General features: G+C 41.7%; 79 protein-coding genes (2 of these 79 only partly in view). 14 read left to right on the forward strand and 65 right to left on the reverse strand.

The features are described from left to right. Positions 1-152 carry the 3' end of a ZIP family metal transporter gene (locus KO501_RS10810; protein WP_216029682.1) on the forward strand. The gene continues 631 nt to the left of window position 1, outside the view, so the window shows 152 of its 783 coding nt (coding positions 632-783); its start codon lies off the left edge, out of view; its stop codon occupies positions 150-152. Positions 153-160: 8 nt separating this feature from the next. Here the strand turns inward: KO501_RS10810 and KO501_RS10815 are convergent, their stop codons facing one another. The 12 genes from KO501_RS10815 to KO501_RS10870 form a co-directional block, all read right to left on the reverse strand. Then, positions 161-1,324: a DUF819 family protein gene (locus KO501_RS10815; protein WP_216029683.1), complete on the reverse strand. Its 1,164-nt coding sequence runs from the start codon at positions 1,322-1,324 to the stop codon at positions 161-163. A 492-nt stretch (positions 1,325-1,816) separates the two neighbouring features. Then, positions 1,817-2,851 (reverse strand): LacI family DNA-binding transcriptional regulator, encoded by a 1,035-nt coding sequence (locus tag KO501_RS10820; RefSeq protein ID WP_354667825.1) that lies wholly within the window; start codon positions 2,849-2,851, stop codon positions 1,817-1,819. Between the two features lie 101 nt (positions 2,852-2,952). Further along, complete coding sequence (locus tag KO501_RS10825; protein ID WP_216029685.1) at positions 2,953-3,621, reverse strand: YitT family protein; 669 nt, start codon at positions 3,619-3,621, stop codon at positions 2,953-2,955. A 156-nt stretch (positions 3,622-3,777) separates the two neighbouring features. Beyond that, positions 3,778-4,281: an O-acetyl-ADP-ribose deacetylase gene (locus KO501_RS10830; RefSeq protein ID WP_216029686.1), complete on the reverse strand. Its 504-nt coding sequence runs from the start codon at positions 4,279-4,281 to the stop codon at positions 3,778-3,780. Between the two features lie 344 nt (positions 4,282-4,625). After that, entirely contained in the window at positions 4,626-4,799 is a 174-nt protein-coding gene (locus KO501_RS10835) for a DUF3012 domain-containing protein (protein ID WP_216029687.1), read from the reverse strand. Between the two features lie 144 nt (positions 4,800-4,943). Then, the gene (locus KO501_RS10840) at positions 4,944-5,480 is read right to left on the reverse strand and encodes an isochorismatase family protein (RefSeq protein ID WP_252728333.1); all 537 of its coding nucleotides are present in this window, start codon (positions 5,478-5,480) and stop codon (positions 4,944-4,946) included. 81 nt (positions 5,481-5,561) lie between these two features. Next, positions 5,562-6,044 (reverse strand): GNAT family N-acetyltransferase, encoded by a 483-nt coding sequence (locus tag KO501_RS10845; protein ID WP_216029689.1) that lies wholly within the window; start codon positions 6,042-6,044, stop codon positions 5,562-5,564. A 250-nt stretch (positions 6,045-6,294) separates the two neighbouring features. Beyond that, a complete protein-coding gene (locus KO501_RS10850) occupies positions 6,295-6,621 on the reverse strand; it encodes a hypothetical protein (protein ID WP_216029690.1) in 327 nt (108 codons plus the stop codon). 21 nt (positions 6,622-6,642) lie between these two features. After that, positions 6,643-7,734 (reverse strand): YHYH protein, encoded by a 1,092-nt coding sequence (locus KO501_RS10855; RefSeq protein ID WP_354667826.1) that lies wholly within the window; start codon positions 7,732-7,734, stop codon positions 6,643-6,645. Between the two features lie 28 nt (positions 7,735-7,762). Beyond that, complete coding sequence (locus KO501_RS10860; protein WP_216029691.1) at positions 7,763-8,164, reverse strand: ACT domain-containing protein; 402 nt, start codon at positions 8,162-8,164, stop codon at positions 7,763-7,765. 56 nt (positions 8,165-8,220) lie between these two features. Further along, positions 8,221-9,921, reverse strand: a complete 1,701-nt coding sequence (gene dauA, locus KO501_RS10865) for a C4-dicarboxylic acid transporter DauA (RefSeq protein WP_216029692.1) — start codon at positions 9,919-9,921, stop codon at positions 8,221-8,223. Between the two features lie 231 nt (positions 9,922-10,152). Then, positions 10,153-10,464: an EthD family reductase gene (locus KO501_RS10870; protein ID WP_216029693.1), complete on the reverse strand. Its 312-nt coding sequence runs from the start codon at positions 10,462-10,464 to the stop codon at positions 10,153-10,155. Positions 10,465-10,787: 323 nt separating this feature from the next. Between KO501_RS10870 and KO501_RS10875 the strand changes: the two genes are divergently transcribed. Beyond that, positions 10,788-12,302: a serine carboxypeptidase gene (locus KO501_RS10875; RefSeq protein WP_216029694.1), complete on the forward strand. Its 1,515-nt coding sequence runs from the start codon at positions 10,788-10,790 to the stop codon at positions 12,300-12,302. Positions 12,303-12,582: 280 nt separating this feature from the next. Here the strand turns inward: KO501_RS10875 and KO501_RS10880 are convergent, their stop codons facing one another. The 13 genes from KO501_RS10880 to KO501_RS10940 form a co-directional block, all read right to left on the reverse strand. Further along, positions 12,583-13,614, reverse strand: coding sequence for a DUF2157 domain-containing protein (locus KO501_RS10880; RefSeq protein WP_216029695.1), 1,032 nt, complete (start codon positions 13,612-13,614; stop codon positions 12,583-12,585). 158 nt (positions 13,615-13,772) lie between these two features. After that, positions 13,773-14,438, reverse strand: a complete 666-nt coding sequence (locus KO501_RS10885; protein WP_216029696.1) for an HAD-IB family phosphatase — start codon at positions 14,436-14,438, stop codon at positions 13,773-13,775. Between the two features lie 99 nt (positions 14,439-14,537). After that, positions 14,538-14,927, reverse strand: a complete 390-nt coding sequence (locus KO501_RS10890; RefSeq protein WP_216029697.1) for a DUF6678 family protein — start codon at positions 14,925-14,927, stop codon at positions 14,538-14,540. A gap of 80 nt (positions 14,928-15,007) precedes the next feature. Further along, positions 15,008-15,622 (reverse strand): SMI1/KNR4 family protein, encoded by a 615-nt coding sequence (locus KO501_RS10895; RefSeq protein WP_216029698.1) that lies wholly within the window; start codon positions 15,620-15,622, stop codon positions 15,008-15,010. After that, positions 15,619-16,071 carry a DUF302 domain-containing protein gene (locus KO501_RS10900; protein WP_216029699.1) on the reverse strand — a complete coding sequence of 151 codons (453 nt, stop codon included), beginning with the start codon at positions 16,069-16,071 and terminating at the stop codon, positions 15,619-15,621. The genes KO501_RS10895 and KO501_RS10900 overlap by 4 nt, the downstream gene beginning before the upstream one ends. A gap of 53 nt (positions 16,072-16,124) precedes the next feature. Then, entirely contained in the window at positions 16,125-16,598 is a 474-nt protein-coding gene (locus KO501_RS10905; RefSeq protein ID WP_216029700.1) for an RDD family protein, read from the reverse strand. Between the two features lie 31 nt (positions 16,599-16,629). Next, a complete protein-coding gene (locus KO501_RS18555) occupies positions 16,630-16,818 on the reverse strand; it encodes an SEC-C metal-binding domain-containing protein (protein ID WP_216029701.1) in 189 nt (62 codons plus the stop codon). A 124-nt stretch (positions 16,819-16,942) separates the two neighbouring features. Continuing rightward, positions 16,943-17,203: a hypothetical protein gene (locus tag KO501_RS10915; RefSeq protein WP_216029702.1), complete on the reverse strand. Its 261-nt coding sequence runs from the start codon at positions 17,201-17,203 to the stop codon at positions 16,943-16,945. A gap of 46 nt (positions 17,204-17,249) precedes the next feature. Beyond that, on the reverse strand, positions 17,250-17,699 hold the full coding sequence (locus KO501_RS10920) for a hypothetical protein (protein WP_216029703.1): 450 nt from the start codon (positions 17,697-17,699) through the stop codon (positions 17,250-17,252). A gap of 178 nt (positions 17,700-17,877) precedes the next feature. After that, a complete protein-coding gene (locus KO501_RS10925) occupies positions 17,878-18,435 on the reverse strand; it encodes an ankyrin repeat domain-containing protein (RefSeq protein ID WP_216029769.1) in 558 nt (185 codons plus the stop codon). A 91-nt stretch (positions 18,436-18,526) separates the two neighbouring features. Continuing rightward, positions 18,527-20,119: a catalase gene (locus KO501_RS10930; protein WP_216029770.1), complete on the reverse strand. Its 1,593-nt coding sequence runs from the start codon at positions 20,117-20,119 to the stop codon at positions 18,527-18,529. A gap of 8 nt (positions 20,120-20,127) precedes the next feature. Continuing rightward, positions 20,128-20,307, reverse strand: a complete 180-nt coding sequence (locus KO501_RS10935) for a hypothetical protein (RefSeq protein WP_216029704.1) — start codon at positions 20,305-20,307, stop codon at positions 20,128-20,130. 169 nt (positions 20,308-20,476) lie between these two features. Then, positions 20,477-20,977 carry a YgjP-like metallopeptidase domain-containing protein gene (locus KO501_RS10940; RefSeq protein ID WP_216029705.1) on the reverse strand — a complete coding sequence of 167 codons (501 nt, stop codon included), beginning with the start codon at positions 20,975-20,977 and terminating at the stop codon, positions 20,477-20,479. A gap of 210 nt (positions 20,978-21,187) precedes the next feature. Here KO501_RS10940 and zigA point away from each other — a divergent pair, with 210 nt between their 5' ends. The 3 genes from zigA (at position 21,188) to KO501_RS10955 (ending at position 24,229) form a co-directional block, all read left to right on the forward strand. Next, the gene (gene zigA / locus KO501_RS10945) at positions 21,188-22,387 is read left to right on the forward strand and encodes a zinc metallochaperone GTPase ZigA (RefSeq protein ID WP_216029706.1); all 1,200 of its coding nucleotides are present in this window, start codon (positions 21,188-21,190) and stop codon (positions 22,385-22,387) included. Positions 22,388-22,472: 85 nt separating this feature from the next. Beyond that, the gene (gene hisI / locus KO501_RS10950) at positions 22,473-22,895 is read left to right on the forward strand and encodes a phosphoribosyl-AMP cyclohydrolase (RefSeq protein WP_216029707.1); all 423 of its coding nucleotides are present in this window, start codon (positions 22,473-22,475) and stop codon (positions 22,893-22,895) included. Continuing rightward, positions 22,892-24,229 carry a dihydroorotase gene (locus KO501_RS10955; RefSeq protein WP_216029708.1) on the forward strand — a complete coding sequence of 446 codons (1,338 nt, stop codon included), beginning with the start codon at positions 22,892-22,894 and terminating at the stop codon, positions 24,227-24,229. Before hisI ends, KO501_RS10955 begins: the two co-directional genes overlap by 4 nt. 38 nt (positions 24,230-24,267) lie before the next feature. Here KO501_RS10955 and KO501_RS10960 read toward each other — a convergent pair whose 3' ends face one another. The 9 genes from KO501_RS10960 to KO501_RS11000 all read right to left on the reverse strand — a co-directional run bounded on the left by KO501_RS10960 (position 24,268) and on the right by KO501_RS11000 (position 30,974). Further along, the gene (locus KO501_RS10960; RefSeq protein WP_216029709.1) at positions 24,268-24,828 is read right to left on the reverse strand and encodes a WG repeat-containing protein; all 561 of its coding nucleotides are present in this window, start codon (positions 24,826-24,828) and stop codon (positions 24,268-24,270) included. A gap of 164 nt (positions 24,829-24,992) precedes the next feature. After that, positions 24,993-25,541: a phosphoglycerate mutase family protein gene (locus KO501_RS10965; RefSeq protein ID WP_216029710.1), complete on the reverse strand. Its 549-nt coding sequence runs from the start codon at positions 25,539-25,541 to the stop codon at positions 24,993-24,995. A gap of 81 nt (positions 25,542-25,622) precedes the next feature. Next, entirely contained in the window at positions 25,623-26,240 is a 618-nt protein-coding gene (locus KO501_RS10970; protein ID WP_216029711.1) for a LysE family translocator, read from the reverse strand. Between the two features lie 92 nt (positions 26,241-26,332). Continuing rightward, positions 26,333-27,022, reverse strand: coding sequence for an aspartate/glutamate racemase family protein (locus tag KO501_RS10975; RefSeq protein WP_216029712.1), 690 nt, complete (start codon positions 27,020-27,022; stop codon positions 26,333-26,335). Positions 27,023-27,078: 56 nt separating this feature from the next. Then, positions 27,079-27,534: a hypothetical protein gene (locus KO501_RS10980; RefSeq protein ID WP_216029713.1), complete on the reverse strand. Its 456-nt coding sequence runs from the start codon at positions 27,532-27,534 to the stop codon at positions 27,079-27,081. A 114-nt stretch (positions 27,535-27,648) separates the two neighbouring features. After that, complete coding sequence (locus KO501_RS10985; RefSeq protein WP_216029714.1) at positions 27,649-28,503, reverse strand: alpha/beta fold hydrolase; 855 nt, start codon at positions 28,501-28,503, stop codon at positions 27,649-27,651. Between the two features lie 331 nt (positions 28,504-28,834). Next, complete coding sequence (locus KO501_RS10990) at positions 28,835-29,245, reverse strand: hypothetical protein (protein WP_216029715.1); 411 nt, start codon at positions 29,243-29,245, stop codon at positions 28,835-28,837. Positions 29,246-29,400: 155 nt separating this feature from the next. Beyond that, positions 29,401-29,703, reverse strand: a complete 303-nt coding sequence (locus KO501_RS10995; RefSeq protein ID WP_252728334.1) for a hypothetical protein — start codon at positions 29,701-29,703, stop codon at positions 29,401-29,403. Positions 29,704-30,068: 365 nt separating this feature from the next. Beyond that, positions 30,069-30,974 carry an AraC family transcriptional regulator gene (locus KO501_RS11000; RefSeq protein ID WP_216029716.1) on the reverse strand — a complete coding sequence of 302 codons (906 nt, stop codon included), beginning with the start codon at positions 30,972-30,974 and terminating at the stop codon, positions 30,069-30,071. Between the two features lie 175 nt (positions 30,975-31,149). Between KO501_RS11000 and KO501_RS11005 the strand changes: the two genes are divergently transcribed. Then, positions 31,150-31,989, forward strand: coding sequence for an SDR family NAD(P)-dependent oxidoreductase (locus tag KO501_RS11005; RefSeq protein ID WP_216029717.1), 840 nt, complete (start codon positions 31,150-31,152; stop codon positions 31,987-31,989). 104 nt (positions 31,990-32,093) lie between these two features. Here KO501_RS11005 and KO501_RS11010 read toward each other — a convergent pair whose 3' ends face one another. The 3 genes from KO501_RS11010 to KO501_RS11020 all read right to left on the reverse strand — a co-directional run bounded on the left by KO501_RS11010 (position 32,094) and on the right by KO501_RS11020 (position 33,783). Continuing rightward, positions 32,094-32,543: a hypothetical protein gene (locus KO501_RS11010; protein WP_216029718.1), complete on the reverse strand. Its 450-nt coding sequence runs from the start codon at positions 32,541-32,543 to the stop codon at positions 32,094-32,096. Next, the gene (locus tag KO501_RS11015; RefSeq protein WP_216029719.1) at positions 32,540-32,989 is read right to left on the reverse strand and encodes a hypothetical protein; all 450 of its coding nucleotides are present in this window, start codon (positions 32,987-32,989) and stop codon (positions 32,540-32,542) included. Before KO501_RS11015 ends, KO501_RS11010 begins: the two co-directional genes overlap by 4 nt. 137 nt (positions 32,990-33,126) lie before the next feature. After that, a complete protein-coding gene (locus tag KO501_RS11020; protein WP_216029720.1) occupies positions 33,127-33,783 on the reverse strand; it encodes an SMI1/KNR4 family protein in 657 nt (218 codons plus the stop codon). A 1,072-nt stretch (positions 33,784-34,855) separates the two neighbouring features. Here KO501_RS11020 and KO501_RS11025 point away from each other — a divergent pair. Further along, the gene (locus tag KO501_RS11025; RefSeq protein WP_216029721.1) at positions 34,856-35,128 is read left to right on the forward strand and encodes a DUF1778 domain-containing protein; all 273 of its coding nucleotides are present in this window, start codon (positions 34,856-34,858) and stop codon (positions 35,126-35,128) included. Further along, complete coding sequence (locus tag KO501_RS11030) at positions 35,125-35,622, forward strand: GNAT family N-acetyltransferase (protein WP_216029722.1); 498 nt, start codon at positions 35,125-35,127, stop codon at positions 35,620-35,622. Before KO501_RS11025 ends, KO501_RS11030 begins: the two co-directional genes overlap by 4 nt. Positions 35,623-35,725: 103 nt before the next feature. Here the strand turns inward: KO501_RS11030 and KO501_RS11035 are convergent, their stop codons facing one another. Continuing rightward, the gene (locus tag KO501_RS11035; protein WP_216029723.1) at positions 35,726-36,043 is read right to left on the reverse strand and encodes a hypothetical protein; all 318 of its coding nucleotides are present in this window, start codon (positions 36,041-36,043) and stop codon (positions 35,726-35,728) included. A 230-nt stretch (positions 36,044-36,273) separates the two neighbouring features. Between KO501_RS11035 and KO501_RS11040 the strand changes: the two genes are divergently transcribed. Both KO501_RS11040 and KO501_RS11045 read left to right on the forward strand, forming a co-directional pair. After that, positions 36,274-36,696: a putative toxin-antitoxin system toxin component, PIN family gene (locus tag KO501_RS11040; protein ID WP_216029724.1), complete on the forward strand. Its 423-nt coding sequence runs from the start codon at positions 36,274-36,276 to the stop codon at positions 36,694-36,696. A 1-nt stretch (position 36,697) separates the two neighbouring features. After that, entirely contained in the window at positions 36,698-36,919 is a 222-nt protein-coding gene (locus KO501_RS11045; protein WP_216029725.1) for a toxin-antitoxin system HicB family antitoxin, read from the forward strand. 69 nt (positions 36,920-36,988) lie between these two features. On the opposite strand, the gene KO501_RS11050 is transcribed toward KO501_RS11045, so the two are convergent. Further along, positions 36,989-37,366, reverse strand: a complete 378-nt coding sequence (locus KO501_RS11050) for a DUF3224 domain-containing protein (protein WP_216029726.1) — start codon at positions 37,364-37,366, stop codon at positions 36,989-36,991. Between the two features lie 189 nt (positions 37,367-37,555). Here KO501_RS11050 and KO501_RS11055 point away from each other — a divergent pair, with 189 nt between their 5' ends. Beyond that, positions 37,556-37,777 carry a ParD-like family protein gene (locus KO501_RS11055; protein ID WP_216029727.1) on the forward strand — a complete coding sequence of 74 codons (222 nt, stop codon included), beginning with the start codon at positions 37,556-37,558 and terminating at the stop codon, positions 37,775-37,777. Beyond that, a complete protein-coding gene (locus KO501_RS11060; RefSeq protein ID WP_216029728.1) occupies positions 37,770-38,060 on the forward strand; it encodes a type II toxin-antitoxin system RelE/ParE family toxin in 291 nt (96 codons plus the stop codon). The genes KO501_RS11055 and KO501_RS11060 overlap by 8 nt, the downstream gene beginning before the upstream one ends. Before the next feature lie 104 nt (positions 38,061-38,164). Here the strand turns inward: KO501_RS11060 and KO501_RS11065 are convergent, their stop codons facing one another. From KO501_RS11065 to KO501_RS11110, 10 genes are all read right to left on the reverse strand, one after another. Further along, complete coding sequence (locus KO501_RS11065) at positions 38,165-38,629, reverse strand: hypothetical protein (protein ID WP_252728336.1); 465 nt, start codon at positions 38,627-38,629, stop codon at positions 38,165-38,167. Positions 38,630-39,004: 375 nt separating this feature from the next. After that, entirely contained in the window at positions 39,005-39,268 is a 264-nt protein-coding gene (locus tag KO501_RS11070; RefSeq protein ID WP_216029729.1) for a Txe/YoeB family addiction module toxin, read from the reverse strand. After that, entirely contained in the window at positions 39,261-39,515 is a 255-nt protein-coding gene (locus KO501_RS11075) for a type II toxin-antitoxin system prevent-host-death family antitoxin (protein WP_216029730.1), read from the reverse strand. The genes KO501_RS11070 and KO501_RS11075 overlap by 8 nt, the downstream gene beginning before the upstream one ends. 97 nt (positions 39,516-39,612) lie before the next feature. Beyond that, on the reverse strand, positions 39,613-40,083 hold the full coding sequence (locus tag KO501_RS11080; protein WP_216029731.1) for a hypothetical protein: 471 nt from the start codon (positions 40,081-40,083) through the stop codon (positions 39,613-39,615). Between the two features lie 87 nt (positions 40,084-40,170). Then, entirely contained in the window at positions 40,171-40,467 is a 297-nt protein-coding gene (gene imm40 / locus KO501_RS11085) for an Imm40 family immunity protein (RefSeq protein WP_216029732.1), read from the reverse strand. Positions 40,468-40,704: 237 nt separating this feature from the next. After that, a complete protein-coding gene (locus KO501_RS11090) occupies positions 40,705-40,989 on the reverse strand; it encodes an antibiotic biosynthesis monooxygenase family protein (RefSeq protein WP_216029733.1) in 285 nt (94 codons plus the stop codon). Positions 40,990-41,095: 106 nt separating this feature from the next. After that, positions 41,096-41,347, reverse strand: coding sequence for a superinfection immunity protein (locus tag KO501_RS11095; RefSeq protein ID WP_216029734.1), 252 nt, complete (start codon positions 41,345-41,347; stop codon positions 41,096-41,098). A 241-nt stretch (positions 41,348-41,588) separates the two neighbouring features. After that, the gene (locus KO501_RS11100) at positions 41,589-41,897 is read right to left on the reverse strand and encodes a GNAT family N-acetyltransferase (protein WP_216029735.1); all 309 of its coding nucleotides are present in this window, start codon (positions 41,895-41,897) and stop codon (positions 41,589-41,591) included. 58 nt (positions 41,898-41,955) lie between these two features. Next, complete coding sequence (locus tag KO501_RS11105) at positions 41,956-42,612, reverse strand: DUF2306 domain-containing protein (protein ID WP_216029736.1); 657 nt, start codon at positions 42,610-42,612, stop codon at positions 41,956-41,958. 148 nt (positions 42,613-42,760) lie between these two features. Beyond that, complete coding sequence (locus KO501_RS11110; protein WP_216029737.1) at positions 42,761-43,180, reverse strand: DUF6326 family protein; 420 nt, start codon at positions 43,178-43,180, stop codon at positions 42,761-42,763. A 311-nt stretch (positions 43,181-43,491) separates the two neighbouring features. Between KO501_RS11110 and KO501_RS11115 the strand changes: the two genes are divergently transcribed. After that, entirely contained in the window at positions 43,492-43,734 is a 243-nt protein-coding gene (locus KO501_RS11115; protein WP_216029738.1) for a type II toxin-antitoxin system ParD family antitoxin, read from the forward strand. An 88-nt stretch (positions 43,735-43,822) separates the two neighbouring features. Here KO501_RS11115 and KO501_RS11120 read toward each other — a convergent pair whose 3' ends face one another. From KO501_RS11120 to KO501_RS11160, 9 genes are all read right to left on the reverse strand, one after another. Beyond that, entirely contained in the window at positions 43,823-44,119 is a 297-nt protein-coding gene (locus tag KO501_RS11120; protein ID WP_025256677.1) for a HigA family addiction module antitoxin, read from the reverse strand. After that, the gene (locus tag KO501_RS11125; RefSeq protein ID WP_020745301.1) at positions 44,119-44,397 is read right to left on the reverse strand and encodes a type II toxin-antitoxin system RelE/ParE family toxin; all 279 of its coding nucleotides are present in this window, start codon (positions 44,395-44,397) and stop codon (positions 44,119-44,121) included. The genes KO501_RS11120 and KO501_RS11125 overlap by 1 nt, the downstream gene beginning before the upstream one ends. 155 nt (positions 44,398-44,552) lie before the next feature. Continuing rightward, complete coding sequence (locus tag KO501_RS11130; protein WP_216029739.1) at positions 44,553-45,011, reverse strand: GNAT family N-acetyltransferase; 459 nt, start codon at positions 45,009-45,011, stop codon at positions 44,553-44,555. 156 nt (positions 45,012-45,167) lie between these two features. Beyond that, positions 45,168-45,563 carry a DUF4019 domain-containing protein gene (locus tag KO501_RS11135; RefSeq protein WP_216029740.1) on the reverse strand — a complete coding sequence of 132 codons (396 nt, stop codon included), beginning with the start codon at positions 45,561-45,563 and terminating at the stop codon, positions 45,168-45,170. A 151-nt stretch (positions 45,564-45,714) separates the two neighbouring features. Next, complete coding sequence (locus KO501_RS11140; protein WP_216029741.1) at positions 45,715-46,245, reverse strand: hypothetical protein; 531 nt, start codon at positions 46,243-46,245, stop codon at positions 45,715-45,717. Between the two features lie 87 nt (positions 46,246-46,332). Continuing rightward, positions 46,333-46,980, reverse strand: coding sequence for a hypothetical protein (locus KO501_RS11145; RefSeq protein WP_216029742.1), 648 nt, complete (start codon positions 46,978-46,980; stop codon positions 46,333-46,335). A gap of 77 nt (positions 46,981-47,057) precedes the next feature. After that, entirely contained in the window at positions 47,058-47,366 is a 309-nt protein-coding gene (locus KO501_RS11150) for a hypothetical protein (RefSeq protein WP_216029743.1), read from the reverse strand. A gap of 98 nt (positions 47,367-47,464) precedes the next feature. Beyond that, positions 47,465-48,010, reverse strand: a complete 546-nt coding sequence (locus KO501_RS11155; protein ID WP_216029744.1) for a GNAT family protein — start codon at positions 48,008-48,010, stop codon at positions 47,465-47,467. Between the two features lie 95 nt (positions 48,011-48,105). Then, entirely contained in the window at positions 48,106-49,002 is an 897-nt protein-coding gene (locus tag KO501_RS11160; RefSeq protein WP_216029772.1) for a LysR family transcriptional regulator, read from the reverse strand. 120 nt (positions 49,003-49,122) lie between these two features. On the opposite strand from KO501_RS11160, the gene KO501_RS11165 reads away from it, so the two are divergent. Further along, positions 49,123-49,893, forward strand: a complete 771-nt coding sequence (locus tag KO501_RS11165; RefSeq protein ID WP_216029745.1) for an NAD(P)H-dependent oxidoreductase — start codon at positions 49,123-49,125, stop codon at positions 49,891-49,893. 152 nt (positions 49,894-50,045) lie between these two features. Here KO501_RS11165 and KO501_RS11170 read toward each other — a convergent pair whose 3' ends face one another. The 7 genes from KO501_RS11170 to KO501_RS11200 form a co-directional block, all read right to left on the reverse strand. Continuing rightward, entirely contained in the window at positions 50,046-50,426 is a 381-nt protein-coding gene (locus KO501_RS11170; RefSeq protein ID WP_216029746.1) for a hypothetical protein, read from the reverse strand. A 105-nt stretch (positions 50,427-50,531) separates the two neighbouring features. After that, a complete protein-coding gene (locus KO501_RS11175) occupies positions 50,532-50,798 on the reverse strand; it encodes a hypothetical protein (protein ID WP_216029747.1) in 267 nt (88 codons plus the stop codon). 148 nt (positions 50,799-50,946) lie between these two features. After that, positions 50,947-51,480 (reverse strand): hypothetical protein, encoded by a 534-nt coding sequence (locus KO501_RS11180; protein ID WP_216029748.1) that lies wholly within the window; start codon positions 51,478-51,480, stop codon positions 50,947-50,949. Between the two features lie 150 nt (positions 51,481-51,630). Then, complete coding sequence (locus tag KO501_RS11185) at positions 51,631-51,894, reverse strand: hypothetical protein (RefSeq protein WP_216029749.1); 264 nt, start codon at positions 51,892-51,894, stop codon at positions 51,631-51,633. A gap of 118 nt (positions 51,895-52,012) precedes the next feature. Beyond that, the gene (locus KO501_RS11190) at positions 52,013-52,303 is read right to left on the reverse strand and encodes a YciI family protein (RefSeq protein WP_216029750.1); all 291 of its coding nucleotides are present in this window, start codon (positions 52,301-52,303) and stop codon (positions 52,013-52,015) included. 645 nt (positions 52,304-52,948) lie between these two features. Continuing rightward, complete coding sequence (locus KO501_RS11195) at positions 52,949-53,293, reverse strand: hypothetical protein (protein ID WP_216029751.1); 345 nt, start codon at positions 53,291-53,293, stop codon at positions 52,949-52,951. Positions 53,294-53,440: 147 nt separating this feature from the next. Continuing rightward, on the reverse strand, positions 53,441-53,508 hold the 3' end of the coding sequence (locus KO501_RS11200) for a hypothetical protein (protein WP_216029752.1). The gene runs 154 nt beyond the window's last position; only the last 68 of its 222 coding nucleotides appear in the window; the start codon falls outside the window, past its right edge; its stop codon occupies positions 53,441-53,443.

Consider the following 53,508-nt stretch of genomic DNA (forward strand, 5'->3'; position numbering starts at 1 on the left):
GGGCTTTGGCTTTTGCTGCCGGGGCAATGCTGTTTATTATCAGTGATGAAATTATTCCCCAAACCCATCGCCGAGGACATCAAAACTTAGCCACGTTTTCACTGCTTGTTGGCTTTGTCATTATGATGATCCTCGACGTGGCGCTAGCCTAAACCCTTCATCAATGAGTAATAAGGGCGAGCACTCTACCTACGGCCAGTCCACCGGCAGTGCCGACAATGTAGCCGAGCATGGCCATAAGCACGCCCACCGGTATTAAAGCTTTCGAGTAGGATGCCGCCAGAATTGGCGCTGAAGCCACGCCACCAATATTGGCCAACGACGCCAGCCCACAGGTAAAGAGATCTAATTTAAAGAGCTTTGCGCACAGCACCATCACAAGGCCGTGGATCAGCAAAATCATACCTCCGGCCAGGATATATACAGGGGCTTCTAGCATTTCACCAAAACTGGCTCTTGAGGCGATAAGAGCAATGATTAAATTTAGCATTACCATGGCTAGCATCTCTGCGCTGGCAAAGCGTTTTAACGGTGACATGGCACCAATGACGCCCGCAAGGGTGACATAGGCGACTGTCCATGCGGTACCCGTAAAGTAGGCCGAGGAGGGCATAAAGCCAGACAGCCATTGCGCCCAAGCAGAAACGCCACAGGAGAGCGCCAGCATCAACAATAAATTACCGCCACTAACAGGATAAGATTGTTGCTGGGATTGTTCCAACGATGCCCCAACGTCAGCCAACATGCGATCATCGGCCCCCGTCCATCTATTAAATTGCCGTGCGAAAGGGACAAGCGCAAGAAGCAACATCACCCACAGAGCATAGTCAATGGAGTCTATTAGCAAGGTGTAGCCCATTGCTGAATCTGGTACATCTAAGGCTAATTGCACTGCCGCTAAGTTCCCTGTGCCGCCCATCCAACTGCCACAAAGTGCTGCAAATGTTTTCCATGCATTGTCAGCAAGACCATTGTGAAAAAGCGCAAAAGTGAGAATAAAGCCGCAGGCAATACTCATGCTAGCGAGTAAAAACGTTAGTATCATTTTCCAGCCTAGCTTTTTAATTTGCCTTAAATCGGCATTTAAAAGCATGAGAAAAATCATCGCAGGAAGTAAGTTGTTCCGCAGTGCCTTGTAGGTGTTGTCGATAACGGGGCCAGACTCCCACACACCCATGCTGGCGCAAACCATCACCACAAAATAAAGCAGTACAATGGCCGGCAAATAGCGAAACAGGCGTAACTTGACGTAGGTTTCAAGGCAATACAAGCTGCTTGCTATGGCCAATAACACCGTCACATAACCAAATGGGGTATCGATCATCCAACGGTTCTCCTTGTTTTGTGATCGCTAAAAAGCCGAGAGGGAAAAAACGGCCCAAGTATGGTGCGAGAAAAATGAATCAGAAGTGAGCTTGTTACCATTAGACGACAATATTTACAGGTTAAACGGTTTGTCATTGAAATAGTGTCCTACAAGTCACAAAATAAGGGCAATACGAGAAGCCAGTAGTAATCTCTTATTTTCATTTCATGTTTCTACTAGACTGTTTATTCTTACTTTTATTTTTTTTTAGAATAAAGTATTTCAATCAGGTTGCAAGCACTGTCTCGTGTTTATCTTCAACCTGTGAGGTCATCCTCACGCATTTGTCTTAAGGATCATTATGCGAACAAGCTTTGCTCGAACCAGAGTTAACCCTGGTGCTTTTAGCAGACCTGTACGATCAAAACCTAGCAAGCCTGCGAAAAAGAAAAAGTAAACACAATGGCCAAGCCTAGCTGAATGTAGGGCTTGGCTTTTCTTTTTTACTGCCTATTTTCCCGTTGAATCACGGATAATTAATTCTGGACAGAAATATCGAGGTGTTTTGGGTTTTTCTCTGTCTTTATGGGTGCGGCGCTCTTGGATCGTACTAATTAGTAAGTCACCGGCTTGTTTCGCAATATCGCTGGTGGGTTGCGCTGCAGTGGTAATCGGCGGCCAGGTTTGCAATGAAAACGGACTATTCTCAAAACCAGCAATAGCAAGTTGTTGAGGCACATTTAGCCCATGCAAGCGGGCATGAAATAGTGCTCCAGAGGCAATTTCATCATTACAGGCAAAAACGGCAGTGGGCGGTGTTGGTAATGACAGTAGTGTTTTCATGCCTGCCACTCCACTATTAAACGCATATTGGCCATTGAAGCGTAAGGCTTGATCGTTAGCTAGACCGTGCTTTGCCAAAGCATCAAGATATCCTTGCTCCCGTTCAAGGGTAGAGCGGTGAGAATGATCGCCGGATAAAAAGCCAATACGTTTATGCCCTAAGCCAATCAGGTGGTCTACGATACGCTCTGCCGCTAGCCTATCATCAATACATACCCAGCGCCCTTGGGGAATATCCGGAGCGTCGCCAGAAACCACGCCCACAAATGGGACCCCTGATTCCGCAATTTGGGCCAATACCTCGGGCATTTCAGAAAGGGGAGGTGACAACACCAAGCCTGCCAATTTAGAGCGGGAAATCATCCCCAATAGAGTATGGGCAATATTCGACTTTGAAGCATCGCAAGGATAAATAAGTAATTCATAGTTGCGTTCATGACAGGCTTCTAACAACCCTTTTTGCATATCAATAATGTAATACGCATTTGGATTATCGTAGACATACCCGATGGCGTAGGACTGCACTGCGGCTAAGTTCCTAGCTGCTTGATTGGGCTGATAATTTAACGTATTAATGGCGTGCTGAACCTTTTCCAGTGTTTCAGCTTTAACGTTTGATTCGTTATTGATAACCCGGGAAACCGTTTTAAAGGAGACCCCTGCAAGTTTCGCCACATCCTTGATGGTTGCTTTCAATCCCACCACTCCTCTCTTTCGTACCTATCCTTGGTCATATTGTGCCACAAGGTGAGTGAATTTACTTAGCGTATTAGGCAGTCTAACCCAGAGAAAAAGCCCTTGCTTTAGCTTTGCTGCTGAGGCGAAAGTGGGCGGGAAGTATTGGTCTGTTCGGGGTCAGTGTTTTTTTGTCGTCCACGAAGGGTATAGCGCTCTGGACGGTGATTCAGCGACAGTACCATATTTAAGCAAAAAGCAGCCAGAATCGACAGCAAAACGAGGGGAATGCTCAATAATGTAAGGGAGCACATAAGAATGATGCCGTCGAGGGTTAACAGTAAAAAGCCGGCGCGAATACCGTATTTTTGTTGTAAAAAGTACGCCAGAATCCCCATGCCGCCCAAACTGGAGCTGTGCCTAAACATGATCAGCATGCCTACGCCAATAAGAATACCGCCAAACACGGCGGTGAATAGCGGATCGGCCTGATTAATGTTCACCACACTAGGTATGAACTTTGAAAGCACCGAAATTGTAGTCACAGAAATAAAGGTATTAATGGTGAAGCGCTTACCAATTTGTGTCCACGCCAGCACATAAAAGGGCAGGTTGATGAGAAAAAACAAAACACTAAAATCGACGGAAAATGCGTAAGTTGCAAGCAATGCTATGCCGGCGGCACCGCCAATCATGAGATCCTGAGACTGAAACAGGTAAATACCGAATGCAACAAACAATCCGGCACTTATTAAGGCAAAGATGTCTTCAATAATACTGTGATTGGCTTTTTGCACAGGAAATCTCCTCATCGCTAAGGGCGCATTATACGAACAAATTCCTACAATGTACCTGTGGACGAGAAAGGAACCCGCTTAGCTATGGCCAGCGTTGGTAAGTTTGCTTTACAAATTGCAATCTTAAAGTAGTCAGTGTGTGAATGATATGTAAATTTAGCCGATAAGCCCACGATATGCAGATAAAACATCATCGCCAAAGCACACCAAGTAGATTTTTTCCGGCAGGTGTCGACCACTAGCATGGGTTCGAATTGTGCCTAATGCCAATTCGCAGGCAGCCCGCACAGGGTAACCATAAATGCCGCAACTGATAGCAGGAAAAGCAATACTCTTGATATTATTCTGCGCCGCTAAGATTAAGCTGTTTCGGTAGCACTTCGCTAATAATGCACTTTCCTGATTAAATCCGCCTCGCCAAATGGGGCCTACTGTGTGGATGATGTACGGAGCATTGAGTTCAAACCCCGGCGTCAGTACGGCTTGGCCGGTTTCACATCCCCCCAACGTTTTACAGTAGTCGAATAACTGAGGGCCTGCTGCATGATGAATAGCGCCGTCCACACCGCCGCCTCCTAGCAAAGTAGGGTTGGCCGCATTAACAATAGCATCGACTTCAAATTGAGTGATATCGCCTTCAACAACGTTAATTTGCGCCATTGTGCTTCCTGTAATTGACGGGGTTATTATCCCAGTAATTTCCGCTAGCTAGCTCGACGTCATTATTTTCGTGTATCAAAAATGCGACACCAGTATTGAGGAAAAACGAAAGTTAGGCATACCGCACATCGTATCTGAAAGGCGGTGAATACGGGTTGGCAGAGGAAAAAAGATAAGCCGGAGCAAGAGTGTTCCTTAATTAATAGGGAAATAGTAGCGGGTGTATTCATAAACTGTGCCGCTTATATTCAGTGGGGGATAACGTGAGTTAGAGTAACTTAAAGAGAGGATAGAAAGACGCAAAGCGGCTTTTGCTGGCTTTGCGTCTATAACCTTAAGATAGGCTAATCGTTGCTAGGGAAAATACAGTGTTTGGTAAAATCGGTGGCTTCGTTTGCAGTCCAATCACCTTTAGGTTTTTCTTTTAATTGTGCACACCATTCTTTGCTTCCCACTTCTGGCGCACAACCGGCAAGGGCGAAACACACCGCGACTAATCCTAACATTGCTTTTTTCATTATCTATCCTTCGCTTATCATCAATAGAAGATATGTTACGCGAGAATAATTTATCAGATCAATGGCAAACCTTTTAAACTTTCGACTAATGATGTTAGCGCTTAAATTGCCAATTACTCGTTATGATAGACCCGTTTACCGGGTTTATTTTATCAATATGAGTATGGGTTTGAATTCGTCAGCACGGCAGTCTTTTACGAGTTCAAATAGGCACATTTCTAAGCCGGTAATAGAAAGCCCTAATGCTGAACACTTGCTGATGGCTAAGGCATGGTTTTCTGCGCTGCGAGAGGCAATACAGTCGGAAACCATATGGACATCCAGCCCAGCTTTAGCCATTCCTTTTGCCGTTTGATATACGCATACATGGGCCTCGATACCGCAAACTAGCCAGTTTTCTACTTCGGTAAATTGCAACGCTTCCATTAACGAGTCTGACAAACAACCATCAAAGGTGTACTTGGCTAGGCGGGGTTGATCCGGTAAAAGTAACCGGATCTCTTCGATGGTAGAGCCCAGTTTTTCCGGGTTTTGTTCCAGTATAATAATGGGAAGCCCCAGTATTTTCGCCCCTTTAATTAATGTTTCACAACGCGTTATAAACCCATGGCTATCATGTACTTGCCTAGCTAGGTTTCCCTGAATATCGACAATCAGCAAGCCTGTGTTGTTTTTATTCATAACGCACCTTGTCATCAATGATAATTGGGTATTACAACATTAAAGGCGAACGCTCTAAATGAGGTAATTAAAATGGCTACATTACAGGGACTTTTGCCAAAAAACTGCCTCGCCAGCCTCAGGATCTAACTGGTAACTGGAAAAACCAAATTTTTGGTACGCGTTTTTAGCGACCACATTATTACTTAATACCTCTAATGTGATTTTACAGCACCCTTTATGGGTGGCTATCTTCTCTACTTCCTCAAGCAACTTTTGGCTGACACCTAACCCTCTAAAGGGTTTTCTTACACATATGTCGTGGATATTGATAATTGGCTTACAGGCAAAGGTAGAAAAGGCTTCAAAGCAATTGGTTAAACCCGCCGGTTGGCCATCCACATAGGCAATAACGCTAAAGGCGTGAGGAAGCGTAGCAAGCTTTGCTACTAAGTTACTGTATACCTGTTCCGACAAGGGCGCGCCGCCACCCATGGGATCTGCGGCATAATCACTTAATAAAAAAGGAATGTCTTTTTGGTGGGCTTTATCGGCATAGTCAGCCCGTACAATAGTTATTTTCATAGTTTGTGTCTTGTTATTTTATAACGAATAAAAAGGATGCTTGGCTAAAGGGCATACTACCCTGTAGAGGGCTAACTCTCTACCCACTATTGCTTGGCCTTATTTAGGCATCATACTCGCGTCTATCCCCCACGGTTTATCTATGGCCTGTAAAAGCTTGGACGGTAAAGGCTTCCTTGGCTAACTTTGGTTATCACCGGGATGGTAAGGAGCCTCGCTCGTATCTCCTGCAACCGGCAAAAACGGTGCATTAAGGTTGCTGTAGGAGAACAGTAACGGGGGACGTTTTTTCATGGGAAGATGAGGTGTCTTTTTTATCAGGATCGATGGGCTGAATTGGCTTGTTTCTCACGCATATTAAGTCTTCATCGGTAACGTACTGGCAGGTACCAATATATAAGTCGTTGTGATGCCCTTCATACTGACAAGATGCGGAACGCTGTTTTTCTTGGCATACCGCCATGGCTGCCTTGTTAAGTGGACCTGCATGTGCAGCTGCTTTACCGGCTATCAGTAGTAACAGTAAAGCAACGGCACTTGGCCCTAAAATTGTCTGGTGACGACCTTTAAAATTCATTGTTATCTCGATTAGTCATAACTAGTGTGACGGTGCGTTATCAGGGGCGCCGGGGGGAGGACCTGCGCCAAAGGGAGGACGCCCGCCAGGAGGTGGACCGCCCGGTGGCGGACCAGCCATGCCGGCGGGGCGCACTGTCTCACCATGAAGGCATCCTATGATCATGTTTTCACTGGGGCTGGCTGCGCGATAATGATAACCACGAATGGGATCACTGGTTCCTCGGCATTCATCCAACGATTCTGCTTCATTTCCTTGGGCATCACGCATTGCATAAATGGCGTACCCGTCAGGCGCATAACCAATTAAAGGCGCGTAGCCATCATGATTCACGTCGGTGGCGGTACATCCGGTTACCGCATGATAGTGGTAACCTTGGTGGGCGTTAATATGACCACCACAGTCATCAAAGGCGGCAATTGTGTAGCTTCCCAATATATCGTTTACGGGAGCAGGACCTGCCAACTCGGCGCCATCTAAGGCAATGCCCGCGGTACGCACACGCTCGATACGATTTTTATTCGCAGGTATTGGCGTGGTGGGGATCAAGTAGGTTAACGAGAAATCCTCTTCAAGGTAGGCCATTTCACATTCTATACAGTTTTGTTTGTACTGGGCTTCTACATCGGGGCGTGCAGCACCGAAGCAGGCTTCTTTGGTGGCAGTATAGCGAACCTTGCCTGAGTCTGGATCGTACAATTTCCAGTTCGGATCATCATAATAGGTGCTTAAATTGGCAATAAAATTGCCAGTGAGATCCACTAACTCTCCCTCACCATCTTTGCTAAACCAGCCGCCAGCCGTTTCTGCTGAATCGTTAATGGTTCGTGGACAAAATGGGCCCGGTGCTCGGGTGCCTGGAGTACCAGCGGTTACCAGTTTATAACAGGTGGTTTTGGTGCCTGCGGTGGTTTCACAGTCAACTATTTCTGGCGGCTGAATAAAAGCACCGTCTTTAAATAGGGCAATATTGATGCCTGGGGCGTCTGCCATAGCCTTAGCGGGTTCAGGTTGTTGAGGGGACACTGCGGAATCTGAATCGCAACCACCAATCAAAAGGGCGCCAAGAGTGGCGAGGGTTGGCAGTAGCGTAAGCTGTGAACGATGTAGCACAGTGAGTTCCTTTATTACATAAATTCGATTATTGCGAAACGGAGAGTTCTTTTAGCGACATAAGAGCAAGCTGAGCTTTGTCGCTAGGAACAAATATATGATCATGGTAATACGCGGCTATCACATTTGCACTTATTCCCTTGTCCGCTAAGGTGGCAGAAATTGCGGCGGTTAATCCCACCCCATCTAAACTTGAATGTACCGTAAGCGTGATCTGACGATAACTGCCGGAAAAAGCCAGTTTCGCCTTTTGGGCAACGGCTTTTGTTAGCACCAAGGTCAGCCCTTCTTGTTCACAGAAGGTGGCCACGGGGTTGAGTTCGAGATACTGGCTTAAAGGGGCTTCTACCGTACAGAAGACAAATTCATCGTCTAGCAATACGGGACGCATGGCACAAAGTAGTGTGCGTAAATCTGTGATACCTGACATCTTGCTTACCTTTAACGTTGTTTGCCCGAGGTTATATTACCCCTTTTTTAAGGGATCTAATGGCGGGAAACCAGCATCTTATTAGCGGTTTTTACACCATCGACTAGGGTGCGAGAAAAGGCGACCTTGCCCACTTGCTTGCGAATTCCCGCCCGTCGAAGTTTTAGCAACATGCGCGGTTGTAAGCCATTGATAACTAATTTTGTATTGCGTTTTTGTAAGTCTTCGCCAATTGATTCCATGGCTACCATGGCGCTCATATCTAACATGGTAACTTCTGTCATATCCAGTATCACCACTTGCACTTCGGGCCTAACCGAAGAGACGGTTTTCAGGGCTTTTTGTGCAGAACCAAAAAATAATGGCCCATTGATGTCGTAAATGATGATGGCGTCAGGCAATGCATAGGCTTCATGATTTTGCTCACGGGCCGCGACTTCTGTCAGACTAATACTTCTTTGAATAAACAATATGGCGGCGAGTCCCATCCCAAGGGCAACGGCAATGGTCATATCGAATAACACGGTAAGGGTAAAGCATAGCAGCAGTACCGTGACATCCCCTTTAGGAGCTACTTTTATAGAGCGGATAAAGTGTTTTGCTTCACTCATATTCCAGGCCACGACCAGCAGCAAAGCGGCCATGGATGCCATGGGAATATAGGATAAAACCGGGGCTAATACGAGTATGCTGATAAGGATAAACAAGGCATGGATAACTGCCGACAGAGGCATGTTACCGCCAGATTTTACATTGGCTGCTGTTCTGGCAATGGCAGCGGTGGCGGGGATGCCTCCGAATAACGGCGCGACAATGTTACCTAGCCCTTGACCGATAAGTTCATCATTAGGGTTATGTTTTTTCCCAGACATACCATCGGATACCACGGCACACAGTAGCGATTCTAAGGATCCTAAAATAGCAATGGTGATGGCGGCAGGTAATAATTCACGGACTAATTCAAAACTCAAACCAAGGGGTTGACCATCGGCGCCGGGTAAATTCCAAGGCCATTGAAAGGCGGGTAAAATGGGAGGGATCCCTTGCCCTGTGGCACCATCCAGTTCGTAGGAAAACCGCGAACCAATGGTGGCAACAGAAAAATCAGGTAGTAACTGACTAAGTAAGTAGGCCGCTGCACTCCCAATAACTAATGCCACCAGATGGCCGGGGACTTTTGAACGAAACTTAGGCCAAATTAATAAAATGGCCAGTGTTAATGCACCGATTAAGGTTTCTCGCCAGTCTAACGTGGGCAGTGCATAAACAATGGCCAGCAACTTATCAATATAGTGCCCTTCAGAAGGGGCAACCGTAAGCCCAAGAAAATCTGTAATTTGGAAGGTAGCAATGACCACACCAATGCCTGCAGTAAACCCGATAATGACAGGGTAGGGCACAATTTCAATCAACCGCCCCAGCTTGCCAACCCCCATAAAAACCAGAATAAATCCAGCCATACAGCCACTTAGCAAAAGCCCTCCAATACCAAACTGTTGAACAATGGGAAGTAACACAACAACAAAAGCGGCAGTGGGACCGGAAATATTGACTTTTGAACCACCAGTAATAGCAATGATGATCCCGGCAACAATGGCGGTGTAAAGGCCGTGTTGGGGGGGAACGCCGCTAGCAATAGCCAGCGCCATGGAAAGGGGTAAAGCAATAACGCCTACGGTTAAACCGGCAAGAATGTTTGCTTGTATATCATGAATGGAAGGTTTGTTTTGTATAGACTTTCTAAGTGCAGATAACATGAGATGCTCGATGCTTCGTTTTACTTCAACGGCCCGTTAAGAGGTCGGAACTGATTGAATAATGCTATTTAGCGTACCGAACAAATGATTTTCGGACAATGATATAGCGCAAGTTATGGCGTGATTACATAGAAAAGAAATAGGTAAACAGTGGGCTTAAATGTTGTTTACTTACCTATTCAGGTATAAAGATTCTCAGAATGAGGGCTCTTTCAAGCCCAGCAAAATACACTAAACTTTAATTTCACTAATCTGGATCTGAGGTTGTGCGTTGGTGAAATTTGGCAAATCACCCATGATTTTCTCAGCATGGGGGCCGAAGGACTGTTCAAATTCTGCTACTGAGTCAAAAATAAGATGACCAATGGCAATGAAAGGCGCTAATTCGCCGGGTTGTCCACCGCCTATACCGTAATCGACGTTGCCACCTTTTAAGGCGTCACCAAGGCATTCTTCCACGATAGCTAAATGGGTATTGCAGTAATAATCGATGTCAAATTTAACATCGCTAGCATTTGGATACATTACACTGACTTTAATCATTATTTTTACCTTAACATTAACGTTACGAAAATATAACATTATCTGCCACACTATATCAGAACGTTTAAAGTGCCAATTTTTAATTAAAAAACGAGTCGTATTTTGACTATTGGTAGAATAAATAAAGAAATACAAAAATATTTACCGAATTTAGGATAAAGCCGCTTCTTTTTATCTGGGAGATGTTTTGCCTTGCTAAATAGCATGTTGGCAAGTAATGTGATTTTTAATAACAAGATAATTCGTTATAAATAACAGATTGTTAAGGCTTTTAAGCGGTGACATTTTAATAGGCAGGGATAATGAGTAAGTTAAGGTGTTCTATGGCGCGTTGTTTTATGGTTTGTGTTGGGGTGGTGCTGTTATTAAGTCGAGTTCAAGCCGCTGAAACAGAAACCCAAACTGCATCGGAAAAAGGTAAAGCCGTGCCGGCTTTAGTTGAATTTACTAGCAGTCATAAAGGTAAATTTAATGACATCAAAGTCGATTATAACGTTATTGCCGGTGAGACCCCATTAACCAATAAGGATGGAGAGGTAACAGGGCACCTTTTTTCTACCAGTTATATCCGCACGAATGTGAAAAAGGGAACTTCACGACCTGTGGCTTTTGTTTTTAATGGCGGGCCGGGCTCTTCTTCCATGTGGTTGCATATGGGATTACTTGGGCCAAAGGTTGTGAAGGTTGTCAGCGATGCTTCAGAAGATGATGGGGCGGCGCCTTACACCTTAACGGATAATCCTCAAACCCTGTTAGACAAGGTCGACCTGGTATTTATCGATCCCATTGGTACAGGGTATAGCCGTTTAGTGGGGAATGGTAAGCCTGAAGATTACTGGGGGTTAAAGGCCGATACCACCTCTATTGCTGAATTTATTCGTATCTGGATCACCCAGCATCAGCGTTGGAATGATGCCAAATACCTAATTGGTGAAAGTTATGGAAGTCCTCGTGCTGTGGGCGTTGCCAACGCATTGCGCTCGAACGGCATAGACATAGCCCTAAATGGAATTGTGATGATTTCCCAAGCCATGGATTACACCGGCAGCACTCCTATAGATGACAACTTATTAGCCTTTGTTACTTTTTTCCCCACACTGTCAGCCATTGCTCACTACCATGGCAAAGCTGGACAAGGGGAGCCATTGGCAGCCTTTTTAGATAGAAGCCGAGCCTTTGCGGTGGATGAATATTTGCCCGCATTGTTTAAAGGTAACTTGCTCAGTGATGAAGAAAAGCAGCAGATTGCCCAGAAGATGTCTGGCTTTATAGGGCTAGAGTCTGACTATATTTTGCGCTCGGACTTACGCGTGCTTTCCGGACGGTTTGCCAAAGCCCTGTTAAAAGAAGAAGGCAAGACCGTGGGATTTTTAGATGGCCGTTATACGCAACAAGAAATTGATCAGGTTGCCGGTCGACCTAGCACTGATGTAGCCAGTCAAAGTATAAGCAGTGCCTATGCGGTGGCTATCAATGAATACATGCAACAAGATTTAAAGGTTACCTTGCCAAGGCCCTATTACCTAAGCTCCCCTGAAGTAAGTAAACATTGGGATTGGTCGCCTATTGAACCTAACGTTTATGAGGAGCCTGAGTACATTAAGGTGGCCCGTATTCTCAGCAAAGAGATGCGCAAAAATAAAGATCTCAAATTGCTGGTGGCAAGTGGTTACTACGATATGGTTACGCCATTTTTTGACGCAGAATATACCCTTGCCCGTCATGGATTTCAGCGTTCACAAATCACCATGACCTACTATGAAGGCGGACACATGATGTACGTAAATCAAGATGCCTTTAGTCAACTGTTAAAGGATATGCGCGCATTTATCCAATAAGCGCTCAGGGGGAAACCTGGCGTTGTTGCAAGAAAACCGGGGATGGGGGCTATTTGTTTAAAAGGGGGTTTAGGAGGTTTGATGCCGTTTTTTGGGAAACAATTTAAACCAAAATGCGGTTTCCAAAAACAGGCCAAGGACGACAAACAGAAACATCCCCATTTGATTTCCATAACTATAAGATGACATGGCGGCCACAAAAAGGGCAAAAATGACAAGGTACCGAAAAACGGTTTTCATAGGTCACCGTAATTGAATAAAGACGAATTTGAGTCTGTTATTAAACAGATTTAGAGTCAAGGAAATTCTGCAGCGCAGCCGGTAGCCGTTGGCGTACCTTTTTCGTTATCACCGTTTCATTTTTTTGCCAAAGTACCCCTAGATAGATAATAGCAAGTCCGATGAAGGTGAGGGAGATTGGAAAAAACCAGCTGTCTTTAAATACATCAAAGGCAAGGTAACCTACATAAAGGCAGGCTCCCATGGCGCCAAAAATAACGAATACCCGTCGCATAAGCACAACCCCCACCATTATCATGAGTAAATTAGTGCAAAAATAAAGAAACTTAGCGACTTCGCTGTCGGAATCTTGTGAGGTTAGCCCGCACCAAAATGCCATAACACCAAACAAGTACAGCCAAAAAGCGTAGTCACCGGCTTCCTTTGTACGAACATCCACGTAAAATGCCAAGCAGACCATCGCCATACCAAAGTACATGGTGATTAACCCTCGTTGTTCATAACTGCCATGGCCTTCAAGTAACATGGATGCCATATCCATAGACATGTACCACAGCGTTACGGCGATGGGCATAACAAGAAAAGGGTACTTGTATCGCCAAAGTACTATGGCGGCACTGACCAGTGTACCTAGCTCCATGTAAAGCCAATGCCACTGTATGTATCGATGATATTCCTGATAAGTACTTGAGTTAGGCCATAGACCTAAGCCCTGCTGTAAGCCATAAATGGCAAGGGGCGTGAGGGCCACGGCAAAGGTGGCGCAGATACCGGCGGGGATCCCATAACCTTTGCTTTGGAACACCTGGGTTAACTTTAAGCCTACGGCTCCGTAGCCAAGTGAAATAAAAAATATCCCCCAGCCACCAAACGCTTCCCAGCCTAAGGTCATAAAAAGGGTCATTGCACCGATCGCAATCAGCCCGCCTAGATAATAAAGTATATGGGTAAAATCAAAGCTAGGGCCAGTGCTTGGTGCACCCTTTAAATGTTGATACAGCGTTTCAGCTTGCTGCGCTGAAATAATGTGTTTATCAACGGCGTCATCCAGACTTTTCTTCGTGATCTTCATGCTGCTTGGTTAAATCCTTTTTGCTAAAACGCCAGCCCCTGTTTTATTACCTAAAAAGCGGGATCACTTTGCTTTAACTTTTGCAATAATGGCGTTAATGACGGTGAATATCACCAAGCCAAAACACAAAACAGCCACAAATCCGGCGGGGTAGGCCATTAAGCCCAATCTACTACCGACATGGACTGATTGAAAGATTTGGTTAGTTTCTTTAGGCAGTTAGGCTTAGGGTTTACGATAAAGCGATGAGTGCAAAGGGCTAATAAAGGGATATCCACGGCGCTGTCTGAGTAACCTATAATCGATTGATAATTGGTAAAAGATAAACACGGCTTGATGCGTTTTACTTTGTTCTCAGCGTAACAATGAAAGCGGCTGATCATACCGCCTATAAAGCGCGTTTCCTGCGAGCAGGCAAATTCAACCTGGGGCAGTGATAAGTGAGCAAATACCTTTTTAACCATCCATTGGGACGCACCACTTACAACCACTACTCGGTCTTTGTTTTTTACGTGTTTACGTATGCGCTCTACGGCATGTTGATAAACTACTGTGGACGTATTTTCCAAATGACGGGCCATAAACTTTGATCTCAGTGTTGCCACTTTTCTAAAGGGCATGCCCACTGTGAATAGCCACAATAAAATGGAGAAACTAATACACTTTGTTTTATTAAAGGGTAAGAAAACCAGTACGAGTGGGCTGGCGAGTAAACAAGCAATAAGTCGTAACGGACTGCGCAGCAACATAAACTTCATGTATGCAGTCCCTGTATCCGTGCTGACGATGGTTTTATCAAAATCAAATAGTACTAAACTCGACATTTTAAGCGCTTCCTAATGTGCTTGGTTTTTCACTTTCCTCGGCGGAAACAAACGTTTTTTCCTGCCCGGTAAAGTTTTAACTTGTTGTCGCTTCCATTGTTATACAAATTTTACAGGGTTACCCACTCGCAAATAACCCCAAATTCTGTACATACCGTCTTCTATAGAATAAGGGATGGCATATTTTTTTAACTGTGAGCTTACAAAATCAGTGTAATCTGTTTTTTTATCATCCACCAGTGCGCCACGCCGTTCAAGTGTGAACGGTTGTACCTCCAGCCATTCAATATTCTGTGCAATGACTAGCAGTTCGTCCCACCAAACCGAAGTGAAACCGTTTGGCTTATCCTCATAAATGAGTTTATAGCGAACATGGGGCACAAAATCTTCCCGTTCATTTAGTGCTATTTCAACGTTATTCCACTTGGTGTTATTCATTACCGAAGTTAGTTGATGTTTATTAATATAATCTAAGGTTTTAATATGCATAATTTAAAAAGGTCGTAATAGGCCTAAGAAGGCAGGTGAAAAAAGGGAGCAGGAAAGCAGAGGGTAGGGTGATATCACCCTTAAATTTGATGAAAAGGGACCCGTTTATTCCATGAGGCTTGATGATCGGTGCGCCACTGCTGACCTATAGAATCCAGCCATTCCAAGGTAGCCTCAACACTTTGCTCTGTAACGTTAAAATTCTTAATATGATCTGCAATGGTTTGGTCACTAAGAGTTAGTTTGGCAAGATATGAGTCAAAAGATTCAGCGATCACTATCCAAGCATCTTGCTGTCGAAGCTTAGTCCACGCAGGCAGGCCTTGTACGAAAGCAACCACTTTACAATCATGTTTAAGATCTAAAAATAAACGACTATCACCACCGTCTCTAGCGATGGGAAGTAGATTCGCTGGAGCGCTGCCATGTTCACGTTCCTGCTTTAATTCGAAGGGGTTACTCGACCATTCCAGTTCATTGCTAACACTGTACAGTTCACAAAAACAGAGGTATTCACTGGAACCGTCCTTAAATTCTACTGGCGTATCGTAGGCTAGGTATGCCCCGTTACACGTTTTAAGAAACTGCACATAGTCATTGGGTAAAGCCGTTCCTAATATCTTCTCCAGCGCTTCAATATCTTTTTCTGTTGCCGGAGAGCCGGTGTCTTCAACCACGAGGCTTTTGTATTTCATTGACCTGCCGCGGCGGTGGATAATTGGCTTAGTACCGCTGATATTTTCTTAATTGTTGCATCGCAATTTTTAATATTATGACGCTTCATTAAATACTCAGGGTTGTTATAAGACACCCATACTTGGTGGTTTTCATCTTCACTTATTAACACTTTTTGCGGTAAATCAATGGCCACATCTTGGGCACATTGCATTAGTGGCGTACCGACCTTTGGATTCCCAAAAATAAGAACTTCTGTGGGTCTTAAGGAAAGATTAACGGTACCTGCATTTTGTTGATGATTGATACGAGCAAATAGGGTCAGCCCTTTATCTTTAGCAATGGCTTCGAAACGATCAGCCGTTTCTGCCACTGAATAAGAACTTTCTTGTTTTATTAAGCCTTCCGAAGCCGACACCCAAAATGATGTACAAAGCAGGATGATACCCAAGAGATTTGAATTTTTCATAGGGAGACCTTTTGGCGTTAAGTGATTAAAAAATGCATTAAGACCAGTGCTATTTAAGAGGCACTCGTCGTTGGTTTTTGTTTCGTGCTTACCACTACCGTGTTTGCCATTTTATCATGCCAGCCTTGTTTTTTCGTGTCCCATGCCACCCAGAATATGCCCAAGCCCAGAGGTAAAAGAGCTACAAAATAACCGAGGTAGCGAAGTAAAAACTGGGGTAATGTTGGTTTTTGCCCCGTTTTAGCATCAACAATTTGCACTGAAATCACTATTTTTCCGGGCGTGGCTTGGCGGTATAACCAAAAAGCGATAATGGCGACCAACGGAAACACCCAGCTTAAAAGAAAATCGGTAAGCCCAGCGACCATGTCTTGGTTTGTAAAATAACTCCAACCATAAACTGCCACCAGAATCGGTAAAGTGATGATTGTTAGAATTATGGTGTCGATGATACTCGCGACTACTCTTAGCCAAAAACCGGTGTACTGGATAGCCTCTGCGGTTGTCGCGGATACAGGCTCGTTCATGCTTTTTCCTGACTAAATAAGAGCGAATGGTCTACGCGTTTTTGCCACAACATTTTTTATATTTTTTACCATTGCCGCAAACGCACGGATCGTTGCGCCCGATTTTGGGCGTGGCTCTGGTGATTGGGGCTTGTGGTGGAGGACAACAGCTTGTGTCGCTACAACCTGATGTTAAAGGGGCGGAAGCGGTACCGGATGAATGTTTACTGTTTTCAGTCATGATAAATTTACGCTCTTTTTAATAGTTAAAAATTCCCTTCAATTATAAACATAACACACACTAAGGGGCAGTAATAAGTGTGCTTTATTTCGTTTTCTGAACGGGCAGGTGGGATAGAGAAGCCTTAACGGGGGGCTTGTTCTTTTTTATCTTTTTTAGCTTGTATCCGAGCCGGTTTGAGGCCGTGGCGCTCTATAATACGCTGGTAACAGGCCTCACGTTTTTCTTTCGATTTTGCGATACATTCTTCGGTTTTGCTATCAGGGCATTGGGCCATTTCAAATGCCGCCTTTTTCTTGCAAGACGAAAATTCATTGGCAGTGGCCGAAGCGTAAATTGAAGAGCTAAAAACACCGCTAACGAAGACCAATAAAATAATTTTCATACAAACTCTTTTAGGTTCTCTATGCACGTGAAGATGGCATGATTATTTAGTGGCTGTATTGTTTTAAAAACGCCAACATCTCTTTTTTTATTACCACAGGATCACCATAAACCCCCTCATTGGCGATATCTAAAGCATCCCAAAAGCTCATCATCTGACTTTCAGCGTTTTTATCTGGGATCGTTATATTGGGTTCAAATGCCATTTCATACAGTTTCTGCGCCACCATGTTATAACTTGTTGTATGATTTTTCAGCCCAGTTAGGAAATAAATAAACGCTTTTTTGGCAACTAGCGAAGGGGTATCAGACGCCCCGAATACCTGTAGGGCGGCTACTGCGGTATTGGGGCATGTTGCCACTGAAACATCAAACAGTCTGTCGTCAGGAACGTCAGCATGAATGATGGCCAAATCAGCCCATTTGATCACATCTTCTAATTTTAAAGCCCCGCATTCCAGGGCTAATATCATTGCATTAATTTCAACAATATCCATCGACCATCGCTATGTACAAGTATAAGTTAACTAGCAACAAAACCTTACCGTGTTTTGTATTTTAGGGGAAACAGAATACCTAAACTGGACACAAACAATCATTAAATTAGAAAAAAAACAAAACCGGGTAACGCAGGAACGCAGCCGGTTTAGTAAATTATTGTGTATTGAAACACGATTATTTAGCGTTAATTAAGGCCTTTGCCAACGCATAATTGCCTTGGGATAAGGCGATATCAGCAACGGAATTTCCCGATTTGTCTTTGTGTTGTGGATCCGCGCCTTCGGCTAGCAAAGTCTCCACAATATCGGTACGGTCAAATAAGCTGGCAAACATTAGTGCTGTTTGGCCTTGAGCGTTGGTTTCATCAACATCGCAATCGGCAAACACCAGCTGTTTTGCAACACTTACATGGCCTTTAAATATGGCTCCCATCAACGCGGTATTGCCACGTGCATCTTCTTGGCAGGGGTTGGCGTGGGCTTGGTTAATTAAAAATGTCACTGTGTCGCTATGGCCATGGTATGCGGCCAGTATAAGCGCTGTGTAACCTTTATTATCTGCAACGTTAGCGTCTAGTCCTGCTTGGTAGAATGCTTGCAACACAGTTTGATTGCCAGCTCGTGCTGCATCAAAATATTGTGTCTTAAGTGCATCGAGCTTGCTGTCTGCATGACTTGTGAAGGCAACAAGAAAAACGGCACTTACTATTAATGATTTTTTAATTAACCCCATCATGTTTCTCCCCTTCGTTTTGGTTTACTTCAATGATCTGCGTGATTAAAAGTAAGCGTGCTCAATACTGAACACGCTTGGTTTTAGCTGGTTATTGCATTAGCGCCGTTAAGCTCTCAGCCACATCTTGGGCCTTGGCTGCTCGGGCCGCTTGCTGTTGCATTAATGCTTTGGCCATTTGGCGAACTTTCGACATGGGGGCCATGGCAATTTTAGCGACGCCTGTACCGTAATCTTTATCAGCGTTGTACATAAAGGCACTGATGATTACTCGAATCTCTTCTTCTGGCACTGACCCTAAGGCACCACCTAGGTTGCTAATTAAGTGCTGTTGACCTTCGCTCGTTAAGTTTCTAAAAAACTCACCAGCCTGTTTAAAGTTTTGCTCTTTATAGTAAGGTATTTGTTGTGTCACACCTGCCAATGGCTTGCTTGAGTAACGAAACGCTGGATCTTCATTTAAATCAAGGCGACGACTTGGCTGATAATTAACATCACGATTAGAGCTAGTGGTACGTAATTTACCGTGTTGCTCGTGGTTATTAATAACCGCATTTTTCGGTGCATTAATGGGAATACGGTAAGCATTCACACCAAGGCGGTACCGCTGAGTATCAGCATAAGAGAACAGTCGACCTTGTAACATGCGATCTTCAGACGGTTCAATTCCTGGAATAAGGTTGCTAGGAGCAAACGCCGCCTGTTCGGTTTCTTCAAAGAAGTTATCCGGCACACGGTTTAACACTAGGCGTCCAATTTTACGAGCAGGTACTAACGATTCCGGCCAAATTTTAGTGGTATCAAGAGGGTTAAATTCGAAGTCATCTAACTGCTCTGGCTCCAGTTCTTGTAAATATAAATCCCACGATGCCGTTTCACCTTTCTCACCTATGCGCGTATACACATCAGTCGTGTGAGGTTGCATGTCAATGCCTTGCATTTTCATTGCTTCTTCATTGGTGAAGTTCTTAATAGGCTGGTTCGCTTTCCAGGTAAACTTCACGTATTTATAGTTTCCTTCATCATCGACAAACTTAAAGGCGTGAACGCCCGAGCCGTCCATATTGAGGTAGCTGGCGGGTGTACCATAATCAGAAAACAGCATGGTTAGCGTATGGGTCGATTCCGGCACATGAGAGAAGAAGTCGAAAATACGCTTGCCTTCTTGTTTATTTGTTACCGGAGAAGGTTTAAATGCATGAACCATATCGGGAAATTTTATTGCATCGCGAATAAAGAACACAGGAAAGTTATTGCCAACCAGATCCCAGTTTCCTTGCTCGGTATAAAACTTAACCGCAAAACCCCGTGGATCGCGCAGTGTCTCTGGTGACAAGTGACCATGGACAACCGAAGAAAAACGTACGAATACTTCTGTTTTTTTGCCTTCTGTTTGGAATGGCGCAGCCATAGTATCTTCGGACAAGTTTTCGTAGTTCTCATAATAGCCGTGAATTCCTACACCACGGGCGTGAACCACACGCTCAGGTATACGCTCTCGGTCAAAGGCAGCGAGTTTTTCAATCAAATGGGAATCTTGCAGTAATACAGGGCCCCATGGGCCTGCAGTTTGCGAGTTTTGGTTGTCACCTACCGGTGCTCCATTTTGACGAGTAAGGGTATCGGCATTTACGCTCATAGACAGCATACCCGCTGTCACCAAGCTCAATACTATTTTAGACATGGTGGTTTTCATTCTGCAGCTCCTGACTGACGAGATAGACTATTTGCTTGTTCGTTGATATTACTTTTCACCGCAACGCAGACTTGATCGCCGTAATAATTGTCGGCGTAGTTGCATTGCGTTTGAATGAGGTTTATCGATGCACTTTGGGCGTTAGCGCTTGTTAGCTTTTTAAGTAGTGTGCTCATTTCGTTCTCCATATTAGATTGAATGAATTATTAACGATTCATAAAAACTATTAAAGTGAGATGATCCGATATGATTGATAGATATTTTAGATGGAAAACTTGGTGGTTAATTTGAATTTTTTGTGTAAGGGGGAACGTTATGACCAAAAATAGCCGTTAAGCAGATGTGTTAGCGTTGATAGGGGTTTTTATCTAAGCGAAGTGCAACACAAAATAGCCGTAAATCTAATTCGAGTTGATGGTAATGAGGCTCCATGTAGCAGCAAAGCTGATAAAAGCTTTTGTTGTGTTCTTTTTCTTTGAAGTGAGCTAGCTCATGTACCACAAGGGCTTTTAGCAGTGGTTCGGGGGCATACAGTAAGTCGCTATTTATGGCCAAATCATGCTTGCGTGTTTTACCTTGCATGCGATAGGTGTGGGTACCTAAAGCATTTGTCACCATATCCCCTTGCTTTTTAAAAGCTGCACGACCAAAAGGCGCAGCGTTTTTTAAATAGCGTTTTTTAAGATTGGTGGCGTAGTTGTAAAGGAGTTTATCGGTGGTTATGTGATGAGGGGCGGGGTACTTTTTGAGCAAGTAGTCACTCAGTTGATTACTGCGTATAAGACCTAAGGCTTGTTCAACCACATTGGCCGGGTAGCCGTTAAAATACCGTGCGTACTCACTCATTTTATTTACCCTAGCTGATACAAGGCACCATCAGTTTTTTGAGCCTATGTGAACTACTGAGGTTGTGGATTTTAACCTTAAACGAAGAACGTTGCTAGCGAGGCAACCCTCTATTGATACTCTAACAAGGCTATCTTTATTCTATCGTTTATGAGCCTTGATATGTTATAGTATAACATATCGATAAAGAAATAAGACGACCGTTAAACGATGAACAAAAAGTTACCTGTAACCGTACTTTCTGGCTTTCTTGGGGCAGGAAAAACCACGGTGCTAAGCCACATTCTTAATAACCGCAACGGAAAAAAAGTAGCGGTAATTGTCAACGACATGAGTGATATCAATATTGATGCTGCTGTTGTTAAAAATGAAGTATCGCTTAATCGCAGTGATGAAAAGTTAGTGGAAATGAGCAATGGTTGTATTTGTTGCACTCTGCGAGAAGATTTACTCATCGAAATTGACAAACTAGCCAAAGATGGGCGTTTTGACTACTTGGTTATAGAATCAACGGGCATTTCAGAGCCCCTTCCTGTTGCTGAAACCTTTACCTTTGCCGATGAAAACGGGGTGTCATTATCTAATATTGCCAGTTTAGATACCATGGTTACCGTGGTTGATGCGGTAAATTTTTTAAAAGACTATGACGAAGCTCAGTACCTTCAAGACACCCAAGAATCGTTAGGTGAAGAGGACGAACGTAGCGTAGCCGACCTGCTGGTGGATCAAGTTGAGTTTGCTGATGTTATTCTAATAAGTAAAACAGACTTGGTGGCAGATACAGAAGTAGAGCGGCTTCATGCTATTTTAAAAGTGCTGAACACCCACGCCAAAATTATTCCTATTATTGACGGCAAAGTGGATGTTAACGAGGTACTTGATACCGGCACTTTCGATTTTGAGCGGGCTGAACAAGCGCCTGGTTGGTTAAAAGAAATGCGCGGTGAGCATGTGCCAGAAACAGAAGAGTATGGTATTGCGAGTTTTAATTATGTGGCACGTCGGCCTTTTGCTCCTGAAAAATTTTATGCACTACTTCATAACACTGAAAAATTTGGCAAGTTAATTCGCTCAAAGGGTTACTTTTGGTTAGCGACTCGGCCTTTTTCTTGTGCCCAATGGAGTCAGGCTGGTGGAATTGCACGGTATGGTTTTGCTGGCATGTTTTGGAAAGCGGTTCCTGAAAACGACTGGCCTACGGATCAAGAGTCAATTAACGAAATCAAAAAACAATGGGTAGAGCCGTTTGGCGATATGCGCCAAGAACTGGTCTTCATTGGTCAAAATTTGGATAAACAAGCCATGATCCGAGCTCTTGATGATTGTTTACTTTCAGATGAAGAGTTACTCAAGGGAAGAGGATATTGGGCAACGTTGCACGACCCGTTTCCAGTTTGGGGCGAGCAGTAGTGGTGTTGGCTTTCCCCTCACTGGGGGATTCATTGTCTGTTACTAGGCCATCAATACCAAAGCGTTTTTAAAAGAGTGAATAACCATGCAGCGTGAATATTTTCAACGGCTCGAAAATTTACCCGATCAAACGTCTATTCAGTTGTCAGAAATCATTGAGCAACTGGCGTTTAACGAACAGGGACTAATTCCTGTTATTGCACAAGACGCATCCAGTAAAGACATACTGATGTTCGCATGGATGAATAGAGAATCTTTGATTAAAACCATCGATACCAAACGCATGACTTATTGGTCTCGCAGTCGAAATCAACTGTGGATAAAGGGTGAAACCAGCGGCCATACACAACATGTACGATCAATAGCCTTCGATTGTGATGGTGATGTGGTTTTATGCCAAATAGACCAAGTAGGTGGGGCTTGTCACACCGGTCGACCTAGTTGTTTTTACCTTGATGTTAATTTTGAACAAGGGCGGGTAACGATTTTAGGAGACGCATTAGCATGAGCAAAACTCTTCTCGTTAAACACGCTTACATAGTAACGGATGGCAAGATAGTTAAGGGTGATGTGCGCATTAACGGTCAAAGGTTTGAGCGCATCAGTACCAACATTACGCCAACGCCCCAAGATACCGTTGTTGATGCCAATGGGAAGTACCTCTTACCCGGCATGATCGATGATCAAGTACATTTTCGTGAGCCAGGCTTAACGCACAAAGGTAATATTGAAAGCGAATCTCGGGCTGCGGTTGCCGGAGGTATAACTAGCTTTATGGAAATGCCAAATGTCAGCCCTGCAACAACAACCATCGCCGCGCTAGAGCAAAAATTTGATATTGCAAAAGAGCGCTCCGTTGCAAATTACTCGTTCTACCTTGGGGCTACAGAGGACAATCTTGATGAAATCAAAAAACTAAATACTAAACAGCACTGCGGCGTAAAAGTGTTCATGGGGGCGTCTACAGGTGACTTATTGGTAGAGCATCCAGATGCACTAGATGCTATTTTTCGTGATAGCCCCACCTTAATTGTTACCCACTGCGAAAGTGGCGCCGTTATCGCAGAAAATCTTGCAAAAGTGACTGCAAATGGCCATGTACCAACCATTGCAGATCATCCTATTATTCGTGATGAACAGGCGTGTTATGCCTCGTCCTCTTATGCGGTTTCGCTAGCAAAAAAATATAACAGTAACCTGCACGTGCTGCATATTACGACAGCCAAAGAGTTGAGTTTGTTTGCGCCTGGTCCGGTCGAAAATAAACGCATTACTGCTGAAGCCTGTGTGCACCACCTATGGTTTAGCCAAGACGATTATGCCGAGCTAGGTAATCAAATAAAATGTAACCCAGCCATTAAAAAAACCAGTGATCGTGATGCAATTGTCCAAGCATTGCATACCAATCAAATTGATATCATCGCTACTGACCATGCGCCCCATACTTGGCAAGAAAAGCAGGTTGACTACAACCAGGCGCCCGCCGGTTTACCCCTTGTTGAACATGCTTTATTGAGTTTGTTTGATCTTGTGCATCAGCATAAATTAACGCTAGAACAGGTAGTTGAAAAAACAGCTCACAACCCTGCCAAGCGGTACGCTATTGAAAATCGTGGCTACATTAAAGAAGGCTATTTTACCGATTTTATTTTAGTCGATTTGCAAAAGCCCACTAACGTTACCCATAAAAATTGCCGCTATTTGTGTAAATGGACACCATTTAATGGGCATGAGTTTACTTCAAGTATTGAAGGTACTTGGGTAAATGGTCAGCAAGTGTTTAATGGCGAAGATGTGATAGAAAATACTACCGCTGCCCAAAGATTGGTGTTTAATCGCTAAAAACACGAGGGCTAAAATTTCGTTTAAGGGGGTATAGTTTACTTGTTTGGAATATCAGAAGCTTTATATTTAACAGGGACAACTTCTTCTCCCTGTTTGTTTATATAGCCCCACAAGCCACCTTTTAAAACCTGGTGGCCATATTTGTCGGGTGTTAAAACACAACCTTCACAGACTAAGGCCTTACCGTTATGGAAGGGCCAAGCCCAATCATAACCAGGTGCTAAAACAAGCTCTAAATCCTTGTTGTAATAGGCTACCTTTCCCTTTCTTAGTGATCGTGTCAGCCCTTCTTCAAAGTAATCTGTGCCGTTGTCGTAAAATATGACCGGCAGAAAGCGGCCATCAGGTTTTACATAGAAATATTGACCAGACGAAAAAAAAGAAGCTAAACCAAATTTGTCGAAATCCAAGTTTTTTATGTGCTCTTCTGATATTTGAAGGATACCACTTTTGTAGGTAGCACATTTATTAAACACTTCCATTTCGGGGTGTTGGTATTGGTCGGTTTTTTTAGGAATATACCCACACGCACCCCAGTCGTCTGCTTTAACAGGGTAAATAAATAATGTAATGATTACTGCTATGTATCTGAGCATAGTACTTTTTCTCCTATTAAAGCGGCGCGTTATAGAGTTGATAAAACACATAGATACACGCAAGGCCTAAGTCGATTGAGCATTGGACAAAATTTGGTGAAATGATAGCAGATAATCCAGATTTGCCTTATGAATTGGTAAGTTGTTTGTCTCGAAAGCTTTTGCTAGGTTTCAAATATCGATACCCCCCAATAGTCACTAGATTTAGTCATTTGTTTAAATCCTTTTTTTCGAAAGTGCTTTCTCATATGCAGGTTCAAGTAACCATGAGCAAAAACGATGACTCTTTCTTCACGTTGCGCAATTTTGATAAGTTCCATTGCTGCTGTTTTGGCGCGAACTCTAGCTTCAAGGTACGATTCGAAGCGTCCTTTTTTTCCTAACATCCAAAGTGCACGATTCAGATATACCCAGGACCAACTTCCCATAGTAAAAGGTAATTTGAATCGAGGGATGTCCATCTCTCTAAATAAATCGGACTGTAAGTCTGGATACTTATTGAGAGCAACCCAACTGCTGTGAATCGCCCGAGGTAAATCACTTGATACAGTAAAATAGTCACCATAATCAGCTGCTAGGGGGGTAATCGGGCGGCTATCATCAGCAACTAAAGAGTGATTGTAGTTTCTTACCCAATTTGCAAACCCCGCACTATTAACCCGTTTATTATCCGATTTCTCTGGGCGACCATGTCGAACTAAAATTATTCTCATTGAAACCTAACTTCCCATTAAGGGGCTGTAATATGGGAGTTAACGCAACGAACAATATGTTTCATGTACTACTTCGAATTCCTAATAGGCAGCATATTGAAGTATTAACTCTTTTAATACAGGAAAAATTGAACCTACTAACAAAGCCGCCATAGTAAAATTAAACATTTTTTGGTGCTTTGAAGAGCGAAGGTACTTTTTAAGGCCGGCACCAAAAACTAACCAAATTCCAACACAAGGAAAAGCAACAATAAAGAAAGCTAACGCAATAAAAATCACTTGGGAGAATATATCTGATGAAATATAGGTGTAAGCGGAAACCGCGCCTGTAGCCATAACCCATGCTTTGGGGTTCACCCATTGAAATAACGCCGCCTGAGTAAAGCTTAAGGGCTTAGATTTTCCTATATCTAATGAGGTTGGCGAAGATGATGCGATAAGCCAAGCTAAATACAAAAGATAAGCGACACCTAATACCTTTATTATTTCGTGAAACAAAGGATATTTTTCAAATACAACGCTAAAACCTAAGCCGACCATAATTACCATTACAGGGAAGCCAAAGCAGATCCCTAGCAAATGTGGAATACTATTTTTGACACCATAATTTAGACCGGAAGACATAATCATAATGTTATTTGGGCCAGGTGTTACCGTGGTGGATACCGCAAAAATAATAATCGCTAAATACAACTCCATAACTGTTAGTACTCCTTGTTAACTAACACCTTGTTTAGCTAAGGATGATTGGTTAAAAGGCAGAAAGCCAAGAACAATAAAGGGTGTTTTTGTTATATTGCAGTTTCAACGGCTTTCTGAGCGTGAATATAGGTGGTGTCTAGAAGGTCGATTTCAGTATCTGTTTGGTCAACTAACATTCCAATTTCAGTACAACCAAGAATGACTGCCTCTGCGCCTTGTTTAGCTAGAGATTCAATAATTCGCAAATATTCGGCTTTAGAGTCTGGAAGTAAATTCCCTAAACAAAGCTCTTTATAAATAACATCGTGAACAATTTTTCTATCGGCAGCGTTAGGCGTCAGCACTGTTAAACCATAGATATCACTTAATCTACCTTTATAGAAATCTTGTTCCATTGTAAACGCAGTTCCTAATAAACCTACCGTTTTAATTCCTTTTTTTACAAGAACATCTGCCGTTGCGTCCGCTATATGCAGCAAGGGAATATCAATAGATTCTTCTATCTGTGGTGCTACTTTATGCATGGTGTTTGTGCATATAAGTAAAAAATCTGCTCCTGCAGATTGCACCTTTATAGCCGCATCTGACAGTATTTTGGCTGTGCCTTCCCAATCACCCTCATGCTGTAGTTTTTCAATTGGATCAAAATCTACACTATACATTGCTATTTTTGCTGAATGTAGACCACCAAGTGATTGTTTAATACCTTCATTAATTGCTCTGTAATATCCAACCGAGCTTTCCCAGCTCATACCACCTAAAAGACCAATTGTTTTCATATCTGAACTCAGTCCTTGCCTTATAATGCCCAACTAGGGGGCAAATAATTGTCTTGTTATACGCGACTGAAAGCCGACTTAGTGATTTTAGCTAAACCATAACCTAAAGCTCCAAGCACAGCACTAAGCCAAATTGCATGAATTGGGATAAAGATAATAGCCAATGCTGAAGTAGATGAGGTGTGTTCAGAAGTGAAAAGCGAATGCTGCATACCCCAGTATCCCCAAAAGTGAAAAAGGGAGATCGCAGCAAGTGAGCAGTAAATTGCAATTTTTCCGCTGCTAGATTTTTTAAGGCTAGAAAAGAGAACTACAGCACAAAGCACGGCATAAGGAACGATTCTAAAAGAAGCTGAACTCAAAAAGCTATGAAGAGTGAAATATTGAGTAGCTCGCTCAAAACCTGGTTGAGGCGCGTACCCGCCAACAACAACAGCCAATAGCCAGTTTACCGTTGTCTCATTTATTAAGAGAAAAGACAGAAATAATAAAGCCCAAAATAACCATCTCATAGCTAATTACCTTTCGTGATTCATGACTTGTTAAGGGACAGCAATATAGTTGGCTAAGCTTTAGCGAGGTACGAGCACAAAACCAACTGTATTTTGTCCCTGTTGAATAGCGTGTTAAAGCGACTCTATTGAAGCTAAGAAGCTTTTATAGGTTGATAAGGCTTCAGGGTTTTCAAGCATGTTTACATGGTTAGCATTTTCAACTATCAACAATTTTTTATTACTAGACTGACTTGAATTAAATAATAGCTCGGATAATTCAACAGGCACTTGCTCATCATTTTCTGCGCCAATAACAAATAAAGGCCCTTTATAATATTCAGAAACAACAATTTTGTTATCAACTGATTTGAATACATCATCGACTTCAAGTGTTAAAAATGGTTTGGTATACCAAGGAATTGATTTGTCGATCCAGTCATCTACGTTAGTGGCCGAACCATGCAGTACAAGGGCATCAACAGGCTCACTTTTCGCAAGTTGTCCGGCAATAAAACTTCCTAATGAAAAGCCATGTACAATAACAGACTTAGCGTGTAGTTCATTTTTAATGAAATGATATTGCTCAATTGAGTCTCTAACGAGAGAGGATACGGTTGCTTTTCCTCCGCTTGCGCCTAAACCTCTTCGATCAAACATTACAATGCTTTTGTCTAACTTAGCAAGGGTTTGAATGGCATCGATTCCACCGTTACTAACTTTCATCCCATTGCCTGGAATAAAAAAAATCACATCTTGAGAACTACTGTGCTGCAAGTGAAGCCCTTGAAGCAAAATAGAGTCATCTTTAGTTAGCAGCTGTATTGGTTTGATTGTATGTTCCGGAAAGCGTGTTGCCCAACTATCTATATTAGAACTGGAATAATTTGTTACTTCCTTATCTTGACCAATAAAAGAGCTTTCCCTGATATGGCCTGAACAACCGAGTAGAGTACTAAGCGCGAAAAGCAAAACCATTTTTTTAAACATTTAATTATTTCCCTATATTATTTTTATGCCAACCATGTTTTTGTATGCACATTGCTATGAGTAGACTAATTAAAAATTAAGTTGGAGCCATAGCAATGGCTGACCTTTACGATTCAACCGCATTTAAAAAGACAACAAATTTAAGCCTCAATAGTAATTTGTTAGAAAGTGCCAGAAGCTTAAACGTTAACTGTCTTCGCAAAATCCAATTTAAAAGATATCGCGTGGTTTATGCAACTTCCTTTAAGGTACATAACGCTTTTGTATGGGGCCGACATAGAAACGCGAAGCGTTGGAATGGCGGTTCCACATGACAAACTTGTTATGGATTTTAGTTTGCAAAGTACACCTCATCCAATACCCCTGACTCATTGAAGTGAAATTGGAGTTCTTGGTTTGCACATTGCAAGATCCCGTTTGGTAGAACTGTATACTGCATCTTGGTTAGGGTAAGTAAAGACTCTAACTCTTGTTTTGTGGCTTGAGTAATATCTCGCCCCCAAATCATCAACGAATGAACTGTTTTAATGCGAAACATACAAACATGAGATTTCTCTGTTGGTCCGCCTTCAACTTCGCCACGAAATCCAACAAGTAAGCCTTTAAAGTAGAGAAAATTCTCTAAATTTCCTCCCATCCAATCTTCGTAATAAAGATCTGAATCCCATGCAGACTTAACCTCATTAGGCGTCGCGCCAAACTGTATTGGGCCAAAACCCTCTGCTAGTGATATTTCGTACATACTTTCAATCTTGGTAATGCCAAACGCCCGCATAAGCGGAAAAAATAATTAGGTTACAATACCTCGCGAAGCGAAGGAAGCCTACGTATTTTGGTCCTTAGCGAGCGCAGCAAGTGTTAATGTGTTTGTTATGGTTTTTATACCACAATGTTTAGTCACCAATCAGCTGCATACTGTATATTTGCTTTAAAAGCCTCGACTTCTAAAGGTGCTTTGTCATAACCAAATTCAGCTATGTCAGAGAAGTGCTGAGTTATCACTTGGTCAAGACTAGATCGTTCGATTTGAAGTACATGAGCCAATTTTGGCCTATTTAGTTCATATCCATTACGAACATAAATAGAATACCCGAAAGCCTGAGCGTTATTGGTGATACCTTCACCAATAAAGCCTAGTGCTTCACCTAGTGTTTTTAAAGCAATATTTTCGTATGGAAACGGAACTTCTTCAACATGCACAATCCTGACTTTCTCTGGTTTTTGAATTCCTATATCAGCTGCTAAAGCTAATTCTCGTGAATTTAACGGAACTCCTGATTCCGCGCCTTTTCTTTCAGTTTCATAAGCTCCTCATTATGGGCGGTTTCATCTCCCTTTTTTTCTTGGTTACCCTGTAAATCTTCGAGGGCTACTTCGAATACAGCGGCGAGTGAATTGGGGCTTTTATGGGATATGAATAGGACATTTTACCGACACAATGGAGCATGGGTGTTTGTGTCCCAACGAGCGCAGAGGAAAACGTGTCCGACAGTAGCGCGTTGTAAGTATTCGGGTGTCACATTACATAAGTAATTGTCACATTTTTCTAAAGGAAACAGATAGTTTTATAGCTGATTGATACCCATGTGAAAGCTCTTTTTCAAACGCTTGGCATCCTGTTTTGGAGAATAGCCAAACAGCTTAGAATATTCTCGACTAAATTGTGCAGGTTCATGATAACCCACTTCGAACCCAGCCTCTGCTGCATCGTAGCCTTCAACAACCATAAGGCGTCTTGCTGCCATCAAACGCAAATGACTTCTAAAGCGGATAGGACTTGTGCCGGTAACCGTTTTAAATTGCTTATGAAAATTAGAGAGCCCCATTAATGCCATGTCGGCAAGATCTCTAGTGTATATTGATTCAGTGAAATGAAACTCGATCCATTCAATCGCTTTTCTGATACGGCGTAACCGACTGCTTGATGTGACCATTTGAGCAAGAACAGAATGAGTCTCTGGCTGCTGAAGAAGTCGCCAAATCAATTCTTTTTCAACCAATGGAGATAAAACAGAAATACTCTTTGGATCATTCATTGTTTCCGCTAGCCTCACCACTGTATCGACTAGCTGGTCATCCATTTCCCCGAGTTTTAATCCCGAAGAAATAACATCATTTATTTTTGTTTCGACAGGTAACATCATCAATTCGGCTATGATTTCGGGATCTAAATCCAATCTAAGACAAATATAAGGATGTCTTTTTGTCGCTTTTGTGACAGCGCCAAAAACTGGAAGTCGGACAGAGCCCAGCAGGTAATGGGCAGAATCATAACGATAAGTCTGATCATCAAGCCTTGCTTCTTTGACGCCTTGAGCGACTACGCATATTGCAGGTTCGTACAGAACTAATTCGGGTGCTGTAGGTGCGGAACAGCGCATGATAGACATTCGAGGAACCGGCGTCTGAAATACGCCATCACTGCGTGTAAACTGCACTAGCAAGTCTGTTAAGTCATTAATCGAACGCATTTAAATAACTACCTTCTCTATTTTCGCCCAACAAACAATATTATTAATAAATGGAGGATTGTATAAGGATAAAAGAAAACCAAGATATCGTACTATCGCATTTTTTTGGCAGTATTTCATTTACATCATCCCATAGCCATGGGCTAACCGTTACTGAAATATTGGAGCTAATCGTATGAAAAAAACTTGGTTTATCACAGGTGGATCTCGTGGAATAGGTGTTGAAATAGTAAAAGCAGCCCTTGCGCAAGGAGATAATGTAGTCGCAACTGCACGCAATGTAACAAAGCTTAGAGAACAACTTAATGCGCACACAAATCATTTGGAGTGTATTGAACTAGATGTGCAAAATAGTGATGCTGCACAAAAGGCTGTCGCAAGGTCTGTTGAGCGGTTTGGAAGAATTGATATTCTAGTGAACAACGCTGGTTTCGGGCAGTTAGGTCACTTTGAGACTGTTGAGGCTTCGTTGATCGAGACACAATTTTGCATCAACGTTTTTGGTTTGATGCATGTAACTCGAGCAGTATTACCACAAATGCGCAAACAACGACGTGGATATATACTTAACCTTTCATCCATTGGTGGCGCTACTGGGTTTGATGGAGCATCCATCTATTGCGCATCTAAATTTGCTGTTGAGGGCTTTTCCGAAAGCCTTGCGCAGGAAGTTGCTCGCTTTGGCATTAATGTCACTATCGTTGAACCCGGTTTTTTCCGCACTGACTTTCTGGATGAGTCTTCAGTGCGTTACGGTCAGATTATAGATCAAGATTATACGGATGCTGTCAGTAACCAAAAATCACAGTACGATGCGTATAGCCATATGCAGCCAGGAAACCCCTATAAATTGGCTCAACTAATTGTTAATACTGCAGGCCTTAGTCAACGCCCGGCCCGTCTTATTGCTGGTTCGGATGCTCTTTCAATGTCTCGCGATGCTCTTAATAGTCGCATGGCAGAACTAGAACAGTGGGCGGCTTCCTCAATATCAACGGATTTTCAAGAGGAGTGATAAGTATGCTCTCTTTGCTACTTCAGAGAATGAAACTTAACACCCCAATAACCGGCTAAAAATTGTGGGCTAAACTTGAGCGAAGCGAAAAAGCCCGCACCTTTTTAGCCCTTGTTAATCGGATTGTTATGTTCACGTTTAAACTCCTCTAGAATACTCATTGAGGGGGTGGGTTTTGTTACCCAAACATCATTTTCCATAACTTGCCAAGTTTCATTAAAACCACCTTGAGAATCAAAGTAATCTATAACTTCAGAGTAGAAATTATCAATTAGTTCCAGCTCTCTTTTACTCGTTGGTGGTAAGCGCACAGTTTCAACAATCAATACTTTGTTGGTAACTTGGCTGCGCAGAAAATCTTTGGCTTTTTCAGTTTCGCCGTCCTCCAAGAGCTTTAAAGCCCAAAGCATGAAACGACCGTTATCAACGTGCTCTTTAGTGTATGTATTAGCTAAAGATATATAATTTAGATAAAAAGCTGAAGCAAAACCACCAAAGAAAACTATTAGAGTAAATACTCCGCCTATAACCCATGAGGTAATATTAGATTTCATCGATACTCTCCTTGTGAACATAACTTTACTGTGCCCAATAAATAAAACGTGCCATAAATACAGCATACAATCGAGCTTACTAACCAAAAGGTTATTGAATTTTGATGTACCACAGGGTCTGAAGTTAGAAATGGACCAACCAAGCCTGCGATGCCACGCAATAAATAGATGGCAGTGATTAAAGTTAAACAGGTTTTTAGTAGTGGTAATTTAAGGATGATGCCTGCACCAGAAAAAGCATATAAGCCCCAACCGCTAAGAATTAAAGCAATAACCAAAGTCACAATTGTGGGATACGGATCGCCCTGAGCCGCGAGTTGAGCCATTCTTTGACCAGCCCCAAAAAAGAGATACCAGTCAGAACCGCCGAAAATACAACTAATATGAAGTAATGCTGCCAAGATGCTTAAACTGCCGGCAATAATTAATTGATTGTTCTTGCGCATTAAAATTCCTTTTTTAATATCCTAGAAGCACATAACACTCCGCTCAAGGGCAATAACACATGGGCTAAAATTAGGAACGAAGTGACGCCGCCCACGTTAGCGTCCCAGCGAGTTTACGAGCGAACTTGAGCAACTTGTTAAGCACCATTTGCTTCGAGCCATTCACAAAATATATCTCCAGAATTCTCATCGCCAAACTCCGCAGGATTTTTAACTATTTCTAACGCTGTTTTTGGAATAGAAGTGTTGAACTCATGAGTCACCCAATCTTGAAACTTTAAATTAGGTTTTACAGTAAATTCATTTTCCTTAAAGCTTTCGAAAGGCGTTTTATCAAAATCTTCGTTCCAGCAAACCTCATCATAACCTATGGCTATTAACCTCAAAAAATCTACAGCGTTCTCAGCTAGTACACAGGCTAGGGTTGAACCTGAACCAGAACCGATATGAACAATTTTTTGTTCATTATTATCATCAAGCCAAAAAGCAGCTACGGAGCCATCACCACCTGTACGAGCAAATATTCGTAGCCTATCTTTGATGCCTTTATGAACAAAGTAGAAATCATCAATTTGTTCCTCAGCATAAAACTCTATTAACGTACCACCAGGTCTTTGAGCGTCAGTCCATTCATGTCTCATTTGATTATTGGGATAAAGATAACCGACACGACCGATTTCTGTATCTTCTGCGAACCCATTGCTTTCGATCCAATCAAACAACATAGCGAGTGGTTCGGGTATACTCATTGGGTTAGGTAAAGTTTGTAATATTGATTTATGGAGTGGATTCAAATGCCAATCTTCCTTGGTGCATAACACCCTGCTTAGGGGCGGAAACACATGGGCTAAAATTAGGAACGAAGTGACGGGAGCCCACGAGTTATTGTCCCGCTTACTTAGTTTGTTATGCCTAGTGCTAAAGTTGATACGACACATTAATGCATAGAATGCCAAGAGTTAACAATGTTGCTGGTGCTAAAATTATATAGAACCAGTGTTTTATTAACACCTTATTACCCACGATTGATAGCTGTAATTTGTCATTTACATCAAAGAGCAGTGTAAGAATGCTGGTATCGCAAACATAACTCGTTGGTCCAGAAGCAGGATGCTCGAAGCTGAGCTTCAACACCTTCGCTCTACTTGAACGTGTTTCGGTACTCGCGTTACGGAAGATTTTGTCTACAACAACCGCACTTACTGTTTTTGCCCGATATATAAATTGAATCCTATATAACAGTAAAATAGCTGAACCAACTAATAAGGATATTCCGATAGTTAAGCAATAAATCTTCATAATCTAATCATGGGCATAACACCCCAAGCAGGGGGGTATGAGCGTTTTGCCGCGAGCAAAATTCCCGCTGACTTGGTTTGTTATGTGTCATTATTCTATCAAAACCATAGCCTGGCAAATTAAGAGTATAGCCATTTGAAAAAGCGAGAACTAATGAAATTGAATGCCATAAAAATACACCCGAAACGTAGTGCCTGAAGAAGAAGCAAGCCTGTATCCTCGGATGGATTTGATAAGTCTAGAAATTCCATTGTCACATAAGTCAATCCAGTCGCGCAGGCTGCTGCCACAGCTCTCGCCAGAGTGCTTTCATTTTTATTTTCATCCTTGGTCATTCATTTCCCGTTGTCACATAACGTCGCGTTGAGGAGTGAGCAAAGCTACCACAAAGCTTAACCATACCACCGTAAACACAAAAACCAACGATAGAATGAAAAATGCCAAGCATTGGGAATCTGTCTTAAACGCTTTGTTGTTTTGCGTGCCAAAGTGACACAGAGATTGCTTATTGCACACTTTAAGACAATAATACACATGTGACATTTTGACACAACAGGAGATAACATTATGGCTACTTCTTTGCCTCGCATCACCGCTAGAGTTGATGTCGATACACAAGACTTACTGACTAAGGCTGCCGCGATCGCCGGCATGTCTAGCATCAACTCGTTTGTTCTAAGCGCTGCAATCGAAAAAGCTAAACAAGTCATCGAACGTGAACAGACTTTAAAACTGAGCCAAGCTGATGCTATGTTGCTAATGGACGCTTTAGACCATCCTGCAACACAGAACTCAAAGCTAAAAGCTGCTTCTGAACGATACGAGAGCAAAACTCAGTGATGAATACGGTGCTTCTAGATAAAGCTAAGCACGATAGAAACCGATTCAACTGTGGCATCGAAGCTCTCAATAATTACTTAAAACTAATGGCGAGTCAGCAAGCAAAGAAAGACAACAACAGAACGTTTGTCTTGGAAGATGATAACGACAACTTACATATCATCGGCTTTTACACGCTAACAATGACGCCAATTGACTTAAAGGCATTGCCCGACAAGTTACAAAAAAAGCACCAATCATCCACCTCGGGTGGTCTAATTGCCCGCCTTGCTGTCGATGACCGATATAAGGGGAAAGGATTTGGTGAATGGCTGCTTATCGACGCACTAAGAAAGCTGTTAGCCGCTAGTGATAGCGTTGCATTTCCAGTTGTTATTGTTGATGCCAAAGACGGCGCAAAACATTTCTATGAACACTATGGTTTTCAAGTATTTCAAGACACTGAAAACAAACTCTTCATCACCATTGCAGATGTGAGAGCAAGCTTAGGCTAGTTAACCGCTAGCCTTTAGCAAACTAATGCGAAGGTAACCGGCGCCGGAGCGCAGCGGAGGGAACTACAAGCAGAAAGCGTTTGGTATCCGGTTGACTGTCTGGTTATGTGGCATTCCGCCCCCTAGGGTTGTGATGAGATAGCACGGCACCACACCATTTATTGACGGTTTTACGGTCCTTAAGACCAGGATCATACTCAAGATCATGTGATGGCGATGTGAGCATCTCTTCCCGTATATCTTTGTACTCTTGTTCAGTGATTTCGAGAGGCTTCCAGTAGCAACCACCGCCCATACCTTGGTCAGCTCCACCAGAGAGCAGCTCCTCATTCAAAATATGGAAAGGAGGGAACTGTTTTGTGCACGAGACAAGCGTGGCCAGACGTGGTGAATAACGCAGGAGAAAATCGTCAAAATTCACGATTTCCCAGCTCCCGTCTGAGCTACCCATACCTGGTAGGATTTTAACCTTAATTTGCCTCATGGTCTCATCTATACATAACTTTTAAATAAGGGGCGCAGGCATGTGGGGCATAATGGCGAAGCCGCCCCGCATTAATGCGTCCCAGCGAACGAAGTGAGTGACTTAATTTTTTGTTAGCTGCCATTGTTAAATTGAAAAGTGATAGCATATACGCTAGCATATGACTTATGCATAAAGTAGTTATTGACACAAGTGTACTTATTAGCGCCCTGATTGGCAAAACAGGGCCAGCCAGAGAAGTGATACGGCAATGCTTGTTGGGTCGGTTAAAGCCGCTGATTAGCACGACCTTATTTTTGGAATACGAGGCAGTAAATAAGCGAGACAAAATCAAAGAGTTGTGCCCGCTAACCGAGGACGAAGTGAATGAGTTATTAGCAGCATTTTTTAGTGTTTGCGAATGGGTGCAGATACATTATTTGTGGCGACCAAATTTAAAAGATGAAGGCGATAATTTTCTCATTGAACTTGCAGTAGCAGGAAATGCTGAGAGCATTATTACGAATAACCTAAAAGATCTACGAAATGCGGAATTACAATTTGACGGTTTGAAAGTGTTAGCGCCAGAAGATTATTTGAGAGGAGTTTAATATGTCTACTCTAACTGTACGTTTACCAGACGATAAGCATAATCGATTGAAGGCTTTGGCTGCGCATAAGAAGTTGAGTTTAAACAAATTAATAGAAGAGTTGTCTACACAAGCGATAGCTGAATTTGATACTGAGGTAAGATTTAAGGCGATTGCTGCTACTGGAGACCAAAAGAAAGGATTAGAACTTCTAGATAAGCTTGATTCACATTTTGGCAGCTAACGCCGCCAACACAGGCGAGCGTTAGCGAGTCCAGTCCGCGCTTTTTACGGACGATTGTGATTGGCCTTGTTAGGCATTTGTTGTTAACTCATAGTTCGCCTGACCTGACTCACCTGACTTAAACGAGCCAGAACCATCAATGTTAGCAAGTTCATCAGTGCCTGCCACAATTATAAAATTGCTACTGGCAACACCATTTTCAAATTTACCATTGTGCTGAATAGTGACGCTACCAGACTTACCATTAACTTTGCCTGTAACCACCTCAAAGCCTACAAATACTGCTGATGCCGCTGACTGATAAGACATTAAATATTGAATTTCACTGGAACCTTCGATTACGCCACTGTAGCTTTGTGTAATTTTTGCGAGACTTTTTTTCGAGCCATCTTCATTTTCAATATAGGGTGTTTCATCCCAGCCAGTTATTTGAAATACATTACTCATTTTAAATATCCGTAGTTAATTTTTGATGCCTAACTTTTTAATAACGGGCGCAGGCACGTGGGGCACAATGGCGAAGCCGCCCCGCGTGTATGCGTCCCAGCGAAGCGACTTAATGTGTTTGTTGCACGCAATTTGCCACATCTGTAGCGCATTGCTACAATGTGATGACGAACCATTAGGAGACATATTATGGCAACCGCGAGCGTAAGACTAGACCAAGATCTAGTTGAGAAAGCTACAATTATGGGCAAAGCACTAAACCGAACTATGCCAAAGCAGATAGAGCATTGGGCTAAGATAGGTGAAATGATGGAAGATAATCCTGATTTGCCTTACGAATTCGTAAAACAGGCAATTATCTCCAAAGCTGAAAAAGAGGCTGGAAAAATGGAGCCTTACGATTTTGGCTAAGATTACCAGTGTTTTACAGACAGCTAATTTTAAGAGAGCAGTAAAGAAGTTACATCAGAATCAGAAAAAAGACTTGGATAAAGCTGTTAAGGAACTAATGGCTGATCCTCTTATAGGTGAGCAGAAAAAAGGCGACCTAGCCTTTCTTCGTGTGTACAAATTCAAGATGGTCAAGCAGTTAACTTTACTTGGTTACAGCTACGAGGATGGCACTGTAATACTTGAATTGATAGCTCTTGGCTCTCATGAAAACTTTTATCGCGATGTTAAAAAGTTATTCTGACCAATTGCGTATAACAACGCCCGCATAAGCGGACAAAAATCGTGGACTAAAATGTTGAGGAACGAAACATAGCCCGCTGTTTTGGTTCCGACTTAATGCGCTTGTTATACGTTTTTATACAAATCATGTAAGTATTCTTTTTCTGGGTCATTTAGCAAAGTATTACCGTGAGTTAACTTCAAGTTATTAGTGCTACCTGATTCAGAAATAGATCGTACGCCATCTAATACACACAAAAAACCAAAGGCAGATTCATTTACAGCGTCAGATATAATACTTTTTACCATATCCTTATCAGAGTCACTTAATGAATTAAACCAAGCTGATTGTTTAACCAAGTTTTCATCAGCTTTTCTACCTGGAGGTGATTTCAAATTATCTATTGTATCTTCAATAGCAGATGTCGATACAACATCTTCGATTAAGGTAATAAATTCAGAGTTATTCACCAAGCCTCCTGCCTGTTTGTGTCCCAGCCCGCCTGCGGGCGACATAATTTTTTTGTTATACGCAATTGCCAAAATTAACCGCCATGTTGCAATACTAAGTAAAACCCAAAAACCAAACATACCGAAACAAAACAAGGAATACCAAATAACAGCAATTTTTGTTTTGGCACTAGGGGCTTTGAACTAGTTGAAAGCGTAACACAAGGGAGCAATAGTGATATGAAAATAGGAATGATGAAAACGCTTATTGGGTAACCAACATATTTTGCAATGAAGTCGCCCGCATTACCTACATACCAAATTTGGAGTACTAAGTTGAATAAGCAAATTAATACAACAAGCCCAATAAATTCCTTTTTACTCACAGGTTTTCTTTTGCGTATAACTTTTCAATAATGGGCGCAGGCACGTGGGGCATAATGGCGAAGCCGCCCTGCATGTATGCGTCCCAACGAACGAAGTGAGTGACTTGATTTGTTTGTTAGCTGCCGCCTACTAGTAATGGTAACGACACGAGATAACCGTAATTGCGGTATCGTCCACGGCATATACCAAACGGTTGGTGTCATCTATTCTGCGGGACCAGAAACCTGAAAGATTTTCTTTAAGAGGTTCCGGTTTTCCAATTCCATCAAATGGAGAACGCATAACATCCGAAATTAACTTATTGATACGTTTCAAGGTTTTTTTGTCTTGAGTCTGCCAATAAACGTAACTATTCCAAGCTTCATCAGTCCATGATAACAACCTGTTACTCATCAATAAGTTCTCGCTTGATCGTTTTTGCCGATTTAAACTGTGCTATTGAACGATTTAAGTGTTCAGCGTTCGCTGGAGAACGAAGTAGATGAACGGTTTCCATAAGGCTGTTGTAGTAATCTAATGACATTACAACAGCATCCTCAGAGTCACGACGAGTGATTACTGTTGTATCTGCATCGTTGATTACATTGTCCAAAACGGCTTTTAGACCATTTCGTGCTTCGGTAAAAGAGACAATTCTCATTTTGCACCCCTCTTGTACATTATATGGGACAAGTTTAGATCGGAAATGAGCACATGTACAGGATGTTGTGCATTACTACGCCGTGGCAGCTAACGCCCTAATCAGCCGCGCCGCTGTTTGGCGTCGGATGAATTTGCTTGTTATGTTTCAATGCCAACACAGCCCCGATTAGCGTCAATATAGTATAAATGCTCGCTTCAAAAACGGCTGTTGCAGTTAAGCTAGTCAGAGCTACTGCCGAAGTTAACACTGCTACTCTCGCGATATTTGCGCCAGCAAACTTAAGCCCCCAAAAAGAAGCCGCCGCAAGTACAATACCCCAAAGGAACTTATAACCGATACTCTTTTGCATTTTATCTGCTCGCTCATTTGAGTGTAAGTATCGAGCCTTGAGTTCATCTAGATGTTTTATGTCGGTTTCTGTCAAATAACCTTTCTGATTTAGCTCTTGGTACTGTCGCTGATATGACAACTCAATGTCTGTCGGCGCAGGGTTGCTAATCTCTCTAGATAATGACGAGAGAACAATTAAAAATACTAAAACAACTGCGAATTTAAGATTATTCATTGGGAAATATAACGCTTTTGGAAAGGGCAGCTTTGCTGCGAAGCAGCGCATAAAGCTGTCTCGCTTGCCAAACTTGTTAACTGCCGATTATTCGACAACGAATACAAACGCATAATCACCTTCGGGATATTCATTTATAAAGTTACGAGTATGCTCTGAACTTTGCTTGGCATCACCGTCTTCTTGATTAAGATACCAATTATCATAATTGTGCCTGTAACCATCTTTTTCTTTCTTCAGTACGTCACCACCAAGGATGAAGCGCCCCTGAGCTTGCAGATGGTCAACTAATTTAAGTGCATCATTTTTAAGCCAAGCAACGTCACTTAAATGTAAGTGCTCAAGAGATATTTCATTTCCCTTTAATTCTGCTGGTATATCCATAATTCTCTAAAGGCAGTTAACACCCCGTTTAGGGGCAATAACACGTGGGCTAAAATGGGAGCGAAGCGACTGAGCTTACGTGTTGTTGTCCCAGTGAGCGCTAGCGAACGGCTACAGTTGTTTGTTAGTTCTCATGCTACCACGAAGAAAGAATAAACAAACAGCCACAAAATTTGAAAACCATAGCTTAGATGTTGATGAATGCCCACTCCGGTTTGAGTGACTTGTTACGCGGTTTTAACTATTACTGTAATAGCTTCCTGTTGGCGCGCCGCCAAAAAGGGACATTGCTGATTGCATTTGCTCTTTGGGAAATGATTCAACTGAATTTTTATGAGATTGAATAGATTCCCATTTTTCTATAATAACGAAATCAGATTGATCTTCACTATTTTGTAAAACTTCATACGATAAGTTACCTTCTGAAGAAGTAATATATGGAGTTAGAGATTTTAAAAAATCGAAAAGCTCTGCTTCTTTTCCATCTGCGGATTTGAATTTATTTATACGTGTAACACTCATAATGATTTCTCTTTTGCCAATGATATAATTTTATGTATAACGCCTTTATTAGCGTAAAAATGCGAGCGCGAGCGAGTAGTTTTTCCGATGAAGCAACTTGTTATGTTTAAGTTTCACTGTTCGCTTTGTTTGCATATTTACCAATAGCTTTACCAGTTATTGCCCAAATCAATACACCTCCCCATGCAATCAATGAAAAACCAGCAGGAATACATGCAAGCAATATATATTTAAAATGCTTTCTATTGAAGGCTAGAGCAAACATTGCGGGCAGGAACCAGAGAATAAATACCCCAATTAATATGAAGCCAATAAATGCATAGTTGTCACTTGCCAAAATACTATTGATATATTCCATCACTATTTCCCTTTTTAAATTAACTACTTTTTTTGAAATTGACAACGTTACCTGATTGTCAAAGGTAATAGTCTTTAGTTAGGGAAATTTATTACAGAATCGACTGTAATATTTTAGGTGCACCGAGTTGTTTGAAACATAACGCCGCATTAAGCGGACTAAAATTGTGGGTTATACTGTGTAGCGAATTGGAGTGTAACTTGCTGTTTTAGTTAGATTTAAATGCCTTGTTAGGTACGCTTTACGCAATGATCTTTGTCATAAACATACTATATGGATCTTCTTTATAATTACCAAATGGATCGCATTCTTGAAAGCCAAATTGTTGGTAAAGCTTATGCGCGGGTATAAAAGCATCCATAGTGCCTGTTTCTAAGCTCAGTTTTTTATACGAACGAATATTTGCTTGATTAATAATGTGTTGCAAAAGTTTACGGGCAATAGCTTTACGTAAATAGTTATTTGATGTGCGCATTGATTTTATTTCACCATGCTCTTGTAACAGAGCAATAACTTCTTTAGTTCTTAATTCACCAATACGAATGTCCATTTATCACCTAAATTTTATTGTGTCCCAGCACGCGCAGCGGGCTAACTTGATTTTTTTGTTATGTCCGTTTTTTTAAACCCCACACACGAACACGTACAACCCAATAAGTCGTTGAAAGTAAAACAAGCAAAACAGGAGCTACAAGGAAAAAAGAATTTCTTATTGCTTCTGGGAATATTTGAGATTGACCAAGGAAAAAGGATGCGGCTGCGATAAACATTGCGACACCAATGCGCCAACTGTGACGTACTATCCTTGATTTGCTATTTAGTTTTTGTTTTTTGAGGAGGTATGTATCTGCAAGTGCCGCCATTAGTGAAATGGCGCCAAAAACTATAATGACCTGAGTTGGATTACCATCAATCTTCGCAATACCTTGGCTTAATGCATGAAATCCCGTTAGAACGGCATATACACCAACCAGGAGACCAAAAAATGCTAATGAAAAATTAGTCAGGTTTGGCTTGAAAGTCGCTGTGCGGGCAGCAACGAAAGCTGTGCAAACTAAATAGAATGTTACTAGACCTGCAACCATGTTTAGCATTTCATCATTAATGAATGCCAACAATGCACCTGATAGAGTCATAAGCACCATTGAGTTAACAAAAACTTTTCCGGCTTTTCTGTGCGTATTTGCCCCTTTTTTGGCCAAAAAACTTATGGTTCCAGTAAGCAAAGCAATGCTGCCTGCAAAAATATGAAGAAAAATTAGCACAGTACTACAACCTCCGATGTTGATTTAATTTGCTAAGGACATAACACCCGGCTAAGGGGCGATAATGCATAGGTTAAAATTAGGAACGAAGTGACGCAGCCCATGTGTTAGCGTCCCAGTGAGCGAAGCGAGAGCCTTTAGTGGCTTGTTATGCGGGGCGGATCTTAACTGCATCCGCTTCGCGCCAAGTGACCGCTAGATAAAGTATGAGTATAGCGGTACTTATTTCTATGATACTAAAAAACACATAGTGAAGAGTGCCGCCCATATAAAGGGTGTAGCTTTGTATTGAGCCAGTTATTAAAGCTGCAACAATATTGAGATACTTGTTAATACGAAACACCAAAACCCGTGACAAAACTATCATTGCCATGGGGATTTGCATGATAAACGCAAAGGAAAGCAAAAATTCTTCTGTAAGCTTCATACCTCCGATTTCGCCGGCAATAAACCCTTTGAGCGTCTCTGCGTGGTGGAGAGAAAATATGTCGCAGTAGATATAGTTAACTGAGAGAAAAATCCATAACACTGATAGAAGTTGTTTTCTATCGCCATTCCATTCGAACATATACTTTCCTAAAAGTATGACTTCAACACACGCAAATAGAAAACAAAAAAGGAATTATTTCAAGACAATACAAATACCTTGTTACAATTGAGGACAAACCCAGCCGAATGACTTTGGTTTATACAAGTGTAAGCCCCGCATATAACACCCACATAAGGGGCAGAAACACGTGGGCTAAAATATGGAGCGAAGCGCAGGGAGCCTACGTATTTTTGTCCCAAGGAACGCTAGCGACTGCGTTTGTTATGCGCTATTGACTTACAGTGCGCAAGTACCATGATTAGGTATATATTGGTACTTGGAGAAAGCAAATGGCTAAAAATACCAGCATTACCCTTGGTGACCATTTTGATGGCTTTATTGCTAGCCAAATTCAAACTGGTCGATATGGTTCAGCAAGCGAAGTAATTCGTTCAGCTCTCCGCTTGCTAGAAACACAGGAGACCAAATTAAACACTTTGCGTCAATTACTTGTAGCAGGTGAAGAAAGTGGCGAGGCTGAATACGACCTTGAGAACCTGATGTCAGAACTAGATGGTGAATTAAAAGAGTGAAACCATTTAGTTAACTGTACTCGCAAAATCCGACTTAAAAGATATCGCGTTCGCAGCGGGCGAACTTGATTTTTTTGTTATGCGCGTTTTATACCGCAGCCATATTATACGGTGAGACATGCAAAGAGCTTTGATGTTGTCTTGTTTGCCACAAATCAAAAGCATTTTGCAAACGAAGCCAATGGGCCGCAGAAGGCTTACCGAAAACGAGTTCAAGACGAAGAGCCATCTCTGGGGTGATAGCCCCTTTACCATTAAGAACTTTCGATAATGTTTTACGGCTCACATCTAAATGTTGCGCTACATCAGTAATGGTCAGTTCTAGAGCATCAATAACAAGATCTTTGAGTATCTCACCGGGATGCGCAGGGTTATGCATATTCATTAGTGATAATCCTCGTAATTAACGATTTCAACATCTCGTCCAACAAAGCGGTATGTTACTCTCCAGTTTCCACTTACCCGGACAGACCAAATATCATTTCTGTTACCTTTGAGTTTATGCATATAAAGGCCTGGTAAATCCATGTCATCAGGTGTTTCGGCTTGATCGAGATTCGACAGAATAAGACGAAGCTTATTCTCGTGCTTTTTCTGAATTCCTGACGTGGTTCCTTTAGCGTAAAACTTCTGAAGGCCTTTATGTATAAAACTCTTAATCATGACTCTATTGTAACCTCAGGGGTTACGGATTGCCAGCGTAATTTTTGTGAGCGCATAACGCCCTAATAATGGGCAAAAAATTGTTGGCTAAAATGTTGAGGAACGAAAACAGCCAACTGTTTTTTGTCCTTATTAATTAGCTTGTTAGGTACATTTTATAACAGTACCTTTGTCATAAACATACTGTAAGGATCTTCTTTATAATTACCAAAAGGCTCACATTTCTGAAAGCCAAATTGTTGGTAAAGATTTTGAGCAGGTAAAAAGGCTTCTTTAGTTCCTGTTTCTAAGCTTACTTTTTTATATGACCGCAGAGTAGATTCTTTAATAATATGCTCTAATAATTGGCGTGCAATACCTTTGCGTAAAAAGTTAGTTGATGTACGCATAGATTTGATTTCTCCATGCTCTTTATCAAGTTCTTTTAATGCACCTATTCCAGCAAGCTTTTGATCAACCCATAAACTCCAAAATGTTACAGTAGGAACTTCCAAACCGCTTAAGTCTAATGCGTGAACACTTTCTGGAGGTGAATGAATTAACATATCCTCATGGTGTTCTTGTAATAAGGCTATAACTTCTGCTTTTCTCAATTCACCAACACGTATATCCATAATGCACCTAAACTTGATTGTGTACCTAACGTTTCAAATAAGCGGCACAGACTTGCTGGCTATACTTGGCGAAGTATGAGGCCCAGCCAGCGAGTATGTGTCCGGCGACGAAGGAGCGTACTTGATTTGTCTTGTTAGCTGTATGTACACCAAAGCCTATTTAATAAAATAGCCTACTGGAAGCCAATTACCACTGCTTTTACTAAGAGTTAATGTTTCAATTGCTGATTTTTTATTTTGGAATTCGGTTTGAAATTGAATGACTAGATATTCACCATCAGGAACGCCCGGCAGTGATGAATATGCTTTTGCTCCAAGCTCAGAGCGCGACTTAACCTGACCTAATGGTGTACGAACACCTTTAAGCGCAGCATCCCATTTAGTTTGTGTTAGCTGTGACTTAAAAAAAGAATCTGATTTTTGCCAGCTTTCAGAATATTTACCAGCATCAACTATTTTAAGCCACTCTTTTGCGGCAGTTACTCCCGCCGACTCATTAGCCCAAACAAAAGAAGAAACACAAAGTGATAAAATTAAAAGTAGTTTTTTCATAATAATTCCTTTTACTCTAGGGTTTAATGATAATGCCATACTCAAAATACAGCTAACGCCCACATAAGGGGCAGTAATGCGTGGGCTAAAATCCGAGCGAAGCGACAGAGCCCACGTGTTACTGTCCCAGCGATGCGACTTAATGTGTTTGTTAGTCATCACGCTTGATTGCGATTGTGGCATCTTCAAAAATAGGAACGAAATCATCATGGCTCTGCAACTTCAAAAGTATCGACAAGTTCACACTCTGAACATCGTTCGGTAGGTTTTCGAAGCCCGAACTCACAGAGAAACCGAATGTCCCACCACTTTTATTAGTTAGTAACTGCTGGACTTCTTGAAAATTTTTAACAGATTCTGCGCTCAAATTGAAAGTATATTCTGTTTTTGCTTTGTCAGAATCGAACCAATCTTCTTTGGCAGGAATAGCCCGCCTTTCGAGTAACGATAATGGAAACTTATAGATCCTACTTCCTTGCTCAGTTTCTACCTCAAGGCCCAAGTCAACTTTCTCAATATCAATTTCGACAGGTTGATCGAGTATAATCTTTGCTTTGATATCCGCTGGTTCTAGTGCTACAAAATCACTCTTTTCGAATGAGCTGAATTTCAACATTGTGCTCAGCGGTATACTCGCGCAGCCACTAAGAATAAAAACAACCAAAAAATAAAATAACTTCACTTTAAACATCCTTGTGATGGCTAACGCCCCAATAAGGGGCTAAAAATTGATTGCTAAAATGTTGAGGAACGAAACAGCAAACTGTTTTTAGTCCTGCTTAATTGGCTTGTTAGCTTTACTATCTACCCAAGCATCGATATACAAAAATAATATCTTTAAAGACATTGTAAAACAATCAGCTATCTCCACCCAAGAATATTCAGGGTACTTATGGTCGTCATTACCAAAGGAAAACTCAATTTTTCTACTCTCGTCATCAAAACTATCAAAAGAATCAAAAATGTGTTTGTTGGAGAAATGAATATAACCACATAAATCGTCATAGACTTTTTGAAGCCAATCGTACTCTTTTGAATGAGTTTTTACTAAATATGCGTCAGACATTTGCTTTCCCTTGCTATCTTTTAACTTTCTAATTTGTTCACCAGAAAGAACCTTGCTTGCAAATTCATTTGCATTATCAACAAGTGCGATAGCAGAAAACCTTAAGAAGGTATCTAATTGGACCCGTAAAAGAGAGCGAGATGCTGCCATATTTTTAGATTCAACAAGGAGCTTAAATCCTTTAGCGTTACCTGAAGTCCTTTTAAAAGCTCCGATTGCCAAAAGATCGACCTGATACATATTACCATTATCAGCTTTAATCATTTGGCCGCATTTGAAGAAAAGCATTTTTTCAGCTTCATTAAGTTTTTCGAATGCTTCCGTTAAGGAAGACGATTTAATTTTCTCCATACATTCCCGTAAAGCTAACGCCTCAATAAAGGGCGCGCGTTAGCGCGTCCAGCCGAAGGCGAACTTTGATTGACTTGTTAAGTGTTACGATGCCAAGCATCACTATTAAACTCCGCTGGTATATTTTGTTCACTAGGATCATCAAACCCTAACTCTTCTAGTGCATCAAACCATGCATCTCGCTTTGATTCTGGGAGCGTATTACCACACCATGGACAAAATTTTATTTCACTAGCCGCTGAGCCACCATCATGAATTATTATTCCGTACTCGTCGAATTTCGGTATGTAGCGGACAAGCACATCTGGACATGAATAAATATCCGGATGCTGATCACAATCCAATGTGACTGATTTTTCCATTTCTTGGCAACAATGCTTATTCATGACTGACACTTAACACCCTGCTTAGTATAATTAGGAGCGAAGCGACGCAGCCCATGTGTTAGCGTCCCAGCGAGCCCGCGAGCGACTACAGCAGTTTGTTAGCAACGTTTCCATTCTGAGCGTAGAACCGAATAATGTATGTGATTAACATATTTGTCATACAAAAACTCGGCTTCTCGTTCAATTCCTTCTTTGACTAAACCTAATCGTTCAGAAACAGCTTGGCTCTTATAGTTGTATTCTGCGGCTGGGATAGACACTTTGTTAAGTTTAAGAGTGTCAAACGCATAATTGATTAAGTACTCAACGCATTTAGTTATAATACCTTGTCCTTGAGCCTGCTGTGCAATCCAGTAGCCAAGAACCACTTTCTTGTTTAGGTGATCAATGGGGTGGTAACCACACATGCCAACAAGTTCACCTGAAAAGAAAACTCCGCAGTTAAACCCTAGATTATTCGAATATTGTTTATGGTTAGTTTTAATGTAACACAAGGAATCGTCTACAGATTTGTTGAAATCCAACCATGGTAGCCATTTTCTAAGGTGTAAACGATTATTGTCAACTAGCTCAAACAGTTTTGCTGCGTCACTCTCTTGTAACATTTTAAGATATATATCTTTAGAAACTTCAAATGTAATCATCGTTTTACTAATTAGTTGCTAACGCCTTGCTCACCGGAAAATAAGGAGCGAAGCGAGTAATTTTTCCGTGTGCAGTAATTTGTTATGCATTTATATTACTTGGTAATCATCTGGCTTATCACTTCCCGTATCCAGCGGTGTGCACTGTGACCGTGATTGCGCTCATGCCACACCATACCAACAGAGAATCCTGCCGACTTAATCGGAGACTCTACTACTTTCAAATCTTTGCGCTCTGCAACTAAACGTTGTGGCACCAGCGCTACAAGGTTTGATTGAGCGACGAGATCGGGGATAAGCAGAAATGAAGCAGCCGATAAAACAACCTTGCGAGACTGCCCCTGAGCTTCCAAAATCTGATCAATAGATGTGTAGAAATTGCTTCCACTGAGCGAAACAACAACATGTTCAAGCTGAACATAATCTTCAATCATCATCCCATCAAAGATATGCGGATGAGCTCGGCGCCCAACAAGTACATAGATTTCATCATATAGATACCGAGAACGTAAGTCTGGCGGTGCTTCTTTCGGTGTCATGAAAGCAAGATCCACTTCGCCATCTGCCATCTGAGCTTTCAACCTCGTTGGTTCTAGGTTGCGTAATCCAACTCTAATATTTGGAGCTTTTCGTCTCAACTCTTTAACAACAGACAATCCGAGTACAGTTTGAAGATAGTCGGTACAAGTCAATATCAAGGTTAACTTTGCTTGGGTAGGTTCAAAGTGCTGGTGTGTTGTCAGAGTACCTCGTACCTGATCTAGCGCACTATGTAAAGGAGAGCGTAACTCCAAAGCTTTTGCCGTTGGAATCATTCCTCGCTGGACCGGAATAAGTAACGGGTCATTAAACATATCCCGCAGTCGGCTCAACTGTGCGCTGACTGTAGGCTGACTTAAATGTAAACGAGCAGCAGCCTTGGTGACATTTTTCTCTTCAAGTAATGCCTCCAACGTTGCTAATAAATTGAGATCTAACCGTTTGGTATCGATATTTTTTTACCCTATCTAAAAAAACTTAAATTTCTCAAATACCAAATTCTATTGCATGCTGCACTCCGTTTCTACAAAACCTAGCGATTAACTCGTTAAACCGAACTGAGGAGAAGAACAATGCCAAAGACTGCACTCATTGTATATGCGCATCCGGAGCCTACATCCCTAACTTGCCAATTCGTGAGCGAAACAATACAAACGTTAGAGCAAAGAGGCCACACCGTCCTCAAATCAGACTTATACGGCATGGGATGGAAAGCCGTTTTTGACGAAAGCGACTTTCCCAACCGAATAAATAAAGATCGGCTCGAATTCATTCAAGAATCTAGGAATGCCTATACAACCAACCAACAAACTCAGGATATAACTAAAGAACAACAAAAATTACTTGCCGCTGATATAGTCATATTTCATTTCCCACTTTGGTGGTTTGGCATGCCTGCTATTTTAAAAGGTTGGATAGACAGAGTTTATGCGTACGGATTTGCCTACGGATACAAAGACGAAGGCAATCACTATCGTTATGGCGATGGAATTTTTAAAGGCAAGCAAGCCTTGCTTTCTGTGATGGTAGGTGGCCCTGAAAAAGACTATGCACCTCGAGGTATTAATGGACCACTGGACGAATTATTATTTCCAATTACTCACGGCGCACTCTTCTTTCCTGGGTTTGATGTGTTACCTACCCATGCTGTTTATGGAACCGGAAAATTGGAAATAGCTGTAGCTGAGAAAGAATTGGCCGCATGGCGTTATCGTCTTGATGATATTTTTAATGAGCCACCCATTCCGTTTCGACGTCAGAACAGTGATGATTATCAGGACGGAATTCTTTCTGATCATATCTGCTCAGGAGAGTCGGGACAGTCTATTCACATAGACGATTAATAGTCTATGTGAAAATAAAATTATCGGAAGATAATTTTTAAAAAGCATAACGCCCTGTTAACAGGTAAAATGTAGTTGGCTAAAATAAGGAACGAAGTGACAAAAAGCCAACTGAGTTTTGTCCTTTTTTAACAGCTTGTTAGGTGATTATTCTATATGTTTTTAATCGACAAACCATTTTCTTTAGACACAACAATATACTTATACTTATACTTTGCTATGCCAGAAGTGAATCCCATAAATAATTTTATATAAACAGTTTCACCTTCTAAACTTGGGTAACCCGTTTCCCCAGATATTTGAATACCATTAATTGACAAACCATCAAGCTGTCCTTTACTTAATTGATGAGTATCACCAAATGCTGTTACGATTAACGAATTAATTAAATTCTCATTACTCTCCCCTTTAACAGAAACAGCAGCGGTGTTTATTGAAAACGTTTGAAACACTTCAGCACCTTCTTGTGATGCGAAAGCCAGATTAGTAAAAGCTATTGTTAATAATGTGCAAATTACTTGACGGATACTCATAATCACCTAACGCCTAAATAACAGGCTAAAAATAGTGGGCTAAAATGGAGCGAAGCGAACAGCCCGCTGTTTTTAGTCCTTGTTGATTTTCTTGTTATGTTTACATTACTCACCGTACTCGGATAAGTACAACTTGATACCAAGTGCACCCATTATAGCCATAGCTTCCGGTGATAAAATAGCACCACCGCCACAAGCATTTTCACGAATGCTAAAACCAACATCTGCAACATATTTGGAAGGTGACAAATTTAGAGGGTTTTCAAATAACCAGCTTTCAAGTTCTTTAATCTGAATTGGAAGTTCCCAATGATTTTTTGCTAGATGGGCGATCTTCTCATTTGATTCTTCGTACTTAATATAAATTGGCACTCAACTTCCTTGTAAACATAACTTCCCACTAAGGGGCGATAATACATGGGCTAAAATTAGGAACGAAGTGACGCAGCCCATGTGTTAGCGTCCCAGCGAGCAGTGCGAGTGCCTTTAGTGTTTGTTATGTTTTTATTAAAGCGCACGTTTACCAATCATTTGTATATTCTTTATTCGCTTTAAAAGCTTCAACCTCTAAAGGCGCTTTGTCGTACCCATATTCTGCTAAATCTGAAAAGTGCTTAATGATAATGTAGTCAAGACTGGTTCGTTCAATTTGAAGTACATGTACTAATTCATGAGCAAGCTTTGGCCTATTCAGTTCATAACCATTACGAACATAAATTGAGTAACCGAACACTTGGGCGTTGTTGATAATACCCTCACCAATGAATCCGAGTGCTTCACCTAATGTTTTTAATGCAAAGTTTTCGTATGGAAATGGAACTTCATCAACATGTACAATCCTGACTTTCTCTGGTTTTTGAATTCCTATATCAGCTGCCAAAGCTAATTCTCGTGAATTTAACGGAACTCCTAACTCTAAGCCATTTCTTTCTGTTTCATACGCCCAGTCAACATACTGTGGTATTAATATCCCTGAAATGATTTTCTGGTACGAAAGTACGGCACCAATAATTAATACAACTAATATTAGCACTGTATATTTGAGAAACTTCATTCGATTAAAATCCCTGTTAAAAATTCCTATTAACTTGCAGAAAAACATAACGCCCCTAATAAACGGCGCAAACTTGTTGGATATAATGGCGAGGAACGAGCCCAAGCCAGCGAGTTTGGGTCCGGTTGATTGGTTTGTTATAAGCCATTGCTAGTGATTACCATCCGAGCCAGCGCCACTGCTATCTCTGGGGCCGCCACCAAACTCTGAATGAGACTTGATTGGACGATCTTGGCTTTTGTGAAATTGCCAAAGAGCAATTGCAGCTATATAGGGAATTAACCATACGAGAAAGATTTGCGCAATTTTTTGCATAGTATCTAAGTCATCTCTTTTCGCCAAGAAAACTGATACGGCTAGGCTTATTGCAAAGTAAGTTGCTATTACAGCGTATATGATAAAAAGAGAGTCCATCTCGTCAATTCCTTTGGCTTATAACACCTGCTTAAGCGGATTAAAATAGTGGGTTATAATAATGTGTAGCGAAGCGGAACCCACTGTTTTAATTCCGCTTAAAGCTCTTGTTATGTTTTTATTCTTGCTTTAAAAACTCTAGCTCCAGTGATGTTTTACTAGGAACGAATTCAGTAACTTCATAGTTAGCTAAGCCATGAATTTTAAATGGGTCATCAGATAGAATCAGATCTAAAACCTCTCTACTTTCAGCTTTAGCTAAGATAACACCACCAGTACGAGGTACTTTTCTGCCAGAAGCTAAAAAAACACCATTTGAATATTGCTCATTTAAGTATTCAATATGACTACTTAAATGCTTTTCAACTTCACTCATCTCGCAAATATATGTAAGAGAAATAACGAACATATTTCACCTCCTTTTTCTCAATTTATTTTGTAAACTACCAACTAAAACATAACGCCCCAAGAAGGGGCAATAACACGTGGGCTATAATAAGGAACGAAGTAACGGGAGCCCACGTGTTACTGTCCCAGCGAAGCGACTTAATGTGTTTGTTATATTCCTTCCAAACACATTCTAGGTGGCGTTTACCAAGGTTGTTGCAACTTAATAGCATACTTCTATTATCGTTTTATGTGTTAAATGCTTTATATAAGAAACCACTAAATGCAATAAGTAACAGAGCGTGTAACGCAATAGCTAATACGAAAAGGCTTGAGCAAGTTTCTTTAACATGTTCATCATCTATGGAATTCCATTTTCGCGTAAGAAGGAACTTTAAAAAGGCTACATTGTTAGAAGGCGTGCTGTTCATGAGCAGGGAAGGTGAGCCTATACTTTTAAAAGTCTCTGTATGATTTTCTTCTAAATAATGAAATAAGTTCCTGCACAGAGCCATCCAGCACAGCACTGCCGGTATCAGTAAAACGAATAGGATTTCCATGGTATCCCTTAAGAATATAACGCCTCACTAAGAGGCAAATAATAGTTGGTTAAAATAAGCGACGAAGAAGCAAAAACCAACTGTTATTTGTCCTTTTGAGTGACTTGTTATATGTGCGTTTTACTCTGCACTCTATTTAGCATTATTGATTTTACAATTGCATGAGCTGATGAAAAGCAAACCCAGCCAAAAAGAACTAATTTAGTTAAACCAAGTTGAGATAAATCATTAGAAAGGTAAAAAATAAAACAAATGCTAATGATAAGCCCAAAAAACGCTATTACAGCAGATCTCCACTTTACTACGGCAAGACCTATTAAAATAAATGAAACAGCAGGAATAAAAAGCAAATAATCAAAGAACGCGATCCCACTAAGAAAACAAGCCGCTACAACAACATTTGAAGCGCTGTTTTTAATAGAATCAATTATCTTTAGTTCTTTATCCGTCATGATTACTCACAAACCTGATTGCACATATAACGCCCTAATTTGGCGGCACAAACCCGTGGGCTATACTGCGAAGCAGAGCCCGCGTGTTTGTGTCCCCAACATTTGATTGTTATGTGACATTGCTTTTTAAACCTTGTGCCCGCTGGATTAAGAATAAAGCCATTTGCTCAGGCGTAATGTAAAGAGGTTAAATATTGAAAACAAACAGCCAAAAA

The organism is Alteromonas sp. C1M14, from assembly GCF_018860965.1.
Classification (GTDB): domain Bacteria; phylum Pseudomonadota; class Gammaproteobacteria; order Enterobacterales; family Alteromonadaceae; genus Alteromonas.

Excerpts from the sequence above, each read along its gene's own strand:
- KO501_RS10815 (WP_216029683.1), bottom strand. The coding sequence starts at position 1,324 with ATGATCGATACCCCATTTGGTTATGTGACGGTGTTATTGGCCATAGCA.
- KO501_RS10830 (WP_216029686.1), bottom strand. The coding sequence starts at position 4,281 with ATGGCGCAAATTAACGTTGTTGAAGGCGATATCACTCAATTTGAAGTC.
- KO501_RS10835 (WP_216029687.1), bottom strand. The coding sequence starts at position 4,799 with ATGAAAAAAGCAATGTTAGGATTAGTCGCGGTGTGTTTCGCCCTTGCC.
- KO501_RS10840 (WP_252728333.1), bottom strand. The coding sequence starts at position 5,480 with ATGAATAAAAACAACACAGGCTTGCTGATTGTCGATATTCAGGGAAAC.
- KO501_RS10845 (WP_216029689.1), bottom strand. The coding sequence starts at position 6,044 with ATGAAAATAACTATTGTACGGGCTGACTATGCCGATAAAGCCCACCAA.
- KO501_RS10850 (WP_216029690.1), bottom strand. The coding sequence starts at position 6,621 with ATGAATTTTAAAGGTCGTCACCAGACAATTTTAGGGCCAAGTGCCGTT.
- KO501_RS10860 (WP_216029691.1), bottom strand. The coding sequence starts at position 8,164 with ATGTCAGGTATCACAGATTTACGCACACTACTTTGTGCCATGCGTCCC.
- dauA (WP_216029692.1), bottom strand. The coding sequence starts at position 9,921 with ATGTTATCTGCACTTAGAAAGTCTATACAAAACAAACCTTCCATTCAT.
- KO501_RS10870 (WP_216029693.1), bottom strand. The coding sequence starts at position 10,464 with ATGATTAAAGTCAGTGTAATGTATCCAAATGCTAGCGATGTTAAATTT.
- KO501_RS10875 (WP_216029694.1), top strand. The coding sequence starts at position 10,788 with ATGGCGCGTTGTTTTATGGTTTGTGTTGGGGTGGTGCTGTTATTAAGT.
- KO501_RS10880 (WP_216029695.1), bottom strand. The coding sequence starts at position 13,614 with ATGAAGATCACGAAGAAAAGTCTGGATGACGCCGTTGATAAACACATT.
- KO501_RS10885 (WP_216029696.1), bottom strand. The coding sequence starts at position 14,438 with ATGTCGAGTTTAGTACTATTTGATTTTGATAAAACCATCGTCAGCACG.
- KO501_RS10890 (WP_216029697.1), bottom strand. The coding sequence starts at position 14,927 with ATGCATATTAAAACCTTAGATTATATTAATAAACATCAACTAACTTCG.
- KO501_RS10895 (WP_216029698.1), bottom strand. The coding sequence starts at position 15,622 with ATGAAATACAAAAGCCTCGTGGTTGAAGACACCGGCTCTCCGGCAACA.
- KO501_RS10900 (WP_216029699.1), bottom strand. The coding sequence starts at position 16,071 with ATGAAAAATTCAAATCTCTTGGGTATCATCCTGCTTTGTACATCATTT.
- KO501_RS10905 (WP_216029700.1), bottom strand. The coding sequence starts at position 16,598 with ATGAACGAGCCTGTATCCGCGACAACCGCAGAGGCTATCCAGTACACC.
- KO501_RS18555 (WP_216029701.1), bottom strand. The coding sequence starts at position 16,818 with ATGACTGAAAACAGTAAACATTCATCCGGTACCGCTTCCGCCCCTTTA.
- KO501_RS10915 (WP_216029702.1), bottom strand. The coding sequence starts at position 17,203 with ATGAAAATTATTTTATTGGTCTTCGTTAGCGGTGTTTTTAGCTCTTCA.
- KO501_RS10920 (WP_216029703.1), bottom strand. The coding sequence starts at position 17,699 with ATGGATATTGTTGAAATTAATGCAATGATATTAGCCCTGGAATGCGGG.
- KO501_RS10925 (WP_216029769.1), bottom strand. The coding sequence starts at position 18,435 with ATGGGGTTAATTAAAAAATCATTAATAGTAAGTGCCGTTTTTCTTGTT.
- KO501_RS10930 (WP_216029770.1), bottom strand. The coding sequence starts at position 20,119 with ATGTCTAAAATAGTATTGAGCTTGGTGACAGCGGGTATGCTGTCTATG.
- KO501_RS10935 (WP_216029704.1), bottom strand. The coding sequence starts at position 20,307 with ATGAGCACACTACTTAAAAAGCTAACAAGCGCTAACGCCCAAAGTGCA.
- KO501_RS10940 (WP_216029705.1), bottom strand. The coding sequence starts at position 20,977 with ATGAGTGAGTACGCACGGTATTTTAACGGCTACCCGGCCAATGTGGTT.
- zigA (WP_216029706.1), top strand. The coding sequence starts at position 21,188 with ATGAACAAAAAGTTACCTGTAACCGTACTTTCTGGCTTTCTTGGGGCA.
- hisI (WP_216029707.1), top strand. The coding sequence starts at position 22,473 with ATGCAGCGTGAATATTTTCAACGGCTCGAAAATTTACCCGATCAAACG.
- KO501_RS10955 (WP_216029708.1), top strand. The coding sequence starts at position 22,892 with ATGAGCAAAACTCTTCTCGTTAAACACGCTTACATAGTAACGGATGGC.
- KO501_RS10960 (WP_216029709.1), bottom strand. The coding sequence starts at position 24,828 with ATGCTCAGATACATAGCAGTAATCATTACATTATTTATTTACCCTGTT.
- KO501_RS10965 (WP_216029710.1), bottom strand. The coding sequence starts at position 25,541 with ATGAGAATAATTTTAGTTCGACATGGTCGCCCAGAGAAATCGGATAAT.
- KO501_RS10970 (WP_216029711.1), bottom strand. The coding sequence starts at position 26,240 with ATGGAGTTGTATTTAGCGATTATTATTTTTGCGGTATCCACCACGGTA.
- KO501_RS10975 (WP_216029712.1), bottom strand. The coding sequence starts at position 27,022 with ATGAAAACAATTGGTCTTTTAGGTGGTATGAGCTGGGAAAGCTCGGTT.
- KO501_RS10980 (WP_216029713.1), bottom strand. The coding sequence starts at position 27,534 with ATGAGATGGTTATTTTGGGCTTTATTATTTCTGTCTTTTCTCTTAATA.
- KO501_RS10985 (WP_216029714.1), bottom strand. The coding sequence starts at position 28,503 with ATGTTTAAAAAAATGGTTTTGCTTTTCGCGCTTAGTACTCTACTCGGT.
- KO501_RS10990 (WP_216029715.1), bottom strand. The coding sequence starts at position 29,245 with ATGTACGAAATATCACTAGCAGAGGGTTTTGGCCCAATACAGTTTGGC.
- KO501_RS11000 (WP_216029716.1), bottom strand. The coding sequence starts at position 30,974 with ATGCGTTCGATTAATGACTTAACAGACTTGCTAGTGCAGTTTACACGC.
- KO501_RS11005 (WP_216029717.1), top strand. The coding sequence starts at position 31,150 with ATGAAAAAAACTTGGTTTATCACAGGTGGATCTCGTGGAATAGGTGTT.
- KO501_RS11010 (WP_216029718.1), bottom strand. The coding sequence starts at position 32,543 with ATGAAATCTAATATTACCTCATGGGTTATAGGCGGAGTATTTACTCTA.
- KO501_RS11015 (WP_216029719.1), bottom strand. The coding sequence starts at position 32,989 with ATGCGCAAGAACAATCAATTAATTATTGCCGGCAGTTTAAGCATCTTG.
- KO501_RS11025 (WP_216029721.1), top strand. The coding sequence starts at position 34,856 with ATGGCTACTTCTTTGCCTCGCATCACCGCTAGAGTTGATGTCGATACA.
- KO501_RS11040 (WP_216029724.1), top strand. The coding sequence starts at position 36,274 with ATGCATAAAGTAGTTATTGACACAAGTGTACTTATTAGCGCCCTGATT.
- KO501_RS11045 (WP_216029725.1), top strand. The coding sequence starts at position 36,698 with ATGTCTACTCTAACTGTACGTTTACCAGACGATAAGCATAATCGATTG.
- KO501_RS11050 (WP_216029726.1), bottom strand. The coding sequence starts at position 37,366 with ATGAGTAATGTATTTCAAATAACTGGCTGGGATGAAACACCCTATATT.
- KO501_RS11055 (WP_216029727.1), top strand. The coding sequence starts at position 37,556 with ATGGCAACCGCGAGCGTAAGACTAGACCAAGATCTAGTTGAGAAAGCT.
- KO501_RS11065 (WP_252728336.1), bottom strand. The coding sequence starts at position 38,629 with ATGTTTGGTTTTTGGGTTTTACTTAGTATTGCAACATGGCGGTTAATT.
- KO501_RS11070 (WP_216029729.1), bottom strand. The coding sequence starts at position 39,268 with ATGAGTAACAGGTTGTTATCATGGACTGATGAAGCTTGGAATAGTTAC.
- KO501_RS11075 (WP_216029730.1), bottom strand. The coding sequence starts at position 39,515 with ATGAGAATTGTCTCTTTTACCGAAGCACGAAATGGTCTAAAAGCCGTT.
- KO501_RS11080 (WP_216029731.1), bottom strand. The coding sequence starts at position 40,083 with ATGAATAATCTTAAATTCGCAGTTGTTTTAGTATTTTTAATTGTTCTC.
- imm40 (WP_216029732.1), bottom strand. The coding sequence starts at position 40,467 with ATGGATATACCAGCAGAATTAAAGGGAAATGAAATATCTCTTGAGCAC.
- KO501_RS11090 (WP_216029733.1), bottom strand. The coding sequence starts at position 40,989 with ATGAGTGTTACACGTATAAATAAATTCAAATCCGCAGATGGAAAAGAA.
- KO501_RS11095 (WP_216029734.1), bottom strand. The coding sequence starts at position 41,347 with ATGGAATATATCAATAGTATTTTGGCAAGTGACAACTATGCATTTATT.
- KO501_RS11100 (WP_216029735.1), bottom strand. The coding sequence starts at position 41,897 with ATGGACATTCGTATTGGTGAATTAAGAACTAAAGAAGTTATTGCTCTG.
- KO501_RS11110 (WP_216029737.1), bottom strand. The coding sequence starts at position 43,180 with ATGTTCGAATGGAATGGCGATAGAAAACAACTTCTATCAGTGTTATGG.
- KO501_RS11115 (WP_216029738.1), top strand. The coding sequence starts at position 43,492 with ATGGCTAAAAATACCAGCATTACCCTTGGTGACCATTTTGATGGCTTT.
- KO501_RS11120 (WP_025256677.1), bottom strand. The coding sequence starts at position 44,119 with ATGAATATGCATAACCCTGCGCATCCCGGTGAGATACTCAAAGATCTT.
- KO501_RS11125 (WP_020745301.1), bottom strand. The coding sequence starts at position 44,397 with ATGATTAAGAGTTTTATACATAAAGGCCTTCAGAAGTTTTACGCTAAA.
- KO501_RS11130 (WP_216029739.1), bottom strand. The coding sequence starts at position 45,011 with ATGGATATACGTGTTGGTGAATTGAGAAAAGCAGAAGTTATAGCCTTA.
- KO501_RS11135 (WP_216029740.1), bottom strand. The coding sequence starts at position 45,563 with ATGAAAAAACTACTTTTAATTTTATCACTTTGTGTTTCTTCTTTTGTT.
- KO501_RS11145 (WP_216029742.1), bottom strand. The coding sequence starts at position 46,980 with ATGGAGAAAATTAAATCGTCTTCCTTAACGGAAGCATTCGAAAAACTT.
- KO501_RS11150 (WP_216029743.1), bottom strand. The coding sequence starts at position 47,366 with ATGAATAAGCATTGTTGCCAAGAAATGGAAAAATCAGTCACATTGGAT.
- KO501_RS11155 (WP_216029744.1), bottom strand. The coding sequence starts at position 48,010 with ATGATTACATTTGAAGTTTCTAAAGATATATATCTTAAAATGTTACAA.
- KO501_RS11165 (WP_216029745.1), top strand. The coding sequence starts at position 49,123 with ATGCCAAAGACTGCACTCATTGTATATGCGCATCCGGAGCCTACATCC.
- KO501_RS11170 (WP_216029746.1), bottom strand. The coding sequence starts at position 50,426 with ATGAGTATCCGTCAAGTAATTTGCACATTATTAACAATAGCTTTTACT.
- KO501_RS11180 (WP_216029748.1), bottom strand. The coding sequence starts at position 51,480 with ATGAAGTTTCTCAAATATACAGTGCTAATATTAGTTGTATTAATTATT.
- KO501_RS11185 (WP_216029749.1), bottom strand. The coding sequence starts at position 51,894 with ATGGACTCTCTTTTTATCATATACGCTGTAATAGCAACTTACTTTGCA.
- KO501_RS11190 (WP_216029750.1), bottom strand. The coding sequence starts at position 52,303 with ATGTTCGTTATTTCTCTTACATATATTTGCGAGATGAGTGAAGTTGAA.
- KO501_RS11195 (WP_216029751.1), bottom strand. The coding sequence starts at position 53,293 with ATGACGGATAAAGAACTAAAGATAATTGATTCTATTAAAAACAGCGCT.